At 54.5% G+C, this 47,176-nt stretch carries 50 protein-coding genes (1 of these 50 running past the window's edge); 19 read left to right on the forward strand and 31 right to left on the reverse strand.

Going from position 1 to position 47,176, the window contains the following annotated elements; genetic code table 11:
• Window positions 1-409, reverse strand: the start of a protein-coding gene (ytfR, locus tag IM284_RS17650; protein WP_041911465.1) for a galactofuranose ABC transporter, ATP-binding protein YtfR. The gene continues 1,094 nt to the left of window position 1, outside the view; the window shows 409 of its 1,503 coding nt (coding positions 1-409); it begins with the start codon at window positions 407-409; its stop codon lies off the left edge, out of view.
• A 65-nt stretch (window positions 410-474) separates the two neighbouring features.
• Window positions 475-1,431 carry a galactofuranose ABC transporter substrate-binding protein YtfQ gene (gene ytfQ, locus IM284_RS17655; protein WP_047366995.1) on the reverse strand — a complete coding sequence of 319 codons (957 nt, stop codon included), beginning with the start codon at window positions 1,429-1,431 and terminating at the stop codon, window positions 475-477.
• Between the two features lie 309 nt (window positions 1,432-1,740).
• Between ytfQ and ppa the strand changes: the two genes are divergently transcribed.
• The 3 genes from ppa to IM284_RS17670 all read left to right on the forward strand — a co-directional run bounded on the left by ppa (window position 1,741) and on the right by IM284_RS17670 (window position 3,542).
• On the forward strand, window positions 1,741-2,271 hold the full coding sequence (gene ppa, locus IM284_RS17660) for an inorganic diphosphatase (protein ID WP_041911466.1): 531 nt from the start codon (window positions 1,741-1,743) through the stop codon (window positions 2,269-2,271).
• 219 nt (window positions 2,272-2,490) lie between these two features.
• Window positions 2,491-3,075: a hypothetical protein gene (locus IM284_RS17665; protein ID WP_028015288.1), complete on the forward strand. Its 585-nt coding sequence runs from the start codon at window positions 2,491-2,493 to the stop codon at window positions 3,073-3,075.
• Entirely contained in the window at window positions 3,072-3,542 is a 471-nt protein-coding gene (locus tag IM284_RS17670; RefSeq protein WP_047366994.1) for a hypothetical protein, read from the forward strand. The genes IM284_RS17665 and IM284_RS17670 overlap by 4 nt, the downstream gene beginning before the upstream one ends.
• Before the next feature lie 314 nt (window positions 3,543-3,856).
• Here the strand turns inward: IM284_RS17670 and IM284_RS17675 are convergent, their stop codons facing one another.
• The 3 genes from IM284_RS17675 to tamA are packed head-to-tail and all read right to left on the reverse strand — an operon-like array spanning window position 3,857 to window position 9,710.
• A complete protein-coding gene (locus IM284_RS17675; protein WP_008501424.1) occupies window positions 3,857-4,201 on the reverse strand; it encodes a gamma-glutamylcyclotransferase in 345 nt (114 codons plus the stop codon).
• A 2-nt stretch (window positions 4,202-4,203) separates the two neighbouring features.
• Complete coding sequence (tamB, locus tag IM284_RS17680) at window positions 4,204-7,980, reverse strand: autotransporter assembly complex protein TamB (protein WP_047366993.1); 3,777 nt, start codon at window positions 7,978-7,980, stop codon at window positions 4,204-4,206.
• Window positions 7,977-9,710, reverse strand: coding sequence for an autotransporter assembly complex protein TamA (gene tamA / locus IM284_RS17685; protein ID WP_047366992.1), 1,734 nt, complete (start codon window positions 9,708-9,710; stop codon window positions 7,977-7,979). The genes tamB and tamA overlap by 4 nt, the downstream gene beginning before the upstream one ends.
• 223 nt (window positions 9,711-9,933) lie before the next feature.
• Between tamA and msrA the strand changes: the two genes are divergently transcribed.
• Together msrA and IM284_RS17695 are read left to right on the forward strand one after the other, a co-directional pair.
• Window positions 9,934-10,575 carry a peptide-methionine (S)-S-oxide reductase MsrA gene (gene msrA, locus IM284_RS17690; protein WP_028015284.1) on the forward strand — a complete coding sequence of 214 codons (642 nt, stop codon included), beginning with the start codon at window positions 9,934-9,936 and terminating at the stop codon, window positions 10,573-10,575.
• A 211-nt stretch (window positions 10,576-10,786) separates the two neighbouring features.
• Window positions 10,787-12,124: a hemolysin family protein gene (locus IM284_RS17695; RefSeq protein WP_028015283.1), complete on the forward strand. Its 1,338-nt coding sequence runs from the start codon at window positions 10,787-10,789 to the stop codon at window positions 12,122-12,124.
• A gap of 75 nt (window positions 12,125-12,199) precedes the next feature.
• On the opposite strand, the gene IM284_RS17700 is transcribed toward IM284_RS17695, so the two are convergent.
• Window positions 12,200-12,406, reverse strand: a complete 207-nt coding sequence (locus tag IM284_RS17700; protein ID WP_008501430.1) for a DUF1107 domain-containing protein — start codon at window positions 12,404-12,406, stop codon at window positions 12,200-12,202.
• Window positions 12,407-12,730: 324 nt separating this feature from the next.
• Here IM284_RS17700 and IM284_RS17705 point away from each other — a divergent pair, with 324 nt between their 5' ends.
• Window positions 12,731-13,288 carry a YtfJ family protein gene (locus tag IM284_RS17705; protein WP_028015282.1) on the forward strand — a complete coding sequence of 186 codons (558 nt, stop codon included), beginning with the start codon at window positions 12,731-12,733 and terminating at the stop codon, window positions 13,286-13,288.
• Here IM284_RS17705 and cysQ read toward each other — a convergent pair.
• Window positions 13,282-14,022 (reverse strand): 3'(2'),5'-bisphosphate nucleotidase CysQ, encoded by a 741-nt coding sequence (gene cysQ / locus IM284_RS17710; protein WP_028015281.1) that lies wholly within the window; start codon window positions 14,020-14,022, stop codon window positions 13,282-13,284. The genes IM284_RS17705 and cysQ overlap by 7 nt on opposite strands.
• 190 nt (window positions 14,023-14,212) lie before the next feature.
• Between cysQ and IM284_RS17715 the strand changes: the two genes are divergently transcribed.
• Complete coding sequence (locus IM284_RS17715) at window positions 14,213-16,156, forward strand: bifunctional 2',3'-cyclic-nucleotide 2'-phosphodiesterase/3'-nucleotidase (protein WP_047366991.1); 1,944 nt, start codon at window positions 14,213-14,215, stop codon at window positions 16,154-16,156.
• A 40-nt stretch (window positions 16,157-16,196) separates the two neighbouring features.
• On the opposite strand, the gene IM284_RS17720 is transcribed toward IM284_RS17715, so the two are convergent.
• On the reverse strand, window positions 16,197-16,583 hold the full coding sequence (locus IM284_RS17720; RefSeq protein WP_047366990.1) for a helix-turn-helix domain-containing protein: 387 nt from the start codon (window positions 16,581-16,583) through the stop codon (window positions 16,197-16,199).
• Between the two features lie 84 nt (window positions 16,584-16,667).
• On the opposite strand from IM284_RS17720, the gene IM284_RS17725 reads away from it, so the two are divergent.
• From IM284_RS17725 to IM284_RS17735, 3 genes are all read left to right on the forward strand, one after another.
• The gene (locus IM284_RS17725; RefSeq protein WP_047366989.1) at window positions 16,668-17,516 is read left to right on the forward strand and encodes an SDR family oxidoreductase; all 849 of its coding nucleotides are present in this window, start codon (window positions 16,668-16,670) and stop codon (window positions 17,514-17,516) included.
• An 80-nt stretch (window positions 17,517-17,596) separates the two neighbouring features.
• Complete coding sequence (locus IM284_RS17730) at window positions 17,597-18,421, forward strand: AraC family transcriptional regulator (RefSeq protein WP_047366988.1); 825 nt, start codon at window positions 17,597-17,599, stop codon at window positions 18,419-18,421.
• Window positions 18,422-18,496: 75 nt separating this feature from the next.
• The gene (locus IM284_RS17735) at window positions 18,497-19,462 is read left to right on the forward strand and encodes a DMT family transporter (protein WP_047366987.1); all 966 of its coding nucleotides are present in this window, start codon (window positions 18,497-18,499) and stop codon (window positions 19,460-19,462) included.
• A 79-nt stretch (window positions 19,463-19,541) separates the two neighbouring features.
• Here IM284_RS17735 and IM284_RS17740 read toward each other — a convergent pair whose 3' ends face one another.
• Window positions 19,542-21,191 carry a methyl-accepting chemotaxis protein gene (locus IM284_RS17740; protein ID WP_047366986.1) on the reverse strand — a complete coding sequence of 550 codons (1,650 nt, stop codon included), beginning with the start codon at window positions 21,189-21,191 and terminating at the stop codon, window positions 19,542-19,544.
• 244 nt (window positions 21,192-21,435) lie between these two features.
• Between IM284_RS17740 and ytfE the strand changes: the two genes are divergently transcribed.
• Complete coding sequence (ytfE, locus tag IM284_RS17745; RefSeq protein WP_047366985.1) at window positions 21,436-22,098, forward strand: iron-sulfur cluster repair protein YtfE; 663 nt, start codon at window positions 21,436-21,438, stop codon at window positions 22,096-22,098.
• Between the two features lie 86 nt (window positions 22,099-22,184).
• Here the strand turns inward: ytfE and cycA are convergent, their stop codons facing one another.
• Window positions 22,185-23,594 carry a D-serine/D-alanine/glycine transporter gene (gene cycA, locus IM284_RS17750; RefSeq protein WP_047366984.1) on the reverse strand — a complete coding sequence of 470 codons (1,410 nt, stop codon included), beginning with the start codon at window positions 23,592-23,594 and terminating at the stop codon, window positions 22,185-22,187.
• 312 nt (window positions 23,595-23,906) lie between these two features.
• A complete protein-coding gene (fklB, locus tag IM284_RS17755) occupies window positions 23,907-24,527 on the reverse strand; it encodes an FKBP-type peptidyl-prolyl cis-trans isomerase (RefSeq protein ID WP_008502892.1) in 621 nt (206 codons plus the stop codon).
• Between the two features lie 233 nt (window positions 24,528-24,760).
• Here fklB and IM284_RS17760 point away from each other — a divergent pair, with 233 nt between their 5' ends.
• Complete coding sequence (locus tag IM284_RS17760; RefSeq protein WP_028015272.1) at window positions 24,761-25,399, forward strand: OapA family protein; 639 nt, start codon at window positions 24,761-24,763, stop codon at window positions 25,397-25,399.
• A gap of 46 nt (window positions 25,400-25,445) precedes the next feature.
• Here the strand turns inward: IM284_RS17760 and IM284_RS17765 are convergent, their stop codons facing one another.
• From IM284_RS17765 to rpsF, 5 genes are all read right to left on the reverse strand, one after another.
• Window positions 25,446-26,375, reverse strand: a complete 930-nt coding sequence (locus IM284_RS17765; protein WP_047366983.1) for a DMT family transporter — start codon at window positions 26,373-26,375, stop codon at window positions 25,446-25,448.
• A 152-nt stretch (window positions 26,376-26,527) separates the two neighbouring features.
• Entirely contained in the window at window positions 26,528-26,977 is a 450-nt protein-coding gene (gene rplI, locus IM284_RS17770; RefSeq protein ID WP_006810372.1) for a 50S ribosomal protein L9, read from the reverse strand.
• Between the two features lie 41 nt (window positions 26,978-27,018).
• Window positions 27,019-27,246 carry a 30S ribosomal protein S18 gene (gene rpsR / locus IM284_RS17775; protein ID WP_000135199.1) on the reverse strand — a complete coding sequence of 76 codons (228 nt, stop codon included), beginning with the start codon at window positions 27,244-27,246 and terminating at the stop codon, window positions 27,019-27,021.
• Between the two features lie 4 nt (window positions 27,247-27,250).
• Window positions 27,251-27,565 carry a primosomal replication protein N gene (priB, locus tag IM284_RS17780; protein WP_028015270.1) on the reverse strand — a complete coding sequence of 105 codons (315 nt, stop codon included), beginning with the start codon at window positions 27,563-27,565 and terminating at the stop codon, window positions 27,251-27,253.
• Window positions 27,566-27,571: 6 nt separating this feature from the next.
• On the reverse strand, window positions 27,572-27,967 hold the full coding sequence (gene rpsF / locus IM284_RS17785; protein ID WP_014068637.1) for a 30S ribosomal protein S6: 396 nt from the start codon (window positions 27,965-27,967) through the stop codon (window positions 27,572-27,574).
• A 341-nt stretch (window positions 27,968-28,308) separates the two neighbouring features.
• Here rpsF and yjfY point away from each other — a divergent pair, with 341 nt between their 5' ends.
• Window positions 28,309-28,584 carry a DUF1471 family protein YjfY gene (gene yjfY / locus IM284_RS17790; RefSeq protein ID WP_041911476.1) on the forward strand — a complete coding sequence of 92 codons (276 nt, stop codon included), beginning with the start codon at window positions 28,309-28,311 and terminating at the stop codon, window positions 28,582-28,584.
• A 139-nt stretch (window positions 28,585-28,723) separates the two neighbouring features.
• On the opposite strand, the gene IM284_RS17795 is transcribed toward yjfY, so the two are convergent.
• Genes IM284_RS17795 through ulaA form a run of 6 tightly spaced genes read right to left on the reverse strand, consistent with a single transcriptional unit; the run spans window position 28,724 to window position 33,131 of the window.
• A complete protein-coding gene (locus IM284_RS17795; protein ID WP_047366982.1) occupies window positions 28,724-29,410 on the reverse strand; it encodes an L-ribulose-5-phosphate 4-epimerase in 687 nt (228 codons plus the stop codon).
• Window positions 29,403-30,263 (reverse strand): L-ribulose-5-phosphate 3-epimerase, encoded by an 861-nt coding sequence (locus IM284_RS17800; protein WP_045259632.1) that lies wholly within the window; start codon window positions 30,261-30,263, stop codon window positions 29,403-29,405. The genes IM284_RS17795 and IM284_RS17800 overlap by 8 nt, the downstream gene beginning before the upstream one ends.
• A gap of 9 nt (window positions 30,264-30,272) precedes the next feature.
• Window positions 30,273-30,923: a 3-keto-L-gulonate-6-phosphate decarboxylase UlaD gene (ulaD, locus tag IM284_RS17805; protein ID WP_023334265.1), complete on the reverse strand. Its 651-nt coding sequence runs from the start codon at window positions 30,921-30,923 to the stop codon at window positions 30,273-30,275.
• Window positions 30,924-30,935: 12 nt separating this feature from the next.
• Window positions 30,936-31,403, reverse strand: coding sequence for a PTS ascorbate transporter subunit IIA (gene ulaC, locus IM284_RS17810; protein ID WP_045259633.1), 468 nt, complete (start codon window positions 31,401-31,403; stop codon window positions 30,936-30,938).
• A 9-nt stretch (window positions 31,404-31,412) separates the two neighbouring features.
• Entirely contained in the window at window positions 31,413-31,718 is a 306-nt protein-coding gene (gene ulaB / locus IM284_RS17815) for a PTS ascorbate transporter subunit IIB (RefSeq protein WP_003856022.1), read from the reverse strand.
• A 12-nt stretch (window positions 31,719-31,730) separates the two neighbouring features.
• Window positions 31,731-33,131 carry a PTS ascorbate transporter subunit IIC gene (ulaA, locus tag IM284_RS17820; protein WP_193055851.1) on the reverse strand — a complete coding sequence of 467 codons (1,401 nt, stop codon included), beginning with the start codon at window positions 33,129-33,131 and terminating at the stop codon, window positions 31,731-31,733.
• Window positions 33,132-33,489: 358 nt separating this feature from the next.
• On the opposite strand from ulaA, the gene ulaG reads away from it, so the two are divergent.
• The gene (gene ulaG, locus IM284_RS17825; RefSeq protein WP_006810379.1) at window positions 33,490-34,554 is read left to right on the forward strand and encodes an L-ascorbate 6-phosphate lactonase; all 1,065 of its coding nucleotides are present in this window, start codon (window positions 33,490-33,492) and stop codon (window positions 34,552-34,554) included.
• A gap of 110 nt (window positions 34,555-34,664) precedes the next feature.
• On the forward strand, window positions 34,665-35,420 hold the full coding sequence (gene ulaR / locus IM284_RS17830) for an HTH-type transcriptional regulator UlaR (protein ID WP_024907324.1): 756 nt from the start codon (window positions 34,665-34,667) through the stop codon (window positions 35,418-35,420).
• Here ulaR and yjfP read toward each other — a convergent pair.
• Entirely contained in the window at window positions 35,417-36,139 is a 723-nt protein-coding gene (yjfP, locus tag IM284_RS17835) for an esterase (RefSeq protein ID WP_047366981.1), read from the reverse strand. The two genes, ulaR and yjfP, sit on opposite strands and share 4 nt — an antisense overlap.
• A gap of 137 nt (window positions 36,140-36,276) precedes the next feature.
• Between yjfP and bsmA the strand changes: the two genes are divergently transcribed.
• From bsmA to IM284_RS17850, 3 genes are all read left to right on the forward strand, one after another.
• Complete coding sequence (bsmA, locus tag IM284_RS17840) at window positions 36,277-36,606, forward strand: biofilm peroxide resistance protein BsmA (RefSeq protein ID WP_072058716.1); 330 nt, start codon at window positions 36,277-36,279, stop codon at window positions 36,604-36,606.
• A gap of 136 nt (window positions 36,607-36,742) precedes the next feature.
• The gene (gene yjfN, locus IM284_RS17845; RefSeq protein WP_032644956.1) at window positions 36,743-37,030 is read left to right on the forward strand and encodes a DUF1471 family protease activator YjfN; all 288 of its coding nucleotides are present in this window, start codon (window positions 36,743-36,745) and stop codon (window positions 37,028-37,030) included.
• A 171-nt stretch (window positions 37,031-37,201) separates the two neighbouring features.
• Window positions 37,202-39,133, forward strand: a complete 1,932-nt coding sequence (locus IM284_RS17850) for a methyl-accepting chemotaxis protein (RefSeq protein ID WP_047366979.1) — start codon at window positions 37,202-37,204, stop codon at window positions 39,131-39,133.
• On the opposite strand, the gene IM284_RS17855 is transcribed toward IM284_RS17850, so the two are convergent.
• Window positions 39,130-40,752 carry an isovaleryl-CoA dehydrogenase gene (locus IM284_RS17855; protein ID WP_047366978.1) on the reverse strand — a complete coding sequence of 541 codons (1,623 nt, stop codon included), beginning with the start codon at window positions 40,750-40,752 and terminating at the stop codon, window positions 39,130-39,132. The two genes, IM284_RS17850 and IM284_RS17855, sit on opposite strands and share 4 nt — an antisense overlap.
• Window positions 40,753-40,946: 194 nt before the next feature.
• On the opposite strand from IM284_RS17855, the gene IM284_RS17860 reads away from it, so the two are divergent.
• A complete protein-coding gene (locus IM284_RS17860) occupies window positions 40,947-42,221 on the forward strand; it encodes an MFS transporter (protein WP_047366977.1) in 1,275 nt (424 codons plus the stop codon).
• A gap of 33 nt (window positions 42,222-42,254) precedes the next feature.
• Here the strand turns inward: IM284_RS17860 and IM284_RS17865 are convergent, their stop codons facing one another.
• The 7 genes from IM284_RS17865 to IM284_RS17895 all read right to left on the reverse strand — a co-directional run.
• A complete protein-coding gene (locus IM284_RS17865) occupies window positions 42,255-43,418 on the reverse strand; it encodes a glutathionylspermidine synthase family protein (protein ID WP_047366976.1) in 1,164 nt (387 codons plus the stop codon).
• Window positions 43,419-43,420: 2 nt separating this feature from the next.
• Window positions 43,421-44,035, reverse strand: coding sequence for a DUF1190 domain-containing protein (locus IM284_RS17870; protein ID WP_072058719.1), 615 nt, complete (start codon window positions 44,033-44,035; stop codon window positions 43,421-43,423).
• 9 nt (window positions 44,036-44,044) lie between these two features.
• Window positions 44,045-44,437, reverse strand: coding sequence for a DUF350 domain-containing protein (locus IM284_RS17875; RefSeq protein WP_047052621.1), 393 nt, complete (start codon window positions 44,435-44,437; stop codon window positions 44,045-44,047).
• Window positions 44,438-44,456: 19 nt separating this feature from the next.
• Window positions 44,457-45,110: a DUF2491 family protein gene (locus IM284_RS17880; RefSeq protein WP_047366974.1), complete on the reverse strand. Its 654-nt coding sequence runs from the start codon at window positions 45,108-45,110 to the stop codon at window positions 44,457-44,459.
• Window positions 45,091-46,176, reverse strand: coding sequence for a potassium channel family protein (locus IM284_RS17885; RefSeq protein ID WP_193055852.1), 1,086 nt, complete (start codon window positions 46,174-46,176; stop codon window positions 45,091-45,093). The genes IM284_RS17880 and IM284_RS17885 overlap by 20 nt, the downstream gene beginning before the upstream one ends.
• Window positions 46,176-46,874 (reverse strand): PspA/IM30 family protein, encoded by a 699-nt coding sequence (locus IM284_RS17890; protein WP_047364102.1) that lies wholly within the window; start codon window positions 46,872-46,874, stop codon window positions 46,176-46,178. The genes IM284_RS17885 and IM284_RS17890 overlap by 1 nt, the downstream gene beginning before the upstream one ends.
• Before the next feature lie 16 nt (window positions 46,875-46,890).
• The coding region (locus tag IM284_RS17895) for a DUF2170 family protein (protein ID WP_193055853.1) at window positions 46,891-47,176 on the reverse strand (286 nt) is incomplete at its 5' end.

Here is a 47,176-nt window from a genome sequence, read left to right on the forward strand (position 1 = left end):
GGGAGAAGCCGTAGGACTCCATCAGCTTCGTGGCGCGCGCCTCCATCTCTTTGCGGCGCAGCAGGCCAAAGCGGCGTGGCTCGCGGCCAATAAACAGGTTGTCCGCCACCGACATATTCGGCAGCAGGTTCACTTCCTGGTAAACCGTCCCGATCCCCAGCTGCTGGGCGTGGGCGGTATTTTTTGGCGAAATAGCGTTGCCTTCCAGCCAGATGGTGCCGCGATCGGCGTGATAAACGCCGGTCAGCGATTTAATCAGCGTCGATTTTCCCGCGCCGTTCTCGCCCAGCAGCGCCATGATCTCACCGCGCCGCAGGCTGAAATCAACGCTATCCAGCGCCTTTACGCCGGGGAAGAATTTACTCAAGCCCTCTGTGCGGAGGATTTCCTGGTGTTGTTCAGTTTTCATATTCACGTCCCCGGCACGTTCCCGTAGGCCGGGTAAGCGCAGCGCCACCCGGCAATTTCACTGGATCAGTAGCCCATATTTTTCTTCTTCTCTAACTCTTCTTTCGCTGTATCAGGCAGGTAGAGCGTGGACTTGGTGACGGTCACCTTCTCAGGCATCGTGCCGTCTTTCTTGAATTTCTCCAGCGCGTCGAATGCCGGGCCCGCCATGTTCGGCGTCAGCTCGACGCTGGCATTGGCTTCACCGTCGATCATCGCTTTGTAGATGTCCGGCACGCCGTCGATAGAGCCAGTGAGGATATCTTTGCCCGGCTTCAGGCCCGCTTCTTTGATCGCCTGAATCGCACCGATCGCCATGTCATCGTTATGGGCGTAAACCATGCAGATGTTCTTGCCGTTGTTTTCAGCCTTGATGAAACTCTCCATGACCTCTTTACCTTTACTGCGGGTAAAGTCGCCGGACTGGGAGCGGATAATCTTGATGTTTGGCGCTTTCACGATGGCCTCAGCAAAGCCTTTCTTACGGTCGATGGCCACGCTCGCGCCGACGGTGCCCTGCAGTTCAACGACGTTACACGGCTTGCCGTCGACCTGTTTAATCAGCCAGTCGCCAATTAACTGCCCTTCAAGCACGTTATTCGCGGTGACGGTGGTCATATAGAGAGATTTGTCTTTAACATCGATGGAACGGTCGAGCAGGAAGACCGGAATTTCAGCGTCTTTCGCTTCCTTCAGAACCGGTTCCCAGCCGGTCGCCACTACTGGCGCAATAAAGATGGCATCCACGCCCTGGGCGATAAACGAGCGCACGGCTTTGATCTGGTTTTCCTGCTTTTGCTGACCATCGGCGATTTTCAGGGTAATGCCGCGTTTCTGAGCCTCGCTTTTCGCAACGTTGGTTTCCGCCGCACGCCAGCCGGATTCAGAGCCAACTTGCGAAAAACCTACGGTTAAGGGAGCGGCCATCGCCATAGACGACATGGCTGCCGAAACTGCTGTGACAAGAAGTAAGCGCTTCCACATATGAGCGTCCTCGTAGGGGTGTTTATTGTTGGTTAAAAGATGTTCTGCGAAATGACTATAGCCAATGAAATATGTAACGAATTGCGTTACATCACACTTCAGGAAAGTGAATAAAATGTTAATCACAAGTTTGTAATCGCTTTCATTTCACCATTAAAAATGCGGCTGTGTTTATGGATTTTCCTGTCATGGAAACGGTCTGAAAAGTGGGGCTTGTGGGGAGAGAAAGCGAAAAGAGGCGGAGACATTCAGCGTGAGTTGGCTATAATACCTGCCACTTGTTTACCATCCATTTTAAAGGACACCGACATGAGCTTACTCAACGTCCCAGCGGGTAAAGAACTGCCAGAAGACATCTACGTTGTTATTGAAATCCCGGCCAACGCAGATCCAATCAAATACGAAATCGACAAAGACACCGGTGCGCTGTTCGTTGACCGTTTCATGTCTACCGCCATGTTCTATCCGTGCAACTACGGCTACATCAACCACACCCTGTCTCTGGACGGTGACCCGGTTGACGTGCTGGTTCCAACGCCATACCCACTGCAGCCAGGCTCCGTCATTCGCTGCCGTCCTGTTGGCGTGCTGAAGATGACTGACGAAGCGGGTGAAGATGCGAAGCTGGTTGCGGTACCGCACACCAAGCTGAGCAAAGAGTACGATCACATTAAAGATGTGAATGACCTGCCAGAGCTGCTGAAAGCGCAGATCGCCCACTTCTTCGAGCACTACAAAGACCTCGAAAAAGGTAAATGGGTTAAGGTTGACGGCTGGGACAACGCAGAAGCGGCGAAAGCAGAAATCATCGCCTCCTTCGAACGCGCTGCTAAGAAGTAATTCTTACTGTCGATTGATGAAAGCCCCGCATACTGGGGCTTTTTTTATCTTTGTTAAAAGCAGCATACATTAGCTTTTAAGATAAATCCCATTCCATTTGGCTTTCATGTTAATACAACAAAGACACCCTCTCATTTATGGTGGGAGTGGTTGAATAGGCTGTCAATTAATCACATACTGTCATAATGAGCATTAATCCCCATTGATTACAGGATTCATGTGTCATCCATTAACATTGATGTTGCCCGCCCAACTGGAATTTACTTTATTATTGAAAGGCTATATTCCCGCGATGGACTTATGCCTTCCGTTGGGGAAATCAGCCCCTCTTTGACACAGGTACACCGCACTGTCATTCAGCTAAAACGCAAGCAAGATATGTTTATGGATGGTGTTAAGGTTACCCCAAAAGATATTACACTTTGGCAACAGATAAAATATCTTACGGGCTCGAAAGTAACGACCAAAGATACAGATACGTTAGTGTATACGACTGATTTTATCGGTTCTCTTGTAGCCACTACACCTTTAGGCAATATTGAGCATGAAAATATTCCTCGCTTCCTCACGACAGAGTCTATTCACTCCCTTCCTCAGGCGGTGAGCTATGGGCGTGATCCCATCCCACAGGTCCTTCTTTATGGTCGTAAGGATATTGTCTTCTTTATGGACAATGGTGGTAAAGGAACGCCAACCGCTATTGCAAAATATAATCACAACAATCGTGACCTTGCCATAATCAAAGATCAGCTGGAGGCCAGTAAAACGATGAAGGAACTGCTTTCTAAGGGAGCAAAATTATGAGTAAGAAAATCCATATCGTAAGTCTACTCGTCATTATTATTGCCTCCTTTATCTTTGGCAGAAGTACGTATACTCAATATCTGGCATGGTATTATGGAAGCGATAATTTAATATTCAGCGAAATAAACAGCTCCTTACTATCCAGTTTATTTAACGGGCTTTACTTCGCTCTTTCAGCAAGTATTATTTATACGTTACTCACTCTATTAAAAAGAATTCCAGCGAATATTGTCACTTCTTGTCTGCTTCAGTTCTGTATTAACATCGGGCTATATACGCTTTTTGTTGCAGTAGATAGAGGATATAGTAAATTACATACTTTAAGCTCGGGTGCTACTGATATCACCCACAGCTATTTTTTAGGAGCGTTGCTGACGAGCACGCTTCTGACCGTCGCGATCGTGAGCGTTATACATGCTAAGTTTCTTTCTTCAAAGCATAAAGATGGGCTACATAAAGGCGTTTGACTGTTACGGCAAAGACAGCAAATGGCAGTATCTCTGCATCCTGACATTCCAACTTGCCTGGTTTTTGTTTTACTTATGGATCCCTTATCGAAGCGATTATGCGATTTTGCTGTTTTTACTGTTTTTCCTGCCCGTCATATCAAGCAATACGCGGTGCATAAACTACTATGGCCGTTCACGCGCCTTGTGTTTTTTATGGCTTATTGCCCCATACATCATGCTGTTCGTTCCTCTTTTTTTAACCCGACGCAGGGATACAGAAGAGAATTGAAAGTGAAAAAAACAACGCCACCTCACGGTGGCGTTGTCGTTTTTCAGTACTGGTCTCTGTCTAACCAGTTACCGCTTACAATCCGCGTTAACCCGTCGACCGGACGCTGGTAGACATACATCCACGCGCTTCCGTACGGTGTCTGGATCAACTGGCGAGCGTATTCACCGCCCCTGGTGCGCAAGGCATCAAGTTCGGCAAGTGTAGCATTATCAATACGATAAACTTCACCCTGTACTGTTCCTTCGCCGGGAACCGCGCCTGGATAGTGGCCCAGGCTGTACAACTGGTAGTTCTCGATATTGTAATTCCCCAGTAGCTGGGCATTGGTCATCCAGTGACTGTTGCCTTGCCTGGTTCGTAAACTGCCGTAGACAAATATTCGCATTGCTAAAACTCAAACTGATAGAGCAGATCAAGTGCCTGGTCTACGCCGGACACTGCTTCCAGATATAGCTTAGGCATCAGGCGATAGCGTAACGTGAGTGTTGCCAGTGAGTCAAAGATCCCCACACCATATTTTACCTGCAGACCCGGCAGTACATAGCCGCTGACAACCACCTGCGAGGAGTCACCCACGCCCTGGGTGTCCAGCGCCAGATTGCTTACGCCGAACGTCTCGCCGATTTTACCCACAACCTGCCCACTTTGTGCAACCCCCAGACCGACCAACATTGAGGTCATCGCCGCACTGTCGCTTTGTCCGCTGTCCAGACCTTGTCCGCGCAGCAGATAAGAGAGGGCTTCCTGCTGCGACATCGCCGGGTCGGAGAAGATCTCCGCCTTCGGTTCGTCGGCAGAGCCGGTGACGCGTACGCCAGCAATGACGTCGTTTTCCGTCGCTTCCGGGTTACGAATCGCTTCGATGTTCAACAGCGGTTGATCCGGTGGGCCGGAGAACAGCAGCTCGCCTTTACGGACAATCAGATCCTGACCATAGGCATGGAAACGCCCTTCAGGAATATTGATCTGCCCGTTGAGGCCAAGCCCTTGTTTATCCTGCGCCACTTTCAGGTCGCCCGTGAGCCTCGCCTTCAGCCCAAACGCATCCAACCGCACGTTATTTCCCACGTGCACGATAAGGTTACTATTAATCGGTATACCAGCGCTCTTCTCTTCGGCAGGTTTCAGATTTTCATTGAGCATAACTTCATCACTGGAGACGCCGACCGCGCTTTCCGGCACCTCGTGAACCACGATGCGCGCCCACGGCACGTCCACGCGGCCATCCAGGGTGAAGAGGCTTGGCGTCGCCTCAAAGACCACGTCCGGCGAGACGTCCAGGCGCACCATTGGCGGTACGGTGATGCGCACCTTACTGCCTTTCGCGGCAATACGGGCGCGCCAGTTGTCGAGCTGGCTCCAGTCCGCGTCGCCGCTCAGGTTGATTTGCCCCTGCTGAGTTAATACCGAGCCGTTCAGCGTCGAGCTCATGCCGTTGAAGTTCATCGCAATCTGGCTGGGCTGCATATCGAATGGCATAAAGTTACCGTCGATATCCACACCGCTGAGCCGCAGCTGACCGAACAGCTGAGGGCTTTGCGCGTTGCCCGCCAGGCGCAGGTTGGCATTCACCATGCCCTCGGCTTTTTCCCCGCGGGCGAAGATCGGGTTGACCATCGCCAGGTTGAAGTTACGAATATTGACGTTGCCGCCCAGATTGCGCCGCCCCTGCGGATCGGTAATCTGTATCTGCCCGTCCATCTGGCCGTTGTTGGTCAGACGGATAAGCCACCCCAGCTCCGCACGGTTGTTATGCAGGTCTGCACTCACATTCAGGGTGTCGAAGGCCACCGGCAGCGTCGCATCGTTCACCTCCTGCGTTACCTTCACGTTACGGCCGGAAAGCGTGACGCTGCCCTGCGGAAGCCCCTCTTTGGTGGTATCCCAGGCGACATCGGCTTTCCCGCTGAAGACGCCGCTGGCCTGCGTGGTGTCCGGCATAAACGGTTTCAGCATCGCCAGATCGAAGCGGTTCAGGTTGATCTGCGCGCGCCCTTCCGCCCCCGCATCAATGGTCTGCGGCACGCACAGCTCCGCGTTCGGGTTGGTCCAGCAGTGAGGCCCGATGCTGATCTTCTGCTCGGCGTTGCGGTAGTCCAGCGCAATGGAGCGCGACAGCGCCAGCGGCCCCACCGGGGTGTTGAAGCGGGTGTTGTCCAGCGTCCCTTTCCAGCGCGTTTCCTTCCGGTCGAAGCTGCCGGTCAGGTGAAGCTGGCCGGAGACGGGCTCGCCCTGCACGCGCAGCTGGAGGTCGTGCTGCTTCTCGTTACCTTTGGCGTCCAGAGTCACCAGGCTGATGTTCACGTCCGGCTGGGAAATGCGCTCCACGCGCAGGTTCAGGTTGCCGCCGATCTGATCGGTGGATTTCACATCCCCTTCCACGCGGACGCGGGCAACGCTCAGCTCCTGCCAGCGCAGATTGTTGGCGGTGATATCTGCCAGCAGCTGCGGCGCGTCCACGGTGCCGCGCACTTTCAGGAGTCCTTTCGCCGTACCGCCCAGACCCGGCAGGGCGTTATCCAGATTCGGCGCGTCGATGGTGGCGTCAAGATTGAGATCTTTTACCCCCAGCTCGCCTTTGATATCCGCCGTGTTGCGGCCCAGCGCCACGTGCAGCCCCGGAATAATCCACTGCAGGTAGCTGTTGCCCTTCACCGAGCCTTCAACGTTCACCTTGTTCTGCTTCACGTTCCCGGTGAGCTTGATTTCCGGCACGTCCATCTGCCACGTGCCGCCGTAGAGGCTGCCGCGGGTTTTGATCAGCCCGTCCAGCTTCGACGGCCAGTCCGGCACCTCTTTGGCGGTGTTAATTCCCGTCAGCTTCAGCTCGCCGCGCCAGCTGATCGCCTGCTGCCAGTCGAGCAGCGCGGTCAGTTCCGTTTTGCCTTCCAGCGCCGCGACGGTCAGCTTGTCGAGGTTAACCTGCTGTTCGTTGCCTTTTGCATCCAGCGTGATGGTCGCGGGCGGCACGCCCTGCCCCTTCACTGCAGTGCGGAACGAGAGCGTGTAGTCGGTCATCTTGCCGCTCAGCTTCAGCTTCAGATCGTCGGCCTGATACTGTTTTTCGCCGGTAAACGGCCAGTAAAGCTGCTTGCTGACAACCTCCAGATTGAGCGGCAGCCCGGCTTCCGCCAGCTGGGTTTGCGCGCGCAGGGCCATGTCTACCGGGCCGGAGAGATTCACCCCGATATCCAGCTTCTCGCGCAGCGCCCCGCCCACTTTAACCTTCACTTTTTCGCCCTTCAGCGGGTCGATATTCAGGGCGCTATTGAGTGTGATATCCACCGGCCAGCTGTCGCGCAGCAGGGCGTTGCCTGACGCGTTCACCGAGCCCTGGTTGGTATCGATATCCAGCGCGTCGAGCTTCATGTTGCCGTCAATGCTGCTGACTTTCAGCAGCATGTTAAAGACCGTCAGATCGGTGTCGCCGGTCAGGCGCAGCTGCTCGCCTTTGAACTCCTCAATGTTGAGGTTCAGCGGCAGATGCACGTCGGTCATTTCAGGCAGGACAGGCTTCGAGAAGAGTTCTTTCAGCGTTTCGCCCAGCGGCTTCTCTTCCGGCTGCGGGTTCTGGATCTTCGGTTCGACGATCTCTTCCTGCGCCACGTCCGCCACTTTCGGCAGCGCGATCAGCAACCCTTGCAGCGAGGTTGGCGTCAGGGTCAGGTTTTTCTCCTGCCAGCGCAGGCCGGAGGTGAAATCCATCACCGAAACGGTGGTGTCGTCGATTTTGATATTGACGTTATCGAGCGCCACCCGATAGAGCGCAATCGGGTACGGCGTGGAGAGATTCAGCGGGCCGCTGTCCTCTTCCTCAACCGGCGCAGACTTCGGCATTTTCTTTGAGTCTATCGCCACGTTGACGTCTTTAAGCGACAGATCGTTAACGCAGAGCTTGCTGTCCCGCAGGCAGCCCAGCTTCACCGCGAGATGGAATTCCCCGGCGTTGACCGCCACGCCCGGCTGCTCGTAGCGGATGTTCTTCAGATGCAGGTCGCGCCAGCCGCCCGTTACCTGACCAATTTCCAGCCCCGGCACCCAACGGTTAGCGGCGTTAAACAGCAGATGCAGCCCGGTCGTCGTTCCCACCAGAAACGCCACCGTACCGAGCAGCAGCACGATAAAAATCAGCACCCCGAGGCTTATTTTCTTCCATAAACTCATAATTCAGGCCCCAGACCGATGTAAAACTGTAATCCGTGTTCATCTTTGTCGCCCACCGGCACGGCGAAATCGAGCTTGATGGGCCCGACGGGTGACTGCCAGCGTACGCCCACGCCTGCACCGGTTTTGAAATCGCTGCGGCGGATATCGTTCACCGCTTCACCACCGTCGATAAACATGGCGCCCCACCACTTGCCGCTGACGTTGTACTGATACTCCAGCGATCCGGTCGCCAGTTTGGATGCCCCGGTCAGCTGGCCTTTTTCGTTTTCAGGTGAGATCGATTTGTACTTATACCCGCGAATGCTGCGGTCGCCCCCGGCGAAGAAGCGCAGGTCCGGCGGAACGCGCTCGAAATCACCCGTCTCAATCCAGCCGAGATTGCCGCGCATCACAAAGCGGTGTTTGTCATACAGCGTACGGATCCAGACGTTTTGCGCCTGCACCACCGTGAAGTCGACGTCAGAGCCCCACATCGTATTGGAGTAGTCGATAGAGTAACGCTGTGAATCACCCCAGGTTGGCATCAGGCCGCCGCGCGAGCGGGTACGGCTGATCATCACGCCCGGATAAAGCAGCATAGTGGTGTTGGTGACGTTTGCCTGGGTAAAGTGATCAAGGCTCCAGCGCAGGTTAATGGCGCGCTGCCAGCCGCTGGAGAGATCCCAGAAGCGTGAAACCGCAAGCGTTGTCGAGTCCTGCTCGGTATCGTTCAAATCGGTACGCTTAAAGCCGCCCTGCACCAGGTAATATTGCTCAAGCGGGTTTTTCAGCAGCGGAATTTTATAGCTGAAATCAAGCTGCTGTTCCGGTGCGGAAATGCTGGCGCTGGTGGTCAGGCTGTGGCCGTAGGAGTTCATCCACGGCTTTTTCCAGGAGGTCTTCACGCGCGGACCGACGTCTGTCGAGTAGCCAACACCGGTCTCAATGGTGTTCTCGGTGCGCGGCGAGACAACGCCATGCAGCGGCAACACCTTGGTTTTGCGAGACTTATCAAATTCCGGTGCGACAACCACGGAGTTAAACCAGCCGGTAGCGGAGAGGCGACGGTTCAGCTCCGCCAGATCGCTCGACTGGTAGTAATCGCCTTTTTTAAACGGCACGAGGTTTTGCAGATACTCTTCACGAATTTGCGAACCTTCAAACGTTACATCGCCAAAGCGGTAGCGTTCGCCGCTGTCGTAGTCAATATCCCAGAAGGCCTGACGTCGCTCCAGCGCAATGCCCAGTTGGCTTTTATTGAACTGGCTGTCGAAGTAGCCCTTGCGCAGAGAGACGCTCGTCAGCTCTTTTTTGAAGTGGTCGTAGTCACCGTGGTTGAGCACGGTGCCGATTTTCGGCCGCGTGCTGAGCAGGTCCAGGTAGTCGCGGTCGGTACGCGCGCCGCCGCGCAGGATGACGTTCGTGCCGCCAATCAGCACCGGCTCGCCCGGCGAGACGCGGGCAATAAGCACCTGACGCCCCTTCTTTGGCGGCGGGCGGAGATCGAAATCAATGGTGGGTTCGTAATACCCCAGCGCTTTTAGCCCTTCACGGATCGCGTCATCCACGCGCGCGCGAAAACGCCGGTCCGGCGTCACCTCATCGCTCTGGATGGTCGACAGCTGCGCACGCACGTTTTTTTCCAGCGTCCCGGATAACCCCTCAACCTGCAAACGGACATTCGCCGCGCTGGCAACCCCGCTTGTCAGCAATACACTGACTAAACATAACTGGCGGATTTTTGTCACGTTTTCTCCTGAATATCCCTTTTCCACCCTGGAAGCAAATGAAGCGCCGCCGTGCGGCAAAATACGGCCCGGAAGCCAAAAACCCAAATCGTGGGTTGAAAACGGGTGTAACACCCAAATATTTCTTATGATTAAATCTAGTCTCATTCAGCGCATTTATTGTGTTCAATTAAACGCTTCGTGACAACCTTAACCGAAACATCGCACCCCGGGAGGCCCCATCGTGAGTTTATTCGACAAGAAGCATCTGGTTTCACAAGCTGATGCATTACCGGGACGCAACACCCCTATGCCTGTGGCGACCTTACACGCCGTCAATAACCATTCAATGACCAACGTTCCTGATGGAATGGAAATCGCCCTGTTCGCCATGGGCTGCTTCTGGGGCGTTGAGCGCCTCTTCTGGCAGTTGCCCGGCGTTTACAGCACCGCGGCCGGCTACACGGGCGGTTATACGCCGAATCCAACCTACCGCGAAGTCTGCTCCGGCGAAACCGGTCATGCGGAAGCGGTCCGCGTGGTATATGACCCGACGGTCATCAGCTACGAACAGCTCCTGCAGGTCTTCTGGGAGAATCATGACCCGGCGCAGGGCATGCGTCAGGGCAACGACCACGGCACACAGTATCGCTCGGCCATTTATCCGCTCACGCCTGAGCAGGACGCCGCCGCGCGCGCCAGCCTTGAGCGGTTCCAGCAGGCCATGCGTGAAGCAGGCGATACGCGCGAGGTGACCACGGAAATCGCCACCGCGAAGCCGTTCTACTATGCCGAGGACGATCATCAGCAGTATCTGCACAAAAACCCGTACGGCTACTGCGGCATCGGGGGCATCGGCGTCTGCCTGCCGCCACAGTTGGCCTGATTATTAACCGTTAAATCGTCACCCGTACCGGACAGCGCACGCTGTCCGGTCTGTTTTATGCCAAAAATGTGACCTCTGGCAGATTTACATCTCTTTACGCTATACTACCGCTGAAATAATCGGCTCAACGCTACGAGCTGACGTTCTACGTGTTTTCACACAAATGGTATCAACTCCCCTTCTGAGGATCTGGCGAGAAGCCGGATAAACTATGTTAAACAGTATTTTAGTAATACTTTGTCTTATTGCCGTCAGTGCATTTTTCTCGATATCTGAGATCTCGCTGGCCGCGTCCCGTAAAATCAAACTGAAGCTGCTTGCCGACGAGGGCAACATCAATGCCACCCGCATCCTGAAAATGCAGGAAAACCCCGGCATGTTCTTCACCGTGGTGCAGATTGGCCTTAACGCGGTCGCCATTCTCGGCGGTATCGTGGGCGATGCGGCCTTTTCTCCAGCGTTTTATAGCCTCTTTGTCAAATACATGTCCGCTGAGCTTGCCGAACAGCTGAGCTTTATTCTCTCCTTCTCGCTGGTAACCGGCCTGTTCATCCTCTTTGCAGACCTGACCCCGAAACGCATCGGTATGATTGCGCCAGAAGCTGTAGCTTTGCGTATCATCAACCCGATGCGCTTCTGTCTGTACGTGTTTCGTCCGCTGGTGTGGTTCTTCAACGGCCTGGCGAACGTGATTTTCCGCATCTTTAAGCTGCCAATGGTGCGTAAAGACGACATCACCTCTGACGACATTTATGCGGTGGTGGAAGCCGGCGCGCTGGCCGGAGTGCTGCGTAAGCAGGAACACGAGCTGATTGAGAACGTATTTGAACTGGAATCCCGTACCGTGCCCTCTTCCATGACGGGCCGCGAAAACATTATCTGGTTCGATTTACATGAAGATGAGCAGAGCCTGAAGAACAAAGTAGCGCAGCATCCTCACTCCAAGTTCTTGGTCTGTAATGAAGATATCGACCACATCATCGGTTACGTCGACTCCAAAGACCTGCTGAACCGCGTGCTGGCAAACCAGAGCCTGGCGCTGAACAGCGGCGTGCAGATCCGCAATACCCTGATTGTGCCGGACACCCTGACGCTCTCCGAAGCGCTGGAAAGTTTCAAAACCGCCGGGGAAGACTTCGCGGTGATCATGAATGAATACGCGCTGGTGGTGGGTATCATCACGCTGAACGACGTGATGACCACGCTGATGGGAGACCTGGTTGGCCAGGGACTGGAAGAGCAGATTGTTCAGCGTGACGATAATTCATGGCTGATCGACGGCGGTACGCCGATTGAAGACGTCATGCGCGTGCTGGATATCGACGAGTTCCCGCAGTCCGGTAACTACGAAACCATCGGCGGCTTTATGATGTTTATGCTGCGTAAAATCCCGAAACGCACCGACTCGGTGAAGTTCTCCGGCTACAAGTTTGAGGTGGTGGATATTGATAACTATCGCATCGACCAGCTGCTGGTGACGCGTATCGACAACAAGCCGACCGTACTGGTGCCGAAGCTGCCGGACGCGGAAGAGAAGGTGTCGGCGTAACGTTCCTGCCCCCACAAACATCAACGGCTCCCATCGGGAGCCGTCTTTTTAACTACCTACTGCATAGCACGTTGGTTAAGCCATCTCAGTTTGCAGACGCATAACCTGACGGTTGACTTCGGACATCACAGACAGGTGCTGTTTGTCCTTCACTTTTGGGACAAGGATCTTGCCCTTATCAAACTCAAAAGCGCCAACATCCTTGATGTACAACCGTCCACGGAACAGGATCTTCACGTACTTCGCCACCTGAAGCGGGTTGTAGCGTTGGAAAATTTTCATTCTTGTATCTCCTGCGAATCATACGCTCTTGCGATGCCACAATCGGCCCGACTGTCCTGAGCGCAAATTTTGATGCCCAATGACTATAGACCAGAACTACGGTGTTACCCAGTGTGCATAAGTTTATTTACCGTTTGATTACAATTATTCAGAATAATCTTTGCAAAGCGTGATAGAGAGCAGTATAAGCCGTCGTTTTTTCATGGATATGTGCGTTCACCCGCAAACTGGCACTGGGATTGCGGGAAAACCACATTGATCGCACTTATGATTAAAAGCGTATGACCAAGTGGTCGGATCACCTGCAAACAATAAGGAAACGCCATGACCCTACGTAATATCCTTGCGGCAGCTTGTCTGCTGCTGCCCCTGTGGGCTTCCGCTCACAGCATTGAAAAAGGACAACGTGTACCGCCAGTCGGCATTGCTGACCGGGGAGAATTGATTCTCGACAATGATAAGTTTAGCTATAAAGCCTGGAATAGCGCGCAGCTCGCGGGCAAAGTGAGAGTTGTACAACATATTGCCGGTCGTACATCCGCAAAAGAGAAGAATGCCAGCCTCGTGGAGGCGATCAAGGCCGCAAAATTCCCTCATGACCGCTACCAGACCACCACGATTGTGAACACCGATGATGCCATTCCGGGCTCCGGGATGTTTGTGCGCTCAAGCCTTGAGAGCAATAAAAAGCTCTACCCGTGGTCGCAGTTTATCGTTGACAGCAATGGCGTGACGCGTAAGGCCTGGCAGCTTGAGGAAGAGAGCTCCGCGATTGTCGTGCTGGATAAGGACGGCCGCGTGCAGTGGGTGAAAGACGGCGCGTTAACTCAGGAAGAGGTGCAGCAGGTTGTCGCCCTGCTGCACAAACTGCTGGCTCAGTAAAGAGAGACGCGGAAGCCGGGGTTGAGGAATGATTCGCGCGGGGTATAGTCCAGCGGCTTGCCCTGCCAGTCATGGACATGCGCCCCGGCGGCCGCGGCAACGGCATGGCCTGCCGCGGTATCCCAGACGTTGGTTGGCCCAAAGCGCGGATACAGCTGCGCCTGACCTTCCGCCACCAGGCAGAATTTCAGCGACGAGCCAATCGAGGTGGTCTGGTGTTCACCCAGCTGTTGCAGGTATTCCTCCAGCTCGCTGTCGCTGTGCGAGCGGCTAATCACCACCAGCGGGGGACGGGCATCGCGCACCTGGATCTGCTTGCGTACGCCGCACTCCTCCTTCCAGGCCTTCCCTTCTGCGGCGCTGTACATCACCTTCATTACCGGCGCGTAGACCACGCCGAGCACCGCTTTACCCTTCTCAATCAGGGCAATATTGACGGTGAACTCACCGTTGCGCTTGATGAACTCTTTTGTCCCGTCCAGCGGATCGACCAGCCAGTAGCGCTGCCAGTGCTGGCGCTCGTCCCAGCTTTGCGGCGCTTCTTCAGACAGAACGGGGATATCCGGCGTTAAGGCCTGCAGACCTTGCAGGATCACCTTATGCGCCGCGATATCGGCCGCCGTGACCGGGGAGTCGTCCGCCTTGCTGACGACCTCCATCGGTTTAACACCGTCATACACCTGCATGATGGCATCTCCCGCATCCCGTGCGAGCTGACAAATCTTATCTAGCATTTTCCACCTCTTTGTTAACGCAGTGAGGTTAACTCTTTGTTTTAGTTATATCGTAATGTGAACAATTCCGCTATCTGTGAAGCAATTCCGGTTTCAGGTCGCTTTTTTCTGTCAGGATTCACATTTCTGTAAGCAACAAACGATAGATACATACTCTTTTGTGGAACGGATCGAAAAAAGGACTCCTCTGATGATTAAGTTTAGTGCAACGCTTCTGGCGACGCTGATTGCAGCGAGCGTGCAGGCGGCGACGGTAGATCTGCGTATTCTGGAAACGACCGATCTGCACAGCAATATGATGGACTTCGATTACTACAAAGATACCCCTACGGAAAAATTCGGACTGGTACGTACAGCAAGTTTGATCAACGCCGCGCGGGGTGAAGTCAAAAATAGCGTGCTGGTGGACAACGGCGATCTCATTCAGGGCAGCCCGCTTGGCGATTACATGGCGGCGAAAGGTCTGAAGAAAGGCGAGATCCATCCGGTTTATAAAGCGATGAACACGCTGGACTATGCCGTCGGCAACCTGGGCAACCACGAATTCAACTACGGCCTGAAATACCTGCACGATGCGCTGGCCGGCGCGAAGTTCCCGTACGTTAACGCCAATATCATCGACGTTAAGACGCAAAAGCCGCTCTTTACCCCTTACCTGATTAAAGAGAGTGAAGTTGTCGATCGGGACGGTAAAAAGCAGACGCTGAAAATCGGCTATATCGGCTTCGTACCGCCGCAGATCATGACCTGGGATAAAGCCAACCTCGACGGCAAAGTGACCGTTAATGACATTACCGAAACCGCGCGCAAGTACGTGCCGGAAATGCGCGCGAAAGGCGCAGATCTGGTGGTGATTGTCGCCCACTCGGGTCTCTCCGCCGATCCGTATCAGGCCATGGCGGAGAACTCCGTTTACTATCTGAGCGAAGTCCCGGGCGTTGACGCGATCCTGTTCGGCCACGCTCACGCCGTTTTCCCGGGCAAAGATTTTGCCAGCATTAAAGGGGCGGATATCGAGAAAGGGACGCTCAACGGCGTGCCGTCGGTGATGCCGGGCATGTGGGGCGACCACCTTGGCGTGGTGGATCTGGTGCTAAATAACGACAGCGGCAGCTGGAAGGTGACGCAGTCAAAAGCCGAAGCGCGCCCGATTTACGACGCGGCGGCTAAAAAATCCCTGGCCGCGGAAGATAAAAAGCTGGTCGACGTGCTGAAGCACGACCACGACGCCACCCGCGAATTCGTCAGCAAGCCGATCGGCAAATCCGCCGACAACATGTACAGCTTCCTGGCGCTGGTGCAGGACGATCCGACCGTTCAGGTAGTCAACATGGCCCAGAAAGCCTATGCCGAACACTTTGTTCAGGGCGATCCGGATCTGGCAAAACTGCCGGTGCTGTCTGCCGCAGCGCCATTCAAAGTGGGCGGACGCAAGAACGACCCGGCAAGCTATGTTGAGGTCGAAAAAGGCCAGCTGACCTTCCGTAACGCCGCCGATCTCTATCTCTACCCGAATACCCTGGTGGTGGTTAAAGCCACGGGGAAAGAGGTGAAGGAGTGGCTGGAATGCTCCGCCGGGCAGTTTAACCAGATCGACCCGAAGAGCAGTAAACCACAGCCGCTGATTAACTGGGACGGCTTCCGCACCTACAACTTCGACGTGATCGACGGCGTAAATTACCAGATTGACGTCACCCAGCCGGCAAAATATGACGGCGAGTGCCAGGCGATTAACCCGCAGGCCGAACGCATCAAAAACCTGACGTTCAACGGCAAGGCGATCGATCCGAATGCCACCTTCCTGGTGGTGACCAATAACTACCGCGCCTACGGCGGCAAGTTTGCCGGTACGGGCGATAGCCACATCGCTTTTGCGTCACCGGACGAAAACCGCTCGGTGCTGGCGGCGTGGATCGGCGCGGAGTCGAAGAAGGCGGGCGAAATTCACCCGGCGGTGGATAACAACTGGCGTCTTGCGCCAATCCACAGCGATGCGAAACTGGATATCCGCTTTGAAACGTCACCGTCCGATAAGGCAGCCGCGTTTATTAAGGATAAGGCGCAGTATCCGATGAAAAAGGTCGCGACGGATGATATCGGGTTCGCGATTTATCAGGTGGATTTAAGCAGGTAGCGGTGATTGTGCCGGGTAAAGCGAAACCGCCACCCGGCTTTTACGCCGCACGCTCATCCCGATTCGCCATCACCTTCGGCGTATTGACTTCAATCCAGTCCGCCAGCGCGGCGACTTTCTCGCTCACCTCAATGCCCATCGGTGTCAGGCTATACTCGACGTGCGGCGGCACGACCGGATACGACACGCGATCGACAAACCCGTCCAGCTCCAGCGCCTGAAGCGACTGGGACAGCATCTTTTCGCTCACCCCGCCCATTTTATGGCGCAGCTCGCTAAAACGGTGCGTTCCTCCGCGCAGAGCCAGCAGGATCAGCACGCCCCAGCGGCTGGTAACGTGTTTAAGCACCTCCCGTGAAGGGCACTGTTCCGCGAAGAGATTACCATCTCGCATTTGCTCGCTAAGCGTTGGGATCGTTTTTTTCATACTTACCTTTTTGTGCGTACTTACTAAAAGTTAGCTATGGTGATAGTGTGCCACAACACCAGACAAACACGAAGGAGATTTATCATGATCGCGATTACCGGCGCTACCGGCCAGCTTGGCCAGCACGTTATTGAAGAACTGCTGAAAACCGTTCCAGCAAACCAGATTGTTGCCATTGTTCGTAACCCGGCGAAAGCTGAAGCGTTAAGCAACCAGGGTATTGTGGTTCGTCAGGCGGATTACACCGATAAGGCCGCCTTTACTGCCGCGCTGAGCGGCGTGGAAAAGCTGCTGCTCATCTCCTCCAGCGAAGTGGGCCAGCGCGCGACCCAGCACCAGAACGTTATCAACGCCGCCAAAGCGGCAGGCGTGAAATTTATCGCCTACACCAGCCTGCTGCACGCGGATAAATCACCGCTGGGTCTGCACGTTGAACATGTCGAAACCGAGAAAGCGCTGGCAGAATCTGGCGTGCCATACGCCCTGCTGCGCAACGGCTGGTACACCGAAAACTACCTGGCGAGCGCGCCGCCTGCGCTGGAACACGGCGTATTCATTGGTGCCGCAGGCGAAGGCAAAATTGCCTCTGCCACCCGCGCAGACTATGCCGCGGCGGCAGCCAAAGTGATCGCTGAAGAGGGTCATGCGGGCAAGGTATACGAACTGGCAGGCGACCACGGCTGGACATTAAGCGATTTGGCGGCGGAACTGAGCAAGCAGAGCGGTAAACCTGTGGCGTATCAAAACCTGAGCGAAGCGGACTTTGCAGCCGCATTGAAGAGCGTGGGTTTACCCGCCGGGCTGGCGGATATGCTGGCGGACTCCGACGTGGGCGCGTCCAAAGGCGGCCTGTTTGACGACAGCCGTACCCTGAGCAAGCTGATCGGCCGCCCGACCACACCGCTGGCGGAGAGCGTCAAAGCCATTCTGTAATTGTTACGGATTGGTTATTTTTTGTGGCATCCCCTCGGGTCATCTCTGATAATGAAGCGATGACCCAGAGGAGGCTCACCGTGCAAGGCGTACCGGAACAGTTTATTGATGAGAGAGACAGCGCGCGCTTTCGCCATCTGGCGCAGCTGCCGGGCCTTGAACTCTATCACGCGCATATCTCTGACTACGCCTTTGAGCCCCACACCCATGAAGCCTTCGGCATCGGCACCATCGAAACCGGCGCCGAACGCTTTCGCTATCGCGGCACCCAGCATCTCGCACCTGAAAAATCCGTTGTTACCATGAACCCGGACGAGATCCATACCGGGGAGTCCGCGACCGAAGACGGCTGGCGCTACCGGATGGTCTACATCGAACCCGATCTTCTGGAAGAGGTAACCGGCCTGCGCCACTGGTGGTTCAGCGACGTAACCCGTTACGACCCGCAGCGCTCTCAGCAGATCGGCAGGCTAATTTACGGCCTGTGGCATACGGACGATCCGCTGGCGCAAAAAGGCTTATTGCTGGATCTGATCGAGACCTTTCAGCCGCTAGCCCATCACGCGCCGGTGGTTCAGGAAGGCGCACACCGGTTCGAGCGCGTGCGCGAGTATTTGCACGACAACTATATGCACGCCCTGACGCTGGACGAACTGGCGAACGTTGTCTCGCTCAGCCCGTACCATTTCCAGCGCCAGTTCAAAGCCCATTTTCACGTTACGCCGCACCAGATGTTGATGGCCATCCGCCTGTGGCGCGCCAAGGCGTTTCTCACCCACGGTATGCCCGCCGCCGAAGTCGCCGCCGCAACGGGGCTGACCGACCAGTCGCATTTAACCCGCGCCTTCACCCGCCGCTACGGCATTACGCCCGTGCGCTACCAGAAACAGGTCACCCGGCGCTAATGCGCAATCTCATACAATACGCGCGCGTTTCCCCCTTCTAGACTGAGTGCAGAGTAAATCAATGTGGATGGAAAAATGATTAGCGGCGTGTTGTATGCCCTGCTTGCAGGTCTGATGTGGGGGCTGATCTTTGTCGGCCCTCTGATCGTGCCGGAATACCCGGCGATATTGCAGTCTACCGGACGTTATCTGGCGCTCGGGCTGATTGCCCTTCCTCTGGCATGGCTGGGGCGTAGGCGCTTGCGACAGCTCAGCCGTCAGGACTGGGGCACCGCGCTGGCGCTGACCATGATGGGCAATCTCATCTATTACGTCTGCCTGGCAAGCGCCATTCAGCGAACCGGAGCGCCGGTGTCGACCATGATTATCGGCACGCTGCCGGTGGTCATCCCCATCTTCGCGAATCTGCTCTATAGACATCGGGACGGCAAGCTGGCGTGGTCGAAAATGATACCCGCCCTGGCCTGCACCGCCGTGGGGCTGGTGTGCGTCAATATCGCCGAGCTGCGCCACGGCCTGGCAGACTTCAGCTTATGGCGTTACGGTTCGGGGATCGTTTTAGCGTTCATCTCGGTCGCATGCTGGGCCTGGTACGCCCTGCGCAATGCGCGCTGGCTGCGGGAGAACCCGGACAAACACCCGATGATGTGGGCAACGGCGCAGGCGCTGGTCACGCTCCCCGTCTCGTTAGTGGGGTATGCTGGCGCATGCCTCTGGCTGGGTCATCAGCAGCCGGAATTTGCCCAGCCCTTCGGGCCAAGACCCTGGGTCTTTATTGGCTTAATGGTTGCGATTGCGGTGCTGTGCTCCTGGGTGGGCGCGCTGTGCTGGAACATTGCCAGCCAGAAGCTGCCGACGGTGATCTTAGGGCCGCTGATTGTGTTCGAAACCCTGGCCGGACTGCTGTACACCTTCCTGATGCGCCAGAGCGTGCCGCCGCTGTTAACGGCCTGCGGGATCGCGCTGCTGGTGGTGGGGGTGGTGATGGCGGTAAGAGCGAAGCCGGAAAAACCGAGGGTCGTTCCAGCTTCGGAGATGTGAGTAATGCCCAGCGGCGCTACGCTTGCAGGGCCTACAAAACAGTAGGTCTGGTAAGGCGTAGCCGCCACCGGGCAAGCCCTTAAAACGTTTCCCAGTTCGCTTCAGACGCCGTCGCTGCTGGCTGCGTTTTTGGCACATAGGTTTTCACCGGTGCCGCTTTGACCGCCTGATTACGCGTTATTTTGAACACTGCTACCGCTTCGTTCAGGCGTGCGGCCTGATCTTCCAGCGCCGCCGCTGCCGCCGCAGACTCCTCAACCAGCGAGGCGTTCTGCTGGGTCACGCGGTCCATCTCAGCTACCGCCTGACCCACCTGGTCGATACCGCGGCTCTGCTCGTCAGAGGCAGAGGCAATTTCGCCCATGATGTCGGTCACGCGGGTAACCGCGTTAACGATTTCCGCCATCGTCGCGCCCGCTTCGTTCACCAGCTGGGAACCCGCGTTGACGCGTTCGCCGGAATCATCGATCAGCGCCTTAATCTCTTTCGCCGCCTGGGCGCTGCGCTGGGCAAGCGTGCGTACTTCACCTGCAACCACCGCAAAGCCACGGCCCTGCTCGCCCGCACGCGCCGCTTCCACCGCCGCGTTCAGCGCCAGAATGTTGGTCTGGAAGGCAATGCCGTCGATAACGTTAGTAATTTGCGCGATTTTGCTGGAGCTGGTGGCGATCTCGTCCATGGTGCGCACCACGCCTTCCACCACGTTACCGCCCTTCTTCGCGGTTGAGGAGGCATCCAGCGCCAGACGAGACGCCTGACGCGCGTTATCCGCGTTCTGCTTCACGGTGGCGGTCAGCTGTTCCATGCTGGCTGCCGTCTCTTCCAGAGACGCGGCCTGCTGCTCGGTACGGGAAGAGAGGTCGTTGCTGCCCGCCGAGATTTCACCCGCACCGGTATAGATGGTATCTGCGCCTTCACGCACCACGCCCACGGTGTTCGCCAGCGAGGTTTGCATCTCCTGCACGTTGCGCGCCAGGATAGCCATTTCGTTTTTGCCTTCAGCCTGAATCGGCTGGGTTAAATCCCCTGCCGCGATGGCGCGGATATGGTTGATCACCTCTTCCAGCGGCAGGAGCAGTACCCGGCGCATGGCGATCCAACTGGAGATAATCACCGCAATGACGAGGATCATGACGGCAGAAAGGATCCACAGGATGCGCTTGTAGTCGCTTTCGTTATCCTGAATGCCTTTACTGGTGAGCGCAGCCTGCGCCTCGCGCCACTCGCGATAGACCTTTTGCATTGCCGTCTGCTTCTGTTCGGCATTCTGTTTGAACATATCTTCCAGGTTGCCCTGGCCCAGCAGAACGTTCATTTGCGTCAACGTGGCGGAGTAAATGCGGTACTGCTCTTCCAGCCGATCGGCCAGGTTCTCATCCAGACCCGGGGTATTCGGCAGGGCGTAGTATTTGTCGTAATGGACCTGCGCATTGGCCAGCAGATTTTTCGCGGTGTTAACCAGCTCGTTCAGCTGTCCGCCGTTAATCTGAGAGGCCATGCTGCTTTGCAGACGCAGCATCCCGCGGTTTAGCGTGACGCGCGCCTGGTTCAGGCTGATCCAGGCGTCGGTAAATTCCGCCACGTTCTGGCTGGAAAGCTGCGACACGGTGAAGTTGTCTTTATCGTTATTCAGCGCGTTGATAAAGATACCCGCGGAAATCACTTGCATGATGCCGAGCACAAGCAGCACCGAAATAAGAAGAGTAATGACTTTTATACGTTTAAACATGCGTTGCCTTTGTTATATGCAGGTTTGTCTGACGTGTATCTATCGGCACGCGCGGCGGGTTGTTTACTGTTTCTCCACCTTTAAAAACTTTCTAAACCACTTTCCTAAATCCATTCAGAGAGTTAAACGGGACATTTTTTTGTGATCCGTATCGCACTTTACCCCTTCCCTCTAAAGGGTTATAGCGCCGCCTTAAAGATGCATTTAATATGCATCTTATATTTTTAATGACGAGGTAACTGCTATGGCCTTTCGCGACCACCCCCTCGGCGAGCTGGCGCTCTCCATCCCTCGCGCTTCCGCGCTGTTCCGTAAATACGATATGGATTACTGCTGCGGCGGTAAGCAAACGCTGGCGCGAGCGGCCTCGCGCAAGGAACTGGACGTGGAGGCTATCGAAGCGGAGCTGGCGCTGCTGGCTGAACAGCCTGTTGAAAAAGACTGGCGCACCGCCCCGCTCACGGAAATCATCGACCATATCATCGTGCGTTACCACGACCGCCACCGTGAACAACTGCCTGAGCTGATCCTGCAGGCAACGAAAGTTGAGCGCGTACATGCCGACAAGCCTTCCGTGCCGCGCGGTCTGGCAAAATACCTGACCATGCTGCATGAAGAGCTTTCCAGCCACATGATGAAAGAAGAGCAGATCCTCTTCCCGATGATTAAACAGGGAATGGGAAGCCAGGCGATGGGACCTATCAGCGTAATGGAAAGCGAGCACGATGACGCGGGCGAACTGCTGGATGTGATCAAACACACCACTAACAACGTCACGCCGCCGCCGGAAGCGTGCACCACCTGGAAAGCGATGTACAACGGCATTAACGAGATGATTGACGACCTGATGGAGCACATCAGTCTTGAGAATAACGTGCTGTTCCCGCGGGCATTGGCGGGGGAATAAAAAAGCCCGGTGGCGCTAGCGCTTACCGGGCCTACAACGTCCTCGAACATAGGCCGGGTAAGCGTCAGCGCCACCCGGCAATATGCTTAACGCATGCCTGCCATCCGTTTCTTACCGATAAACAGCCAGCCCAGCCCCAGCGCGATAAACCACAGCGGCGTGACGACCAGCGCCTGACGGGTGTCATCTTCGAGCGTCAGCAGCACCAGCACGAACACGAAGAACGCCATGCACACCCAGCACATCAGCTTGCCCAGCGGCATCTTGTAGATCGACTTCTCATGCAGGTGCGGACGCTGTTTGCGGTACACGAGGTACGAGCACAGGATAATGGTCCAGACGAACATGAACAGGATCGCCGACACCGTGGTGATCATGGTAAACGCGCCAATTACGCTTGGGTTCACGTAGAGCATCACCACGCCACCCAGCAGGCACATGCAGGAGAAGGTCAGCCCTTTCGCCGGTACCGCACGTTTAGAGAGTTTCGCAAAGGCGCTCGGCGCCACGCCCTCCTGCGCCAGACCAAACAGCATACGGCTGGTTGAGAACACGCCGCTGTTCGCAGACGATGCCGCAGAGGTCAGCACCACGAAGTTAATCAGGCTCGCCGCAGCAGGCAGCCCTACCAGCACGAACAGCTCAACGAACGGGCTCTTGCTGGGCACCACGGAGCTCCACGGCGTCACGGACATGATGATGATCAGCGCGAAGACGTAGAACATGATGATACGCACCGGTATGGAGTTGATGGCGCGCGGCAGGGACTTCTCCGGATCTTTGGTTTCCGCAGCGGTCGTTCCGACAAGCTCAATCCCCACAAACGCAAACACCGCAATCTGGAAGCCCGCAAAGAAGCCGCTGATGCCTTTCGGGAACCAGCCGCCGTCATTCCACAGATGGGTGAAGGACGCCTGAACGCCCGTTGGCGACTGGAAGTGCGTCAGGACCATCACCAGGCCCACCACAATCAGCCCCACGATAGCGACAATCTTGATCATCGCGAACCAGAACTCCATCTCACCGAACATTTTCACGGTGGCGAGGTTGAGGCTCAGCAGCAGAATAATCACCGCCAGCGAGGCGACCCAGTCCGACAGCCCCGGGAACCAGAACTGCGCGTAAGCGGTAATCGCCACGACGTCCGCCATGCCGGTGACCACCCAGCAGAACCAGTAGGTCCAGCCGGTAAAGTAGCCCGCCCACGGGCCGAGCAGGTCCGACGCGAAGTCGCTGAAGGATTTGTATTCGAGGTTCGAGAGCAGCAATTCACCCATTGCGCGCATCACGAAGAAGAGCATAAAACCGATGATCATATAAACGAAGATGATCGACGGCCCGGCAAGACTGATGGTTTTGCCCGACCCCATAAACAGCCCGGTGCCGATGGCACCGCCGATGGCGATAAGCTGTATATGACGGTTTGTGAGATTGCGCCGTAGCGACTGTTCAGACGTCGCCTCTTCTGCAGCGGCGACTTTGACCTGATCTACCATGTAATTTTTCCTGTTTATGCCTGTCTGTGTTGTTAAGGCTCTTCTGGCCTTTAAAAACGTCAAATAAATGACGGTCCCTTCGTAAGGGTTTATCGATATTAGGTAAGAATCGGCGGGATGAATACTATGATTTAGATATTATGTTAATAATATGTTGAAAGTGAGTGTCATATCACTCATACAGCGCGAAACAGCTCACAAAAATACACGCAACAGTTTCGTTTGCAAGATAAAATGTTGATTCCGTCGTAACTATGGGTTTTATCACTATTTTCCTCTCCCCGGGCGGAGAGAGGAAATAAGAAAAGTCGATTACAGGATTTCCAGCAGCTCGACTTCAAATACCAGGGTGCTGAATGGCGGGATGGACGCGCCAGCGCCACGCTCGCCGTAAGCCAGGTTGTGCGGGATGGTCAGTTCCCATTTGGAACCCACAGGCATCAGGGTCAGGGCTTCGATCCAGCCCGCAATTACGCCGTTGACCGGGAACTCAGCCGGTTCGCCGCGCGCCACGGAGCTGTCGAACACGGTTCCGTCGATCAGCTTACCGGTGTAGTGCACGCGAACGTGGTCGGTACGCGCCGGGATAGCGCCGTCGCCCTGGTTGATCACGCGGAACTGCAGGCCAGACTCGGTGCTGTTCACACCTTCGCGCTCGCGGTTCTCTTCCAGATATTTCACGCCTTCGGCTGCCATCTCTTCGAAGCGCGCGCGACGCACGGCGTCAGCACGTTCGTGGATTTCACGCAGCGCACGATGCACAACGTCAACCGGAACGGCAGGCTGTTTGCCTTCCAGCGCATCAGCGATACCCGCCACCAGCGCTTCAGGTAACAGACCTTCCAGGCCGGATTCGCTCAGCTGCTGTCCTACCTGCAAGCCGATACCGTAACTTGCCTGCGCTTCGATAGTGTCAAAAGTCGGGGTGGTCATGGGTTTTCCTTCCATCACATTTAAAGTAGCGGGCAGCATATCAGCCATGCCCTTATGGGTAAAACTTTGTCTGAAGTTAAGGTGACAAACCGCGACGAAACAGAAACAATAGAGACAACCAGGATTAATCCCGAACTGATGTCACGGATGTCCGGTTTGCTACGTCGTTCAGGCAGTTAGCGAACTATACTTCGAAGCACAGGATATAAAAGACGCGGAGCAGGAGGAGAGCCATGCCCGGGCGATTTGAACTGAAACCTACCCTGGCGAAAATCTGGCAGGCGCCGGACAATTTTCGCATTATGGACCCGCTGCCTCCTCTGCACCGCAGGGGGATTATCATTGGTGCGCTGATGGTGATCGTGGGCTTCCTGCTTCCTTCCGGCGGTGATGATGTTGATACCGCGCCGGTCACCCGCAATGCGCAGCTGGATCTTCAGTCGCAAACGCGGCCGCAGCCTGACGCGCAGCCGATGCAGACGCAGCTGGTAACCCCGTCTAACGATCCGGGTCAGGTCGCGCCTGTTGAACCCGAACCCGTTCAGGATGAACAGGAGCAGGCCGCAGCGCCGTCTGAGCCGCAAACCCAGCAGCCGACCGGCATCGAGCAACAGTGGCGTTCCTATCGCGTGGAGCCGGGCAAAACCCTGGCACAGCTTTTCCGCGACCACAACCTGCCGCCGACCGACGTGTATGCCATGGCAAAAGTGGAAGGCGCAGGTAAACCGCTGAGTAACTTACAGAACGGCCAGATGGTGCAGATTCGCCAGAACGCCAGCGGGGTGGTCACCGGGCTGACCATTGATACCGGAAATGGGCAGCAGGTGCTATTTACCCGCCAGCCGGACGGCAGTTTCATCAGAGCACGTTAATGGCGTATGCCGGGTAAGGCGAAGCCGCCACCCGGCACTTTTGTTCTCAGGCACTCCGTTTATTCACCCACCAGATCCCCGAGCAGACCAGCACCAGCGCAATCGCATATTTGATATCCAGAATATTTTCGCCGAGGAAAATGGCGGAAAGCACCGTCCCTGCAACAGGAATGACAAAGTTGAACGGAGCAATCATGCTTACCCGGTTCACTTTCAGCAGCGCGCTCCACAGGGCGAACGCCACCGATGAGAGCAGCGTCAGATACCCCAGCACCGCAACGGCCTTCATGCTGTGCACTTCCAGCGTTCCGCCCGTGGCATAACCTCCCGCAACCAGCGCAGCCCCGCCTATCGCCAGTTGCCAGCCGGTCATCACCGTTGGGTCGACGGTCTGGGAAATACGTTTCCCGTAAAGCGTGGCGGCAGAGAGAATAAAAGCCGCCAGCACCACAAAACCGTCGCCTTTCCAGATAAACTGGAAATCGCTTAACCCACTGTGAAAGTTCACCAGCATCACCCCGGCAAACCCAAGAATACAGCCTAGCGTTTTGTTATAGCTGAGTTTGTCATTGTGGTAGATAAAGTGCGCCAGCAGTACGCTGAAGAAAGTCCCGGTGGCGTTCATGATTGAGCCGTTTACCCCCGTCGTGTAGGCCAGTCCTATATAGAAGAATGTGTACTGAATGGTGGTCTGGGTCAGCCCGAGGATCGTGAGTTGGCCAAACTGCGCGGGCGTGAGCCTGCCAATCGGTTTGCGCTGGACCAGCGCAAACAGCAGCAGCAAGGCACCGGCAAACAGAAAACGGTATCCGGCAAAAACGACTTTGGACGGAATATCATCGGTCGCGATCTGAAAGAGTTCGTAGCCATTTTTAATGGCCGGGTACGAGCTCCCCCAAAGCAGGCAGCAGAGCGTGGCGCAGGCGTAGGCCACATGTCGACGGGCAAAGACGGGCGTGGGCAGAGCGGTATCCATGACAAATCTCATAAATAAAATTGCGTTTCAATTTATTATCAGAGAATGCGTCAGGAATAGCTACCATACGAGATAAAAAGAGAATTTCCGGTAGCTTTAAATAGCAAAACGCCGGCACAAGGCCGGCGCTTCGACGCGAGCAGAGTAAAAAATTACTCAGCTACAACGTTAACAACCAGTTTAGCGAACACTTCGCTGTGAACCTGGAAGTCAACTTCGTGCTCACCAGTGGTACGCAGAACGCCGTTCGGCATGCGAACTTCGCTCTTAGCCACTTTAACGCCTGCTGCAGTAACTGCATCAGCGATATCGCGGGTACCGATGGAACCGAACAGTTTACCTTCGTCGCCAGCTTTGGAAGCGATGGTAACAGTGCCCAGTGCGTTGATTGCTTCAGCGCGAGCGTTAGCAGCCGCCAGAACGTCAGCCAGTTTGGCTTCCAGTTCAGCGCGACGTGCTTCGAAAAACTCTACGTTTTTCTTAGTAGCTGGAACAGCTTTACCCTGTGGAACCAGGAAGTTACGAGCGTAGCCCGCTTTAACGTTAACCTGATCACCCAGGCTGCCCAGGTTTGCTACTTTATCAAGCAGAATAACTTGCATTACCTTATCCTCTTAAAGTCGTATTAATGGACCGTGCCCGATTACTGATGACGATCAGTGTACGGCAGCAGGGACAGGTAGCGAGCGCGTTTGATAGCGCGAGCCAGCTGACGCTGATATTTTGCACGAGTACCGGTGATACGGCTTGGGACAATCTTACCGCTTTCGGTGATGTAGTTTTTCAGCGTTGCGATATCTTTATAGTCGATCTCTTGAACGCCTTCCGCGGTGAAACGGCAGAACTTGCGACGACGGAAATAACGTGCCATATGGCTAGTCTCCAGTATCTATCAAATCAATCTGCTCGGCATGCAGAACCATTTTGCTCAGGCCGTTCTTTGCCTTGTGGCAAGAGATGAACCCCTGAACGATTACTGCGCTACCGACCGTTAAACTGTGAGTAATGGCCTGGTTTTCGTGTCCGCTAATAATAACGGGCATTTGGCACCACGCCTGCCGGTGAAACCCGGCTTCCTCTTGCACAGAACGATGCTCAAGCACGAACTGGCAATGCGGAATTCCTGATGGACTGACCTTTCGAAGGGGAGCCCTGCATACGATGCCGGACAACGCCAGACGGTTGGTCATCAGAAATTACTCTTCAGAATCCCCAGCATCAGAATCATCTGCGGTTTCGTTTGCGAAATCATCGCGACGCTCACGGCGCTCGTCTTTCGCTTTAACCATCGGAGATGCTTCGGTAACTGCGTTTTTGGTACGCATAACCATGCTGCGGATAACGGCATCGTTGAAGCGGAAGGTAGTTTCCAGCTCATCGATCACTTCCTGCGGCGCTTCAACGTTCATCAGAACGTAGTGTGCTTTGTGCAGTTTGTTGATCGGGTAAGCCAGCTGACGGCGGCCCCAGTCTTCCAGACGGTGGATCGTACCTTCTGCACCAGTGATGGCAGCAGAGTAACGCTCGATCATACCCGGAACCTGTTCGCTCTGGTCAGGATGGACCATAAAAACGATTTCGTAATGACGCATCGAATTGCTCCTTACGGATTATTCAGCCTCCTGTCTGGGTCAGCCGAGGCCCGGGGAGGCAAGGAACGTGTTAAAGGTCGGCTGAAAAATTGACGCGTCATAATACTTGCCCCCCCCAGGAAACTCAAGCTGATTGCACAAATAATTCGCACAAAGCGTAAAGCTGGTCTAAGTGGGTGATTTAAAATTAATCGCATCAGGAAGCGTTGTTTTTTTGAACAACTGCATCAGAAATGGTCACGCATCCCCGCCGGAGGAATGATTACACTTTAATCAGAGATCAGCTGAATTAAAGAAGGAGTATTCCCCCTCACACAGCACGCAGTCGTGGAGCGCATATCATGAAAAAAATCGCAGTAGCCATAATGGCGGCGCTTTTGCTCAGTGCAAACGCGATGGCAGCCATCAAAATAGACGGCCGGCAGGCCAGAAACATGGATGATGTGCATAGCTTAGGCGTAATCTATATCAATCATAATTTCGCCACTGAAAGCGAAGCAGATCGGGCACTAAATGAAGAGACCGATGCCCAGGGCGCAACCTATTACCACGTGATGTTAACCCGTGAGCCCGGCAGCAACGGCAATATGCACGCCAGTGCAGATATCTACCGGTAACCTTTAACGCTAGCACCAGGAAAGCCAACAACGAGAACATAGCCATAGTTGACGTTGCCCCCTGTCCGGGGGCTTTTTTTTATGAATGGCTCCGGAATACCACCGGTTACAACTGTTTTCGGTATTCCAGAGCACTTATTCACTTCTGCCCGTAGTAGGCATTCGGGCCGTGCTTGCGCATGAAATGCTTGTTCATCAGGTAATCGTCAATGCCCTGAAGCTGTGGATTAATGTCGCGGGCAATCCACGCCATGCGCGCCACTTCCTCCATGACAACCGCATTATGAACGGCGTCGTGGGCATCTTTTCCCCAGGCGAACGGGCCGTGCTGATAGACCACAATACCCGGCGTATGCAGCGGTTCAGTTTCACCCAGCGTTTCAATAATCACCTTGCCGGTGTTGCGTTCGTACTCCCCTTCTACTTCAGCCTGCGTTAATGCGCGCGTGCAGGGGATGTCGCCAAAGAAGTAGTCCGCATGCGTTGTTCCCAGCGCCGGAATCGCCAGCCCCGCCTGTGCCCAGGCGGTGGCGTGCGTGGAGTGGGTATGCACAACGCCACCCAGCGATGGATAACGCTGGTACAGCGCCAGATGGGTCGCCGTATCAGAAGAAGGACGCCATTTGCCCTCAACGACGTTTCCTTCGAGGTCGACCACCACCATATCGTCCGCTTTCATGGTTTCATACGCCACGCCGCTCGGCTTGATCACAACCAGACCTTGTTCACGGTCGATGGCGCTCACGTTGCCCCAGGTGAACGTTACCAGGCCATAGCGCGGCAGATCCATATTGGCCTCAAAGACCTGCTGTTTCAGCTTAAGCATGTTCAGCCTCCAGTAACCCCGCGCGCGCCATACGCTCGCGCACCCAGTCCCGCGCTTTTGCCACTTCCGCAGCCGGATCGTCTGACGTTTCGCTCCACATCTCAATCAGATAAGGCCCGCAATACCCTGTCTGTTTGAGCGTCTCGAAGCACCGTTCGAAATCCACCACCCCGGTGCCGAACGGTACGTTTTTAAACACGCCAGGGCGGGTATCTTTGACGTGCACCGCCACGATATGCCCGATGCCCGCCTGCAGCTCCATCTGCACGTCGTTATCCCAGGCCGACAGATTGCCGATATCCGGATAAAGCTGGAACCAGGGGTTATTCAGATAGTGCGCATAGCCCAGCGCCTTGCTGATGGAGTTCATCAACGGGTAGTCCATGATCTCCATCGCCAGCGTGACCTGCGCGCGGCTTGCCATCTCAACGCTCTCTTTCAGGCCGTCACGGAAACGACGGCGCGTTTCGTCGTTGGCTTCCTGATAGTAGACGTCGTAACCCGCCAGCTGGATCACGCGGATGCCGACATCCTGCGCAAAACGAATGGCTTTGCGCATGATCTCCAGCCCTTCAGCGCGTACGGCATCGTCTTCACTGCCGAGCGGGAAACGGCGGTGGGCGCTCAGACACATGGACGGCACGCGCACGCCGGTTTCGGCAATGGCGCCCACCAGCGCCAGGCGCTGCTCGCGACGCCAGTCCAGGCGAGAAAGGCGCACATCCGTCTCATCCACGGACATTTCGACAAAATCGAAACCCAGCTGTTTTGCCAGCCGTAACCGCTCCAGCCAGCACTCCCCTGCAGGGAGTGCCTTTTCATAGATGCCAAGCGGGACCTGTTTTGACAACATACCCGCTCCTTAACCCCAAAGCTGAGCGATTGAGCGTTTGAACTGACGCGCCGCTTCCACCGGAGATGCCGCGTCGCGAATGCTGCGGCCAGCGATAAAGACGTGAATAGGGATGCCCTGGAACAGCGGCAGATCTTCCAGCGCCAGGCCACCGGTGACGGTGACTTTGAAGCCCATATCCGCCAGACGCTTAATCGCGCTGATATCCGCTTCGCCCCACGCCACGCCTGCGGCTTGCGCATCGCGGCTGCGGTGATACACCACCTGCTGGATGCCCGCATCGCGCCACTCCTGCGCCTGCTCCCAGGTCCAGAAGCCGGTCAGTTCAATCTGCACGTCGCCGTTAAACTCTTTTGCCACGTCCAGCGCGCCTTTGGCGGTGTTGATATCCGCACAGCAGATCACGGTGACCCAGTCGGCGTTGGCTTCAAAGCACATGCGGGAAAGGATTTTGCCTGCGTCAGCAATCTTGGCATCCGCCAGCACGATTTTGTGCGGATAGAGCGCTTTCAGGTCACGAACGGCGCGCACGCCTTCGCCCACGCACAGAATGGTCCCCACTTCGATGATATCCACCTCTTCCGCAATCAGGCGGGTGGTTTCGTAAGCGTGAGACAGCGTCTGGTTATCCAGCGCAACTTGCAACATTGGTAATGACATGTTCAATTCCTCTTAAACGGCCGCCGCAGTGGCGTTATCAATTAAATCCAGCACTTCCTGCGCGGTGCGGCAGGCGCGTAAACGGTCAAAATTGGCTTCGTCATCAAACAGGTTGACGATCTGCATGATACCCACCTCCTGGTGGGTGTTGGCATCAACGGCCGCCATGGTGATGAGAATATCGACCGGGTCGTTATCTTCGTGGTTGAACACCAGCGGCGTTTTCAGCGTCACCAGTGCAAAACCGGTTTTCTTGACGCCCTCTTCCGGGCGGCCGTGCGGCATGGCCAGGCCCGGCGCAATCACGAAATAGGGGCCGTGCTGCGCCACGCCATCCAGAATGGCCTGGTAATAGCGCGGCTCGACAACGTCCGCTTTAACCAGCAGATCCACACTCAGCTTCACCGCTTCCTGCCAGGTGCTGGCGTCGGCCTGTAAAAGGATGGCGTTATTCTCTGCCAGCGAATCACGTAGTTTCATGTGGCGTCCTTACTTCACGTCTTGTGGGAAGTGTTCTTTGATCACTTCCAGCAGTTTTGGCCCGAAATCCGCAGGCGACAGCATGTTGCGCACGCCTACCACATATTTGTTGCCCGACACGCTAATCTCACCGGCAATATGAGTTGAAGCGATGATGATGTCCGCGCCGTTCAGTTCACTTTTGTATTCACCCACTGCGCAGCTGTTCACCGTGTGGTCGATGTTTGACTGGGTCAAAAACTGGTCCACTTTCATCTTCATGATCATGGAGCTACCTTGCCCATTGCCACACACAGCCAGGATACGTACGGTCATAATCGAAACTCCTTAATGAGCAGACACTTCTGCTGTTTGTTTTTCCGCATCTTCTTCAGCTCGCAGCGAACGGCCAGCGAAGAACATATAAGCCAGAGCAATCAGGATGATGACGGCCATAAAGGCCAGACCGACGGAGGCAAAGCCCTGCATCATCGGCGGTGCCAGAATTGACCAGTCCGCCATGCCCATCCAGGCGCTCATACCGGTGAGCTTGACCGCCCACACGCAACCGAAGATTTCCACCATGCCCATCACCAGGCAGATCTTGAGCGCCGCGCGCCAGCCGCCGAAGTGGTTAGCAAACACGCCAATGGTGGCGTTGGAGAAGAACATCGGGATAAAGCCAGGAATGATCAGGATTGAGGAGCCGCAGCCCACCAGGATGCCCACCGCAATCAGCTGGCCGATGGTGCCCCACATAAAGCCCCAGACGACGGCGTTTGGCGCAAAGCTATAGATAGCCGCACAGTCAATCGCCAGTACCGCACCAGGGGTCAGGCGCTGAGAGATGCCGTTAAAGGCTTCCGACAGCTCGGCGACGAACATACGCACGCCCTGAGTGATGATGAAAATCGCTACCGCGAAGGAGAAACCGGTCTGCAGGATATAGACCGTCCAGTGGGTTTTACCCGCCATCGCCTGCACGACGTCAATGCCGAAAGAGAGCAGAATGGCGCCGAAAAAGAGGGTCATCACAATCGCCGTTGAGACGATGTTGTCGTGGAAGATATTCAACCAGCCAGGCAGTTTGAGGTCTTCGACACTCTCCTCTTTTTTGCCCAGGTACGGCGCAACTTTATAGGCAATCCAGGCGGCAAACTGCTGCTGATGACCGATGGAGAAGCCACAGCCGTCGGTCACGATCTGCGTTGGCTTGTACATCATGTTGGAGGTGATACCCCAGTAGAGCGAGACCAGCACCGCGGTGCAGATAATCGTGGTCCACATTGGGTAACCGAAGATATAGAGAGAAACCGCGATCAGCCCCGCCTGCTGGAACATGATATGCCCGGTGAGCATGATGGTGCGAATGCCGGTAATGCGGCGCAGGAGCACGTAAATGATGTTCAGCGCCAGCGCGAGCAGCACCGCATACCCCACCCAGCTATAGGCATCACCCATGCGATCGATGGTCGCCATCATTGAGGCGTACGTATCAGAGATAGCGCCGTTGATGCCATACACTTCCGACATTTTGGCGACGACCGGCTTAAACGTGCTGGTCAGAATGCCTGACCCCGCCTGCAACAGCATGAAACCGATAATGGTTTTGATGGTGCCTTTAATAATCACGCTGACGCTTTTGCGCAGCAGGATGTAACCCAGGCACGTCACGATACCCAGCAACAGCGGGGCGTTGGTCATTACCTGATTAAAGAAAACGGTAAAGACGTTGTAGAGGATCTCCATAACTCTCTCCAGAAATGAGAACACGAGGGGCAATCCCTGTGCGGTTGGTGCCATCACTCTATTAATCACAAATAATCACCACAAGATTGCATTTGATTATTTGTGACGCATCACGCAATTTATTTCCATGCTGTTAGTAATGATTTTCACTACCGCACCACAAAAATAAATTAATCCTTATAATTCATCAAATTAATGTTTAATGCAGGATAATCTAACAAGTAAAGAGTGGAGAGTCCGTGAAGTCGCGCAGATAAAATTCCGCATTTTCACCATTGCAAAGCACGTCAAATAGTGCCAGCATTAATCATAACGAATCATGATGTGATTATTTTTGATTAAACCAGGAGTCAAAACGATGAGTAAAGTGAAAACCATTACCCGTGAATCATGGATTCTGAGCACCTTTCCGGAGTGGGGTAGCTGGCTGAACGAAGAGATCGAGCAGGAACAGGTTGCTCCTGGCACGTTTGCAATGTGGTGGCTGGGCTGCACCGGTATCTGGCTGAAATCTGAAGGCGGTGCCAATATCTGCGTCGATTTCTGGTGCGGCACCGGCAAACAGAGCCACGGCAACCCGCTGATGAAAAAAGGCCACCAGATGCAGCGTATGGCCGGCGTGGAAAAGCTCCAGCCGAACCTGCGCACCACGCCGTTTGTGCTTGATCCTTTTGCCATTCGCCAGATCGATGCCGTGCTTTCTACTCACGATCACAACGACCATATCGACGTGAACGTGGCGGCAGCGGTGATGCAAAACTGCGCGGACGACGTACCGTTTATCGGGCCGCAAACCTGCGTAGATCTCTGGATTGGCTGGGGCGTGCCTAAAGAGCGCTGCATCGTGATGAAGCCTGGCGACGTGGTGAAAATTAAAGACATTGAAATCCACGCGCTGGATGCCTTTGACCGTACCGCGCTGATTACCCTGCCGGCCGACCAGAAGGCTGCTGGCGTACTGCCAGACGGCATGGACGAGCGTGCGGTGAATTACCTGTTCAAGACGCCGGGCGGCTCCCTGTATCACAGCGGTGATTCCCACTACTCTAACTATTACGCGAAGCACGGCAACGAACATCAGATTGACGTGGCGCTGGGCTCGTACGGGGAAAACCCGCGCGGTATTACGGACAAAATGACCAGCGCCGATATGCTGCGCATGGCGGAAGCGCTCAACACCAAAGTAGTGATCCCGTTCCACCACGATATCTGGTCAAACTTCCAGGCCGATCCGCAAGAGATCCGCGTGCTGTGGGAGATGAAAAAAGACCGCCTGAAGTACGGCTTCAAGCCCTTTATCTGGCAGGTAGGCGGCAAGTTCACCTGGCCGCTGGACAAAGACAATCTTGAGTATCACTACCCGCGCGGCTTCGATGATTGCTTCACCATTGAGCCAGATCTCCCGTTCAAATCCTTCCTCTGATTGTGAGGCCACATCGCCAGACCCTGTGTCTGGCGATTTCATATTTATTTTAGTAATTTCATGCTATTTCAAATATCATCTTTTCAAATCAATTCTTATCGGAATAGCTCATGACGGAAGCGCAACGGCATCAAATTTTACTGGAACTCCTGGCGCAAACAGGGTTTATCACCGTCGAGAAAGTGATCGAACGTTTAGGGATCTCCCCCGCCACCGCGCGGCGAGACATCAACAAGCTGGATGAGAGCGGCAAGCTGAAAAAAGTCCGCAACGGCGCAGAAGCCATCAGCCAGCAGCGTCCACGCTGGTCGCCGATGAATATTCATCAGGCGCAGAATCACGATGAAAAGGTAAGGATTGCCAGAGCGGCATCACAGCTGGTGAACCCCGGTGAGAGCGTCGTCATCAACTGCGGCTCCACGGCGTTTTTGCTGGGCCGTGAAATGTGCGGCAAGCCGGTGCAAATCATTACCAACTATTTGCCGCTGGCTAACTACCTGATCGATCAGGAACATGAAAGCGTGGTGATCATGGGCGGCCAGTACAACAAAAGCCAGTCCATCACGCTCAGCCCGCAAGACAGCGAAAACAGTCTCTACGCCGGGCACTGGATGTTTACCAGCGGCAAAGGCCTGACCGCTGACGGCCTGTATAAAACCGATATGCTGACCGCGATGGCGGAACAAAACATGCTCAACGTGGTGGGCAAGCTCGTTGTGCTGGTCGACAGCAGCAAAGTCGGTGAACGCGCAGGCATGCTGTTCAGCCGCGCAGAACAGATCGACATGGTGATCACCGGCAAAGGGGCGAACCCCGAGATCCTCCAGAAGCTGGAAGATCAAGGGGTGAAAGTCCTGCGCGTTTAAAGATGCTTGCGGAAAAACGCCACCGTGGCGTCCAGCGCCGCTGGCGTGATGCGGTGGCGGACGCCTGACTCCCACAAACAGGTCAGATTAGCGTCCAGTCCTTCATTCTTTAACGCCTGCTGCAGGCGGAAGGTTCCATCGGGCGGGACAACATCGTCCGCGTCACCGTGCCATAGCAGCAGCGGGCGATCGGCCAGGCGCGGCAATGCCCGGGTCACTTCCCACTCTGCCAGCATCGGCATAATTTCCGTTAAATCCTGAGGGGGGAAAAGCGTCTTCGCCAGCGAGGTAAAATAGCCCGAGCCCATCAGACAGGCAACAGACCGTACGTCAGGATGATGCGTCATAATCCCCAGCGCCGTCATGCCGCCCATCGACGCCCCGGCCACCGCCAGCCGATTATCGGCCACCAGCCCAGCCTCATAGAGCGCATCGCGCAACCCAGCAAACTCGGTCAGGCTGCCGTGCAGAATGTGCCAGAACTGCCCCAGTCGCGCCCGCTCATTGCCCGTAAAGCGCGCGCCGTGGTCAGGCGCATCCGGCATTACCACCCGAAAACCTGCCTGAGCCAGCGCCACTGCAAAATAACTGTAAACCAGTTTCGATGAGGTAAACCCATGATAAAAAACCACAACAGGCAGCGATTTATCACGTTTCCCTGCCGGCACAGCGTGTAAAATTTCATGGTCGCCGAGATGGCGTATTTCAATTTCAATCATTGTCGACCCTGTACGAATGAATGATTCATAATGTTGAGAACTGGATTACGGTTTGACGCTATTTTCATTCGAAAATTACGTCCCAGATAACACTTCGGGAACATTCCCCCAAAACTAAATTCGCAGACAACTACACTATGGCTAACAGGAAACGAGATATGGTTATGCACAGGTTTGCTGCTTTATTGCTGATGTTTCTGCTCAGCGGCTGTAGCGCACTGCAGGGTACACCGCAACCCGCTCCCCCGGTTGCCGATCATCCGCAGGAGATTCGTCGTAATCAGACGGAAGGATTACAGCGAATGGGCACCGTCTCCGCGCTCGTTCGCGGTTCGCCGGATGACGCAGAAGACGCAATAAAGGCACAAGCCGTCGCTGCCAAAGCAGATTATTACGTCATTATTATGATCGACGAAACCATCATAACGGGACAGTGGTATTCACAAGCCATTTTGTACCGGAAATAATGGTTTACCTTTGAACGACATTTACACTGCTTTGCGTCCATAGACATTTTCCTGTCCACAATAAACTCCATGCCAGCGACAAGGAATGGGAGTTTATTCGCGAAGGATTGCCCGGCGGATACCGGAAATATGTGAAATGGAGCTGACGATGAAACGAACTCTTGCTTTGACCTCTCTGTTGCTCTCTGCAGGCCTGGTGAGCACCACCGCGCAGTCAGCAGAATTCGCCAGTGCGGATTGCGTAACAGGTCTGAATGAAATAGGCCAGATCTCCGTCAATAACATTCCGGGGAGCCCGCAAGACGTTGAACGTATCGTGGCATTAAAGGCCGATGAACAGGGCGCGTCATGGTATCGCATTATCCAGATGCAGGAAGATAACCATATCGACCAGTGGCGGGTACAGGCCATTCTCTACGTATAAATCCTTCCTGATAAAAGCCACTTATTTTTAGTGGCTTTTCGTTTTTGCAAATTTTTTATCTAATTTAAAACCACTCTAAAACAATAAAATAACATTTTGTTACATTAATTCAGTAAACGTAATCTCCGCTCTGCCGTTGAAGAACCATACCTTTTCAATGATGAGCAATTTATGATCAATGTTTTCCGCCGTGCGGGCCTTGGAACAAAGCTGTCGCTGCTGACGGGCGTCAGTGTCGCCACGCTGTTTCTGCTTTTCACTTTCCTGCTCAGCCAAAAAGCCAGCCAGCAGCTTGAAGCCCTCGCGGTAGAAGATCTGCATAATCAGTCCACCGGTATGGTCGACATGGTGCAGATGTTTAATACCAGCCTGAGCGAAGAAGTCGAAAGCTACACCAGACTGTTTACGACATTTCTGCCTCAGCCGTTTAGCGTCGATACTCAGCAGACCCGGACCATAAACGGGCTCGCCGTTCCCCTGCTGAAAGGGGGCGACGCTGAACTCCATGAAAATACAACGTTTTCTGATGATTTTCTGAGCCGTACGGGAGCGATCTCAACGCTGTTTGTTCGCAGCGGTAACGACTTCATTCGCGTTGCCACCTCCCTGCGCAAAGAGAATGGCGATCGCGCTATGGGGACGGTTTTGGACACGAGCAGCCCGGCGTTTGCCTCCGTCACGAAAGGCGAGGTATACCGCGGCCTGGCGCTCCTGTTTGGCAAGCGCTACATAACCCAGTACCAGCCCGTGAAGAACAGTGAAGGTCAGGTTATCGGGATCATCTTCGTTGGGGTGGATATCACTCACTCCTGGAATGTCATGCGCGAGAAAATCCTCAACCGCCGCCTGGGCGAGAGCGGGCACTTCTTCGTGCTGGACCGCAGCAACGGCAAAACGCGCGGTCAGTATCTGTTCCACGCCAGCGAAGAGGGAAAACTGCCGAAGTGGGATAGCGCCACCCAACAGCAGCTGTTGAGCGATTCCTCAGGCTCGCTGGAACGCGTAAGCGACGACGGTCGCACGCTGAAAATGGCCTATACGCCGCTGCCCGGCTGGAACTGGACCATCGTCGGTGAAGTGGATAAATCAGTCCTGCTCTCAAGCGTTAACGCTATGCGCGACCGTTTCCTGCTGGCCGGCGTAGCGTTGTCTGTCCTCTTCGCGGGCCTGTTTGTGATACTTATTCGCCGGATGCTGACCCGTCCGCTGCGTAACGTGATTGACCTTGCCCGCCAGTATGCCGCGGGCGATCTACGCTCCAGCCTGCCCGTGACCCGCCAGGACGAGGTTGGCCAGCTGGTTGAAGCCATTAACGGTATCGGCGATGGGCTACAAAAAATTGTCCTGCAGGTCCGCGAGGCCGCGGGCGAGATCCATCTGGGCACCAATGCGCTGGCCTCCGATACCGGAGACATCTCCGAGCAGATCAACAAGCAGGCCAGCAGCGTTGAGGAGACCTCCGCCAGCATGGAGCAACTGGCCGCGACCGTGCAGCAAAATGCCGCCAACATGGAGCAAACGCAGCAGCTGGTAGGTGAAACCTCGCGCGCGGTTCATCAGGGTGGTGAAACGGTGACCCATGCGGTTGCCACCATGGACGACATTCGCGAAGCGTCAAAACGTATCGAAGACATCACCCGCGTGATCGAGTCCATCGCGTTCCAGACTAATATTCTGGCGCTGAATGCGGCGGTAGAAGCGGCACGCGCAGGCGAGCATGGAAAAGGTTTTGCTGTGGTCGCGCAGGAAGTTCGCGCCCTGGCAGGTCGAAGCGCCAACGCGGTGAAGGAGATTGAACATCTGATTGGCGATACCCTGCGAAAAGTGGGCGAAGGCCATGCGCTGTCTGAACAGACGCGTCTGGCGATGGATTCCATCATCGTTCATATCGACAACATCAGCCAGCTGGTCACGGAGATTAACCACGCGTCACGCGAGCAGTCCGCGGGGATCGGCCAGGTCAATCTTGCCATGACCCACATTGGCGAAGCGTCGCATATCAATGCCGATCGCATCTCACGCAGCGAGCAAACCGCACGCACGCTGCGCGAGAAAGGGTCACACCTTACCCAGCTGGTCAGCCTGTTCCAGCTTAAACGCTAGCCAACCCTGCCCGTGGCGCGCAGCAGCAGATCGCTTTGCACCTGCACATTCATGAGCGTACCGCCACGGGTATCCAGCATCATGCGGCACCACGCCTGCGCCACGGGCGGCGATGCGTGCCGCAGCATCTGGCTGCCGGCCCCCAGCAAAAAGAGCTGCTGAGCGATCTCCCTCCCCTGCGCCTCCTGCGGTTTACGCAGCTTTTGCTGAAGCTGCCGCCAGCTGCGGTCAAAGTGTCTGTCCTGCCCTTTGACCTGGGCAAACTCGTCGGCAAGCAGGTCGTGGATACCTGACTGCTTCGCCAGCACCCGCAGCACGTCCAGGCACATGATATTGCCCGATCCTTCCCAGATGCTGTTCACCGGCATCTCGCGATACAGGCGTGGAAGTTCATTCTCCTCGCAGTACCCGACGCCGCCGAGTGCCTCCATCGCCTCCGCCACGAACGGAATGCCCGCTTTGCACACGCTGAATTTTGCGGCCGGGGTAAAAAGCCGCGCCCAGGCGGCCTCCTGCGGGTCGGTGCGGTTATCCCACGCCCGGGCCAGACGGAACAACAGCGCCGTATGCCCCTCCAGCACCAGCGCCATACGGCTTAGCACTTCACGCATTAGCGGCTGATCGATAAGATTTTTGCCGAAGGTCTGACGCTGATGGGCGTGGTACAGCGCCACGGAAAGCGCCCGGCGCATTAGCCCGTGGCTGCCCAGCGCACAGTCGAAGCGCGTCAGCCCGCCCATCTTCAGGATTTGCCGCACGCCTTCTCCCTCTTCACCCAGCAGCCAGCCGGAGGCATCGAGGAACTCCGCCTCGCTGCTGGCGTTCGAGCGGTTGCCGAGCTTGTCTTTCAGACGTTCCAGCCGTACGGCGTTGCGCTGTCCGTCGGGTAAGAAACGCGGGACAAAGAAGCAGGACAAACCGCCTTTCGCCTGCGCCAGCACCAGATGCGCATCGCTCTGCGGCACGGAGAAAAACCACTTGTGGCCCACCAGTCGGTAGCTGCCGTCGCTGCATTTTTCCGCTCTGGTGGTGTTGCTGAGCACGTCCGAGCCGCCCTGCTTTTCCGTCATTCCCATGCCGATCAGCAGGCCGCGCTTTTGCCCACCCGGTGCGAGATGGGGATCGTAACGGTCGCTCATCAGCGGCGTTAACCATTCATGAAACGGTTTGGGCAGCGACTGCTGCAACAGCGGCGTGGCGGCGAAGGTCATGGTCACCGGGCATAACGTCCCCGCTTCTACCTGAGCATGGAGCACGAAGCGCGCGGCCCTGGCGACGAAAGACCCTTTTCGTGCCTCTTCTTCCCATGCCAGATTATGTACCCGGTTAGCGCAGAGCCCCTGCATCAGCAGGTGCCATGCCGGATGAAAGCGAACGTCATCCAGCCGCTCACCCGTGGGGTCGTAGCGTAATAGCTCCGGCGGATTCACGTTCGCCAGCCTGCCCAGCTCCAGCGACTCCGCCGTGCCTAACTGCTGTCCGATGCTGGCAAGAAGATCCATATCCCACTCGGCACCCTCGCGCGCAACCGCGTCGCGCAGGGCGCAGTCAGAGAGGAAAAGGTTGCTGTTAGAGAGTGGGGCTGGTTGATTAAAAACGGTATGGGTCTGCCAGTGCATGCTGTCTCCCTCCTTCAGTGGCAATGAAGGTAAGTATGGACAGACCGTATGAACGCTGCATGGGAGTGAGGTCACACGATGGCGATCCCGCTGATATCATTCGTGAAATAGCTCACAGAACATAAGAATAAACTATTTCATTACTTCGCTTATGTTGAATAATTTATTCTTAACCCGTCTTTGTGAGGATCGTTATGCAACAGGACGCGCACAAGCGTGCATTAATTGCAGGCTCCATTGGTAACTTTATCGAGTGGTATGAATTTGCGGTCTACGGTTTTCTGGCGACCGTAATTGCGAAGAACTTCTTCCAGCTTGAGGGAGAGGCGGGACTGACCAGTCTAATCCTCACCTGGGCCTCGTTTGCCATTGCCTTCTTCTTCCGTCCGCTGGGTGCGGTGGTATTTGGCCGCATTGGTGACAGGATAGGCCGAAAACCGACGCTGATTATTGTGCTGGTGCTAATGACGCTCGCCACCACGGCCATCGGCATCGTGCCCGTCTACGCCAGCATCGGCATTGCGGCACCGCTGATCGTTACGCTGCTGCGCATCCTGCAGGGTCTGTTCGCGGGCGGCGAGTACGGCGGTGCGGTCTCGCTGATGACGGAGTTCGCCCCGCGCGGCAAGCGCGGTCTGTACGGCGCGTGGCAGTCCTTTACCGTGGCGCTCGGGCTGTTAGCGGGCGCAGGTATTGTCGCGCTGCTCTCTGCCCTCCTCACGCCTGAAGCCCTGCACGACTGGGGCTGGCGCATTCCATTCTTCCTTGCCCTGCCGATGGGCGTGGTCGCGCTGTGGCTGCGGGTGAGCATGGAAGAGACGCCGAGCTTTGTGCAGCAGAAGGAAAAAGCGGTCATTGCTCAGGCCAGTACTTCCGCCACGCTCAAAACCATCCTGATGGGCATTGGCCGCGTGATGGTCTGGTCCGCGGCGGGGTATACCTACCTCGTGATCATGCCGACCTATCTGCAGTCGGCGCTGCACACCGGGTTTAATCAGGCGCTGCTGATAGCGGTGATTTCTAACATTGGGTTTGCGCTCACCATCATTCCGTCGGGAATGCTGAGCGACAGGATCGGGCGGCGAACGGTGATGATTATGGCCACCGTGCTCCTGCTGATCCTCGCCCTGCCGCTGCTGAAAATTTTGCAGGCGGAGTCCAGTACGATGGCGGTCAAAGCGATTGTGGTGCTGATTGCGGGCGGTCTGGTGGGCATGCTGGCGGGGCCGGGGCCGGCGATGCTGTCTGAGATGTTCCCGACGCGCGTGCGCTATACGGGACTGGGGCTGGCCTATTCGTTATCGAACGCGATTTTTTCGGGCTGTGCGGGGTTAATCATTACCGGGCTGATTAAGCAGACGGGCAACCTGGACATTCCGGCCTATTACGTGATGGCAACGGCGGTGGTGAGTATTTTCGCGCTGATGACACTCAGGAAGAATGACCATTTACGGTCGTTAGAGGAGTGAACTTCAGAGCTGGGGTTTTCACCCCAGCTAAAATTAACCCGCTATGTAGTGGGGAATAAAACGCGAGGTGTCTTTCGTTATCAACGATCCGTCTTCACGAATACCGATTCCGGCAGGTTCATCATCGACCACCCAACTTCCTATCAATGTATAGCTGTTGCCAAAACGCGGTAATGCCTGGAAGCCCTGATAAATCATAGGTTCGTTTGCATAATCACCAGCTTCACTCTCAACAATATTGCGCTGCGCGTCAAAAATAGTCACATTTCCTCCTTCTCGTGAAAAAAGGGGCTTACGGACTAACGGAACGCCATTTGGAATCGACGTTAATTCATCTTCAAACCACGCAGGAAGAAGGTTGGGATGCCCTTCAAAAAAGCGCCACAAAAGGGGTAAAATACCCTTATTGCTGATGACGCTTTTCCAGAGTGGTTCCAGCCATTGCTCTCTTCTGGCACACAGCAGCGGACCATTTTCATCACGCATCATCCATTCCAGAGGGTAGAGCTTAAACGCACGCCGGATAACATTATCATCAATGTCCGTTAAAAAACCGCCAGTGCCCAGGCCAATATCGTCCATATAGATAAAGCGGGTGTTCAGTCCGGCCTGGACGGCGCAATCTTCCAGATAGAGAAGCGTGCCGCGATCCTCCTCACTCTCTTTGCAGCAGCAGAAGTAGAGTGGAATGTCGGTGGCTAGTTCTGCAAATCGAGCGACAAGCTTATCCTGAATGGAATTAAACTGATCGGCGTCTCGAGGAATGATCCCAGCGCGACGTGCGTCCTCCATCCATTGCCACTGAAAATAGGCTGATTCATATAGGGACGTCGGTGTGTCGGCATTGTATTCCAGCATTTTGACACTACCTTCATTAGTCCATACGAAGTCCATACGGCCATACAGTGAAGGATCCTGGCTCTGCCAGCTTTCCGCAATGGCATCCCAGTAAAGCGGCGGGATGGCTAACTGCGTCATCAATTCTTCACTTTTTACCGCACGATCCACCACATCCAGACACATTTGATGCAGTTCAGCCGTGGGTTTTTCAATTCTTTCTTCAATCTGCTGTAACGTAAAGCGGTAGGCACGGCTCTCATCCCAGTAAATTTCATCGTCGATAATATGAAAATGAAAACCATGGTCGCGGGCAATTTTGTCCAGCCCCGGACGAATAGGAACGTCATGACGTAACATAATTACCCTCCCCAGCTTCCACGGGCACTGGATGAGCGCCCATATCCACCCCGAGAGATTGTTGATACGCGCTTTGTTGTATAGCCCATTTGACTGCCGGCCTGCTTACCGGAGTGCCAGACATAGGATGAAGAATTTCGCCACACGGGACGGGAAGAGTAAAATGAACCTCCACTTGTATACCTGTACCCTTCATCAGCGTCTTCTCTGACTTTTTTATTAAGTAAAAATCCTGACAGAACCGGTATCCAGCTATTTTCGATATTGTCGTAATAGCAGTTCTCGAATTGACGTATGCAGTCTTCCCTTGACATATTTTTCGGCATATCTGCTTCAAATTTAGCTTTCGCATTGTTCCATGCATCGCTGCAAACCTGAGCGCTATTGCCATCGTCAACGCACGCTTGCGGCGATGCGTAAAACACGCCATCACCGTCATTATCATCAGCCGAACTATCGCACCCCTTCAGGGCGATAAATGCTGCACCGCCCATAATTGCCAGCGTCAAATACTTCCCGCTTTTGCGCTTTGAGGGTGAAGAGCGGAACGCTGCATCTTGGCTTCCTGATGCAGATCGAATCGGACTAGACTTCCGTGTTTTTTTCTTTTTAGCCATGTTCATTTATTACCATGTCATGCAGGCAGCATTTAAGATCCCGCCAGCCAGTGCTGCCATCCCCATAAATAATCCTGCGGCGTAGTGGCGGTTGACGATTTTTTCACTAATGTTCGGCATATAAATGCGTACGCAGCCATACACCAGTAATTGTACGACTAGCGCAACGCATCCCCATATCAGGTAATCCGGCATGCTAACCGAGTTTACGGCAGCGCTGGACAGAGGAATCACATACCCCAATAGCGTGCCACTGAATGCTGCCGCCGCCGCCAGGTTATTTTCTTTAATCAGTTTCCATTCATCATGTGACGTTATTCTTGAGTAGATGAATAAGAATATGACGGTCATCGCCAGACCGGTTAAGAAGTAAGAAAGAAAAGCAAATAATGAACCCAGCATGGTTTACATCCCCAGAAAGTTATCCAACAATGTTTAGCGAAGTGAGTGGAATATCCACACCTACGGCATACGAAAAGATCCACTCTGGCTCGCTATTATCACAAAATGTCTCTTCGCCAGTTAGCAAAAGGTACTCATACAGATCGGCAGTCGCCTCCCTCTGATATGCCATCATGAAATTATGCACATCCCATTTTTCGTTCTGGTTATTTTCAACGTGTTCCAGCAGGTAAACCGGTTCAACGTTCCCCTCCTCATTCTCGTTAAATATTCTTGTCCAGTCTCGTTCATTCCATTGCAGACTGGGTCTGCCAATTAAAGCTGCACCAATCTCTTTTTGCCATTGTTTCTCCGAAGCAATACCAAAGCTATCCTGATAAATAAAAAGCTTAATATCATCAATACTTTCCCTTTCCATACCACCAGTAGTATTTATCTGCAAAAACTCATCACCAGACGTGTAATAACGATAAATACGACAACCCGCGCCAGCTTCAATCACGCTGCTAGCTGCAATGGTATATTCCTCTTCTGGTAGTTGAGTCAAAAAACGGGCGGACAGTCGAAATGTCAGCGTATCAAGTGTAAACGCCGCACGTTGATGTAATCCCAATGGGCCACGCATCACTGGCTGAGGTGTTTTATTAAATAAATTAAAAAATAAGTTCCGCATGACTTTTCCCTATGTTCTGCCAGCACACCTCATTCGACGAAATGCGACTATTGCCGATTAAATGCAACCACATCCCTCCTCTAACCTCTGTGGAGATCTCAGGGTTAAGCTCCATACCACGACCATTTTTACAGTGGCTAATCCCCAGCACCGTCGCATCATGTTGCAGTTTCATGTAATGCATTAACGCACCATAAGGTATACAGGAAACCGATGTGGGTACCATCAGCGTGTAACCCGTATCACCCAGCATCGGGTTCATGATTGACGCTACGGATTGAGAAGAGCCAGGATCCTGGATCGAACGGGAAAGCTGTTCGGCTGAAAGATTGCGAACAATCTCTATTGTTGGGCAATGGGTCTCCAGTAAGCCTGCGTAGCGTTCATCCTCAAGATAAGCAACGATATGGCAATGCGCTGGCGCATCGCTTACCAGTGAGAGTGTGGCCGTAAAGGTTTGTTCATCGGTGCTGGCAAAAATGACTACACATGAACAATTTACTAACCCCATCCGTTTTTGCTCTTTCGGATCGCTGTAATTACTTACTTTGAGAAAATCGACATATAAATTATCGGATAAAGGATGCGCTATATCCTGCTGCTCACACAACACTACGCGACTAAATACCCGCTGCTCATCATAAAGCAGCAATGAGATCATTTTCTCTGTCTGATGACCGCGCCAGCCAATCACCAAAACATGGTTATATAGTGAACTAAAATTGCACATTCCTGCTATTCCTTTAGCTAATAATCCCTGTACTAACGCGATGATTTTGCCCATCAATGCGCCGAAAAGCCCAACGCCGATAGGGATTTGCCAGAGAGCTGTGAACAACTTCCCTGCTTCGCTCTGAGGACTCAAATCTCCAAAGCCAATCGTCGCCCCAACCACTGAGCTGTAATAAACAAAATCACTTATCCGGCCAACGAGGGTCGTCTCTCCCAACCAATGAAAGACAATAAAGCAAAGCAAATAATGCCCGGCAAACAAGCACAGCAGCGCTGTCCAGGTAAGCCGGAATAAATGTTGCCTGCAAACATTCACGACCCAGGAGAGAAACATTACAGAGCCTGCGTAAGTTTTAACCGTTCAAGAACTGCCTGTGCGGAGCTTGTTCCTGTGGTACCCACGCCTGCCTGCGCGAGTTTCTCTTCAAGCTCACGTCCATCCGCCACTTTTTCCAGTTGCGCTACCGCATCCAGTTTGGCCTGACGTTCAGCCTGACGCGTCTGAAGTCTTTTTAAAGACTCTGCGGCCGTCGTTACGTTCGATGTTGCTCCAACCGTTGACGTCGTCACGGCCTGTTGCGCCCGCTGCATGGCTTCCGTGGCTTTAACAACCTCCAGCTGCTGTTCAAACTGATTAATACGTTGTGAAGTAATAGCTACGGCTTTTTCAATATTATTTCTTGAGGTTTCAAGAGAGTCCAAAACCTGTGCTTCACGAGTAATGGTATTCTCAAGTCGGGCGATTTCTTCTGCAACCTCGTTTAGCAGCGCAGCATCAATATTCTTGCTCATTCCTTCTATCGCTCGTGACTCAAGATATTGCTTCCGCTCCCGCAACTCGGAAAGCTTGTCATTACTGAGCTTCACCCGGGCAAGCAGATCAACCCGGGATTTGCCTGCTTTATCAAGCTCAGCTTTTGCATCCCGGATGTGCTGCTCCAGCATCCGAACGCCCTGCGCTTCTTCTATCGCTTCATCGGCCTGATTGAGTAGTGATTTACCCAGTGTAAAAAGATTCTTCAAGATGCCCATACCTTTCCCTTACCTGTTAATTTATAAATTCTTGTGTAAGCTCAGCCAAATCCAGCGCATTCTCCGCAAGGGTTGTAATTTCCAGAATAATATCCTCAAGAGAAGAACTTACGGATAAGGCACCAAAAGCGACATAATATTCATCATGCTGAATTTGCGAAATTCCAACAGAAGATAAGGGAAGCATTTTTTGATTACGTAATAAGAAGAGGTTGAAGTCAGCCTGGCGCTTAATGTCATTAACAGGACATATATAGGTTTCAATGATAACTTGCTGGGATGTAATAAAAATACTTAATGGC

The sequence above is a fragment of the Enterobacter cloacae complex sp. P12RS genome (assembly GCF_014895875.1).
Lineage (GTDB): Bacteria > Pseudomonadota > Gammaproteobacteria > Enterobacterales > Enterobacteriaceae > Enterobacter > Enterobacter bugandensis.

Excerpts from the sequence above, each read along its gene's own strand:
- ytfQ (WP_047366995.1), bottom strand. The coding sequence starts at position 1,431 with ATGTGGAAGCGCTTACTTCTTGTCACAGCAGTTTCGGCAGCCATGTCG.
- ppa (WP_041911466.1), top strand. The coding sequence starts at position 1,741 with ATGAGCTTACTCAACGTCCCAGCGGGTAAAGAACTGCCAGAAGACATC.
- IM284_RS17670 (WP_047366994.1), top strand. The coding sequence starts at position 3,072 with ATGAGTAAGAAAATCCATATCGTAAGTCTACTCGTCATTATTATTGCC.
- IM284_RS17675 (WP_008501424.1), bottom strand. The coding sequence starts at position 4,201 with ATGCGAATATTTGTCTACGGCAGTTTACGAACCAGGCAAGGCAACAGT.
- tamB (WP_047366993.1), bottom strand. The coding sequence starts at position 7,980 with ATGAGTTTATGGAAGAAAATAAGCCTCGGGGTGCTGATTTTTATCGTG.
- IM284_RS17695 (WP_028015283.1), top strand. The coding sequence starts at position 10,787 with ATGTTAAACAGTATTTTAGTAATACTTTGTCTTATTGCCGTCAGTGCA.
- IM284_RS17700 (WP_008501430.1), bottom strand. The coding sequence starts at position 12,406 with ATGAAAATTTTCCAACGCTACAACCCGCTTCAGGTGGCGAAGTACGTG.
- IM284_RS17705 (WP_028015282.1), top strand. The coding sequence starts at position 12,731 with ATGACCCTACGTAATATCCTTGCGGCAGCTTGTCTGCTGCTGCCCCTG.
- cysQ (WP_028015281.1), bottom strand. The coding sequence starts at position 14,022 with ATGCTAGATAAGATTTGTCAGCTCGCACGGGATGCGGGAGATGCCATC.
- IM284_RS17715 (WP_047366991.1), top strand. The coding sequence starts at position 14,213 with ATGATTAAGTTTAGTGCAACGCTTCTGGCGACGCTGATTGCAGCGAGC.
- IM284_RS17720 (WP_047366990.1), bottom strand. The coding sequence starts at position 16,583 with ATGAAAAAAACGATCCCAACGCTTAGCGAGCAAATGCGAGATGGTAAT.
- IM284_RS17725 (WP_047366989.1), top strand. The coding sequence starts at position 16,668 with ATGATCGCGATTACCGGCGCTACCGGCCAGCTTGGCCAGCACGTTATT.
- IM284_RS17735 (WP_047366987.1), top strand. The coding sequence starts at position 18,497 with ATGATTAGCGGCGTGTTGTATGCCCTGCTTGCAGGTCTGATGTGGGGG.
- IM284_RS17740 (WP_047366986.1), bottom strand. The coding sequence starts at position 21,191 with ATGTTTAAACGTATAAAAGTCATTACTCTTCTTATTTCGGTGCTGCTT.
- ytfE (WP_047366985.1), top strand. The coding sequence starts at position 21,436 with ATGGCCTTTCGCGACCACCCCCTCGGCGAGCTGGCGCTCTCCATCCCT.
- cycA (WP_047366984.1), bottom strand. The coding sequence starts at position 23,594 with ATGGTAGATCAGGTCAAAGTCGCCGCTGCAGAAGAGGCGACGTCTGAA.
- fklB (WP_008502892.1), bottom strand. The coding sequence starts at position 24,527 with ATGACCACCCCGACTTTTGACACTATCGAAGCGCAGGCAAGTTACGGT.
- IM284_RS17760 (WP_028015272.1), top strand. The coding sequence starts at position 24,761 with ATGCCCGGGCGATTTGAACTGAAACCTACCCTGGCGAAAATCTGGCAG.
- IM284_RS17765 (WP_047366983.1), bottom strand. The coding sequence starts at position 26,375 with ATGGATACCGCTCTGCCCACGCCCGTCTTTGCCCGTCGACATGTGGCC.
- rplI (WP_006810372.1), bottom strand. The coding sequence starts at position 26,977 with ATGCAAGTTATTCTGCTTGATAAAGTAGCAAACCTGGGCAGCCTGGGT.
- rpsR (WP_000135199.1), bottom strand. The coding sequence starts at position 27,246 with ATGGCACGTTATTTCCGTCGTCGCAAGTTCTGCCGTTTCACCGCGGAA.
- priB (WP_028015270.1), bottom strand. The coding sequence starts at position 27,565 with ATGACCAACCGTCTGGCGTTGTCCGGCATCGTATGCAGGGCTCCCCTT.
- rpsF (WP_014068637.1), bottom strand. The coding sequence starts at position 27,967 with ATGCGTCATTACGAAATCGTTTTTATGGTCCATCCTGACCAGAGCGAA.
- yjfY (WP_041911476.1), top strand. The coding sequence starts at position 28,309 with ATGAAAAAAATCGCAGTAGCCATAATGGCGGCGCTTTTGCTCAGTGCA.
- IM284_RS17795 (WP_047366982.1), bottom strand. The coding sequence starts at position 29,410 with ATGCTTAAGCTGAAACAGCAGGTCTTTGAGGCCAATATGGATCTGCCG.
- IM284_RS17800 (WP_045259632.1), bottom strand. The coding sequence starts at position 30,263 with ATGTTGTCAAAACAGGTCCCGCTTGGCATCTATGAAAAGGCACTCCCT.
- ulaD (WP_023334265.1), bottom strand. The coding sequence starts at position 30,923 with ATGTCATTACCAATGTTGCAAGTTGCGCTGGATAACCAGACGCTGTCT.
- ulaC (WP_045259633.1), bottom strand. The coding sequence starts at position 31,403 with ATGAAACTACGTGATTCGCTGGCAGAGAATAACGCCATCCTTTTACAG.
- ulaB (WP_003856022.1), bottom strand. The coding sequence starts at position 31,718 with ATGACCGTACGTATCCTGGCTGTGTGTGGCAATGGGCAAGGTAGCTCC.
- ulaA (WP_193055851.1), bottom strand. The coding sequence starts at position 33,131 with ATGGAGATCCTCTACAACGTCTTTACCGTTTTCTTTAATCAGGTAATG.
- ulaG (WP_006810379.1), top strand. The coding sequence starts at position 33,490 with ATGAGTAAAGTGAAAACCATTACCCGTGAATCATGGATTCTGAGCACC.
- ulaR (WP_024907324.1), top strand. The coding sequence starts at position 34,665 with ATGACGGAAGCGCAACGGCATCAAATTTTACTGGAACTCCTGGCGCAA.
- yjfP (WP_047366981.1), bottom strand. The coding sequence starts at position 36,139 with ATGATTGAAATTGAAATACGCCATCTCGGCGACCATGAAATTTTACAC.
- bsmA (WP_072058716.1), top strand. The coding sequence starts at position 36,277 with ATGGCTAACAGGAAACGAGATATGGTTATGCACAGGTTTGCTGCTTTA.
- yjfN (WP_032644956.1), top strand. The coding sequence starts at position 36,743 with ATGGAGCTGACGATGAAACGAACTCTTGCTTTGACCTCTCTGTTGCTC.
- IM284_RS17850 (WP_047366979.1), top strand. The coding sequence starts at position 37,202 with ATGATCAATGTTTTCCGCCGTGCGGGCCTTGGAACAAAGCTGTCGCTG.
- IM284_RS17855 (WP_047366978.1), bottom strand. The coding sequence starts at position 40,752 with ATGCACTGGCAGACCCATACCGTTTTTAATCAACCAGCCCCACTCTCT.
- IM284_RS17860 (WP_047366977.1), top strand. The coding sequence starts at position 40,947 with ATGCAACAGGACGCGCACAAGCGTGCATTAATTGCAGGCTCCATTGGT.
- IM284_RS17865 (WP_047366976.1), bottom strand. The coding sequence starts at position 43,418 with ATGTTACGTCATGACGTTCCTATTCGTCCGGGGCTGGACAAAATTGCC.
- IM284_RS17870 (WP_072058719.1), bottom strand. The coding sequence starts at position 44,035 with ATGGCTAAAAAGAAAAAAACACGGAAGTCTAGTCCGATTCGATCTGCA.
- IM284_RS17875 (WP_047052621.1), bottom strand. The coding sequence starts at position 44,437 with ATGCTGGGTTCATTATTTGCTTTTCTTTCTTACTTCTTAACCGGTCTG.
- IM284_RS17880 (WP_047366974.1), bottom strand. The coding sequence starts at position 45,110 with ATGCGGAACTTATTTTTTAATTTATTTAATAAAACACCTCAGCCAGTG.
- IM284_RS17885 (WP_193055852.1), bottom strand. The coding sequence starts at position 46,176 with ATGTTTCTCTCCTGGGTCGTGAATGTTTGCAGGCAACATTTATTCCGG.
- IM284_RS17890 (WP_047364102.1), bottom strand. The coding sequence starts at position 46,874 with ATGGGCATCTTGAAGAATCTTTTTACACTGGGTAAATCACTACTCAAT.